Annotated in this window: 46 protein-coding genes (1 of these 46 running past the window's edge); 16 read left to right on the forward strand and 30 right to left on the reverse strand. The window is 63.3% G+C overall.

Features of this window, described 5'->3' with window-relative positions; all coding sequences use genetic code 11:
• Window positions 1–137 precede the first annotated feature (137 nt).
• The 3 genes from preA to NKI66_RS28080 form a co-directional block, all read right to left on the reverse strand.
• On the reverse strand, window positions 138–1451 hold the full coding sequence (gene preA, locus NKI66_RS28070; protein WP_027035003.1) for an NAD-dependent dihydropyrimidine dehydrogenase subunit PreA: 1314 nt from the start codon (window positions 1449–1451) through the stop codon (window positions 138–140).
• A gap of 2 nt (window positions 1452–1453) precedes the next feature.
• On the reverse strand, window positions 1454–2818 hold the full coding sequence (locus NKI66_RS28075) for an NAD(P)-dependent oxidoreductase (RefSeq protein WP_023813204.1): 1365 nt from the start codon (window positions 2816–2818) through the stop codon (window positions 1454–1456).
• A gap of 142 nt (window positions 2819–2960) precedes the next feature.
• Entirely contained in the window at window positions 2961–3677 is a 717-nt protein-coding gene (locus NKI66_RS28080) for a gamma-glutamylcyclotransferase (RefSeq protein WP_023813205.1), read from the reverse strand.
• 165 nt (window positions 3678–3842) lie between these two features.
• Between NKI66_RS28080 and NKI66_RS28085 the strand changes: the two genes are divergently transcribed.
• The gene (locus NKI66_RS28085; RefSeq protein WP_023813206.1) at window positions 3843–4619 is read left to right on the forward strand and encodes a VOC family protein; all 777 of its coding nucleotides are present in this window, start codon (window positions 3843–3845) and stop codon (window positions 4617–4619) included.
• Between the two features lie 81 nt (window positions 4620–4700).
• Here NKI66_RS28085 and NKI66_RS28090 read toward each other — a convergent pair whose 3' ends face one another.
• Window positions 4701–5189: a hypothetical protein gene (locus tag NKI66_RS28090; protein ID WP_023813207.1), complete on the reverse strand. Its 489-nt coding sequence runs from the start codon at window positions 5187–5189 to the stop codon at window positions 4701–4703.
• A 199-nt stretch (window positions 5190–5388) separates the two neighbouring features.
• Here NKI66_RS28090 and NKI66_RS28095 point away from each other — a divergent pair, with 199 nt between their 5' ends.
• Complete coding sequence (locus tag NKI66_RS28095; protein WP_023813208.1) at window positions 5389–5781, forward strand: DoxX family protein; 393 nt, start codon at window positions 5389–5391, stop codon at window positions 5779–5781.
• A gap of 112 nt (window positions 5782–5893) precedes the next feature.
• Here the strand turns inward: NKI66_RS28095 and NKI66_RS28100 are convergent, their stop codons facing one another.
• Both NKI66_RS28100 and NKI66_RS28105 read right to left on the reverse strand, forming a co-directional pair.
• A complete protein-coding gene (locus NKI66_RS28100; RefSeq protein ID WP_023813209.1) occupies window positions 5894–8320 on the reverse strand; it encodes a GcvT family protein in 2427 nt (808 codons plus the stop codon).
• A 243-nt stretch (window positions 8321–8563) separates the two neighbouring features.
• The gene (locus tag NKI66_RS28105) at window positions 8564–10102 is read right to left on the reverse strand and encodes a trimethylamine methyltransferase family protein (RefSeq protein WP_023813210.1); all 1539 of its coding nucleotides are present in this window, start codon (window positions 10100–10102) and stop codon (window positions 8564–8566) included.
• A 216-nt stretch (window positions 10103–10318) separates the two neighbouring features.
• Between NKI66_RS28105 and NKI66_RS28110 the strand changes: the two genes are divergently transcribed.
• Window positions 10319–10909 carry a transglycosylase SLT domain-containing protein gene (locus NKI66_RS28110; RefSeq protein ID WP_023813211.1) on the forward strand — a complete coding sequence of 197 codons (591 nt, stop codon included), beginning with the start codon at window positions 10319–10321 and terminating at the stop codon, window positions 10907–10909.
• An 87-nt stretch (window positions 10910–10996) separates the two neighbouring features.
• Here NKI66_RS28110 and NKI66_RS28115 read toward each other — a convergent pair whose 3' ends face one another.
• The 8 genes from NKI66_RS28115 to NKI66_RS28150 form a co-directional block, all read right to left on the reverse strand.
• Window positions 10997–11434 (reverse strand): TA system VapC family ribonuclease toxin, encoded by a 438-nt coding sequence (locus NKI66_RS28115; RefSeq protein WP_023813212.1) that lies wholly within the window; start codon window positions 11432–11434, stop codon window positions 10997–10999.
• Window positions 11431–11658 (reverse strand): ribbon-helix-helix domain-containing protein, encoded by a 228-nt coding sequence (locus tag NKI66_RS28120; RefSeq protein ID WP_023813213.1) that lies wholly within the window; start codon window positions 11656–11658, stop codon window positions 11431–11433. Before NKI66_RS28120 ends, NKI66_RS28115 begins: the two co-directional genes overlap by 4 nt.
• Before the next feature lie 118 nt (window positions 11659–11776).
• Entirely contained in the window at window positions 11777–14125 is a 2349-nt protein-coding gene (locus tag NKI66_RS28125; RefSeq protein WP_023813214.1) for a dipeptide ABC transporter ATP-binding protein, read from the reverse strand.
• 67 nt (window positions 14126–14192) lie between these two features.
• A complete protein-coding gene (locus tag NKI66_RS28130) occupies window positions 14193–15350 on the reverse strand; it encodes an ABC transporter permease (protein ID WP_023813215.1) in 1158 nt (385 codons plus the stop codon).
• A gap of 12 nt (window positions 15351–15362) precedes the next feature.
• On the reverse strand, window positions 15363–16397 hold the full coding sequence (locus NKI66_RS28135) for an ABC transporter permease (RefSeq protein ID WP_023813216.1): 1035 nt from the start codon (window positions 16395–16397) through the stop codon (window positions 15363–15365).
• A 227-nt stretch (window positions 16398–16624) separates the two neighbouring features.
• On the reverse strand, window positions 16625–18277 hold the full coding sequence (locus NKI66_RS28140; RefSeq protein ID WP_023813217.1) for an ABC transporter substrate-binding protein: 1653 nt from the start codon (window positions 18275–18277) through the stop codon (window positions 16625–16627).
• A 266-nt stretch (window positions 18278–18543) separates the two neighbouring features.
• The gene (locus NKI66_RS28145; RefSeq protein WP_352753691.1) at window positions 18544–24591 is read right to left on the reverse strand and encodes a translocation/assembly module TamB domain-containing protein; all 6048 of its coding nucleotides are present in this window, start codon (window positions 24589–24591) and stop codon (window positions 18544–18546) included.
• A 3-nt stretch (window positions 24592–24594) separates the two neighbouring features.
• Entirely contained in the window at window positions 24595–26523 is a 1929-nt protein-coding gene (locus NKI66_RS28150; protein ID WP_352753693.1) for an autotransporter assembly complex protein TamA, read from the reverse strand.
• 272 nt (window positions 26524–26795) lie between these two features.
• Between NKI66_RS28150 and NKI66_RS28155 the strand changes: the two genes are divergently transcribed.
• From NKI66_RS28155 to NKI66_RS28185, 7 genes are all read left to right on the forward strand, one after another.
• Window positions 26796–32294: an alpha-2-macroglobulin family protein gene (locus NKI66_RS28155; protein WP_352753695.1), complete on the forward strand. Its 5499-nt coding sequence runs from the start codon at window positions 26796–26798 to the stop codon at window positions 32292–32294.
• A gap of 174 nt (window positions 32295–32468) precedes the next feature.
• Complete coding sequence (gene pbpC / locus NKI66_RS28160) at window positions 32469–34550, forward strand: penicillin-binding protein 1C (RefSeq protein ID WP_352753697.1); 2082 nt, start codon at window positions 32469–32471, stop codon at window positions 34548–34550.
• Between the two features lie 207 nt (window positions 34551–34757).
• Complete coding sequence (locus NKI66_RS28165) at window positions 34758–35516, forward strand: M15 family metallopeptidase (protein WP_352753699.1); 759 nt, start codon at window positions 34758–34760, stop codon at window positions 35514–35516.
• A 220-nt stretch (window positions 35517–35736) separates the two neighbouring features.
• Window positions 35737–36762: a sulfate ABC transporter substrate-binding protein gene (locus NKI66_RS28170; protein WP_127271865.1), complete on the forward strand. Its 1026-nt coding sequence runs from the start codon at window positions 35737–35739 to the stop codon at window positions 36760–36762.
• A 21-nt stretch (window positions 36763–36783) separates the two neighbouring features.
• The gene (cysT, locus tag NKI66_RS28175; protein ID WP_013530875.1) at window positions 36784–37635 is read left to right on the forward strand and encodes a sulfate ABC transporter permease subunit CysT; all 852 of its coding nucleotides are present in this window, start codon (window positions 36784–36786) and stop codon (window positions 37633–37635) included.
• Window positions 37628–38512: a sulfate ABC transporter permease subunit CysW gene (gene cysW, locus NKI66_RS28180; protein WP_127270916.1), complete on the forward strand. Its 885-nt coding sequence runs from the start codon at window positions 37628–37630 to the stop codon at window positions 38510–38512. Before cysT ends, cysW begins: the two co-directional genes overlap by 8 nt.
• A 13-nt stretch (window positions 38513–38525) precedes the next feature.
• Complete coding sequence (locus NKI66_RS28185) at window positions 38526–39566, forward strand: sulfate/molybdate ABC transporter ATP-binding protein (RefSeq protein WP_023813221.1); 1041 nt, start codon at window positions 38526–38528, stop codon at window positions 39564–39566.
• Between the two features lie 15 nt (window positions 39567–39581).
• Here the strand turns inward: NKI66_RS28185 and NKI66_RS28190 are convergent, their stop codons facing one another.
• The 4 genes from NKI66_RS28190 to NKI66_RS28205 all read right to left on the reverse strand — a co-directional run bounded on the left by NKI66_RS28190 (window position 39582) and on the right by NKI66_RS28205 (window position 41175).
• A complete protein-coding gene (locus NKI66_RS28190; protein ID WP_023813222.1) occupies window positions 39582–39980 on the reverse strand; it encodes a type II toxin-antitoxin system VapC family toxin in 399 nt (132 codons plus the stop codon).
• Window positions 39981–40253, reverse strand: coding sequence for an AbrB/MazE/SpoVT family DNA-binding domain-containing protein (locus NKI66_RS28195; RefSeq protein WP_023813223.1), 273 nt, complete (start codon window positions 40251–40253; stop codon window positions 39981–39983).
• A 155-nt stretch (window positions 40254–40408) separates the two neighbouring features.
• On the reverse strand, window positions 40409–40894 hold the full coding sequence (locus tag NKI66_RS28200; protein ID WP_128303536.1) for a GNAT family N-acetyltransferase: 486 nt from the start codon (window positions 40892–40894) through the stop codon (window positions 40409–40411).
• Window positions 40894–41175 carry a type II toxin-antitoxin system TacA family antitoxin gene (locus NKI66_RS28205; RefSeq protein ID WP_023813225.1) on the reverse strand — a complete coding sequence of 94 codons (282 nt, stop codon included), beginning with the start codon at window positions 41173–41175 and terminating at the stop codon, window positions 40894–40896. The genes NKI66_RS28200 and NKI66_RS28205 overlap by 1 nt, the downstream gene beginning before the upstream one ends.
• A 253-nt stretch (window positions 41176–41428) precedes the next feature.
• On the opposite strand from NKI66_RS28205, the gene NKI66_RS28210 reads away from it, so the two are divergent.
• Window positions 41429–42415 carry a sulfate ABC transporter substrate-binding protein gene (locus NKI66_RS28210; protein ID WP_023813226.1) on the forward strand — a complete coding sequence of 329 codons (987 nt, stop codon included), beginning with the start codon at window positions 41429–41431 and terminating at the stop codon, window positions 42413–42415.
• 256 nt (window positions 42416–42671) lie between these two features.
• On the forward strand, window positions 42672–43121 hold the full coding sequence (locus NKI66_RS28215; protein ID WP_023813227.1) for an RrF2 family transcriptional regulator: 450 nt from the start codon (window positions 42672–42674) through the stop codon (window positions 43119–43121).
• Between the two features lie 120 nt (window positions 43122–43241).
• On the opposite strand, the gene NKI66_RS28220 is transcribed toward NKI66_RS28215, so the two are convergent.
• Together NKI66_RS28220 and NKI66_RS28225 are read right to left on the reverse strand one after the other, a co-directional pair.
• Complete coding sequence (locus NKI66_RS28220) at window positions 43242–44111, reverse strand: NmrA family NAD(P)-binding protein (protein WP_023813228.1); 870 nt, start codon at window positions 44109–44111, stop codon at window positions 43242–43244.
• Between the two features lie 43 nt (window positions 44112–44154).
• Entirely contained in the window at window positions 44155–44577 is a 423-nt protein-coding gene (locus tag NKI66_RS28225; RefSeq protein ID WP_352753701.1) for a DoxX family protein, read from the reverse strand.
• 119 nt (window positions 44578–44696) lie between these two features.
• On the opposite strand from NKI66_RS28225, the gene NKI66_RS28230 reads away from it, so the two are divergent.
• A complete protein-coding gene (locus tag NKI66_RS28230) occupies window positions 44697–45602 on the forward strand; it encodes a LysR family transcriptional regulator (RefSeq protein WP_023813230.1) in 906 nt (301 codons plus the stop codon).
• Between the two features lie 113 nt (window positions 45603–45715).
• Entirely contained in the window at window positions 45716–45946 is a 231-nt protein-coding gene (locus NKI66_RS28235) for a hypothetical protein (protein WP_023813231.1), read from the forward strand.
• Here NKI66_RS28235 and NKI66_RS28240 read toward each other — a convergent pair.
• From NKI66_RS28240 to NKI66_RS28270, 7 genes are all read right to left on the reverse strand, one after another.
• Complete coding sequence (locus NKI66_RS28240) at window positions 45941–46489, reverse strand: gluconokinase (protein ID WP_023813232.1); 549 nt, start codon at window positions 46487–46489, stop codon at window positions 45941–45943. The two genes, NKI66_RS28235 and NKI66_RS28240, sit on opposite strands and share 6 nt — an antisense overlap.
• Window positions 46490–46491: 2 nt before the next feature.
• A complete protein-coding gene (locus tag NKI66_RS28245) occupies window positions 46492–47478 on the reverse strand; it encodes an ABC transporter permease (RefSeq protein ID WP_023813233.1) in 987 nt (328 codons plus the stop codon).
• Window positions 47475–48455 (reverse strand): ABC transporter permease, encoded by a 981-nt coding sequence (locus NKI66_RS28250; protein ID WP_023813234.1) that lies wholly within the window; start codon window positions 48453–48455, stop codon window positions 47475–47477. The genes NKI66_RS28245 and NKI66_RS28250 overlap by 4 nt, the downstream gene beginning before the upstream one ends.
• Window positions 48452–49999, reverse strand: coding sequence for a sugar ABC transporter ATP-binding protein (locus NKI66_RS28255; RefSeq protein WP_023813235.1), 1548 nt, complete (start codon window positions 49997–49999; stop codon window positions 48452–48454). The genes NKI66_RS28250 and NKI66_RS28255 overlap by 4 nt, the downstream gene beginning before the upstream one ends.
• Before the next feature lie 79 nt (window positions 50000–50078).
• Window positions 50079–51206 (reverse strand): sugar ABC transporter substrate-binding protein, encoded by a 1128-nt coding sequence (locus NKI66_RS28260; RefSeq protein WP_352753703.1) that lies wholly within the window; start codon window positions 51204–51206, stop codon window positions 50079–50081.
• Window positions 51207–51507: 301 nt separating this feature from the next.
• The gene (gntR, locus tag NKI66_RS28265) at window positions 51508–52536 is read right to left on the reverse strand and encodes an HTH-type transcriptional regulator GntR (RefSeq protein ID WP_023813237.1); all 1029 of its coding nucleotides are present in this window, start codon (window positions 52534–52536) and stop codon (window positions 51508–51510) included.
• Between the two features lie 177 nt (window positions 52537–52713).
• On the reverse strand, window positions 52714–53943 hold the full coding sequence (locus NKI66_RS28270; protein WP_023813238.1) for an MFS transporter: 1230 nt from the start codon (window positions 53941–53943) through the stop codon (window positions 52714–52716).
• A 170-nt stretch (window positions 53944–54113) separates the two neighbouring features.
• On the opposite strand from NKI66_RS28270, the gene NKI66_RS28275 reads away from it, so the two are divergent.
• Window positions 54114–54404: a DUF3175 domain-containing protein gene (locus tag NKI66_RS28275; RefSeq protein WP_031213606.1), complete on the forward strand. Its 291-nt coding sequence runs from the start codon at window positions 54114–54116 to the stop codon at window positions 54402–54404.
• Between the two features lie 12 nt (window positions 54405–54416).
• Here the strand turns inward: NKI66_RS28275 and NKI66_RS28280 are convergent, their stop codons facing one another.
• Window positions 54417–55193, reverse strand: a complete 777-nt coding sequence (locus tag NKI66_RS28280) for a FadR/GntR family transcriptional regulator (protein ID WP_023813240.1) — start codon at window positions 55191–55193, stop codon at window positions 54417–54419.
• 101 nt (window positions 55194–55294) lie between these two features.
• Window positions 55295–56191 (reverse strand): NAD-dependent epimerase/dehydratase family protein, encoded by an 897-nt coding sequence (locus NKI66_RS28285; protein ID WP_023813241.1) that lies wholly within the window; start codon window positions 56189–56191, stop codon window positions 55295–55297.
• A gap of 119 nt (window positions 56192–56310) precedes the next feature.
• Between NKI66_RS28285 and NKI66_RS28290 the strand changes: the two genes are divergently transcribed.
• A complete protein-coding gene (locus NKI66_RS28290) occupies window positions 56311–57249 on the forward strand; it encodes an NAD(P)-dependent oxidoreductase (RefSeq protein ID WP_023813242.1) in 939 nt (312 codons plus the stop codon).
• A 24-nt stretch (window positions 57250–57273) separates the two neighbouring features.
• Here the strand turns inward: NKI66_RS28290 and NKI66_RS28295 are convergent, their stop codons facing one another.
• Window positions 57274–57671: the 3' portion of a FadR/GntR family transcriptional regulator gene (locus NKI66_RS28295; protein ID WP_023813243.1), read on the reverse strand. 385 nt of this gene lie beyond the right edge of the window; only the last 398 of its 783 coding nucleotides appear in the window; its start codon lies off the right edge, out of view; it ends in the stop codon at window positions 57274–57276.

Consider the following 57671-nt stretch of genomic DNA (forward strand, 5'->3'; position numbering starts at 1 on the left):
GACCTGGCATCTCAAAACACGAACAGGATGGAAACGAATCTCCATCCTGTTCGATAGGTCTTACCAGATCCTCATCCAGCCCAACTTAAGTGAACTGCATTAGCTCGAAAGCGCCGCTCTTTTGTTGGGGTAAGTCCCTATTCCGCAGCCACCTTGGCCATCGGATTGTTCGGGTGCGTCGTCCAGTTGGCATAGACCGGCGATACCGGCCTGCCGGTGCGCTGGTCCATCACGCCTGCCGCCAGCGGTTCCATGGTGATGCAGTTCTCGACCGGGCAGACATTAACGCACAGATTGCAGCCGACGCATTCGGCCTCGATCACCTCGAAGTGCCTGACGCCGTCGACCATGCTGGTGATCGCCTGGTGCGAAGTGTCCTCGCAGGCGATGTGGCAGCGGCCGCATTTGATGCAGGCATCCTGGTCGATACGCGCCTTGGCGACGTAGTTCAGGTTGAGATACTGCCAATCGGTGACATTGGGCGTGGCGCGGCCGACGATGTCGTTGAGCGAGGCGTGCCCCTTCTCGTCCATCCAGTTTTCGAGGCCCGCGATCATTTCCTGCACGATCTTGAAGCCATAGGTCATTGCCGCCGTGCAGACCTGCACATTGCCGGCGCCGAGCGCCATGAATTCGGCAGCATCGCGCCAGGTGGTGATGCCGCCGATACCGGAGATCGGCAGGCCGCGGGTTTCGGGATCGCGCGCGATCTCGGCCACCATGTTCATGGCGATCGGCTTCACCGCCGGGCCGCAATAGCCGCCATGCGAGCCCTTGCCGTCGATTGTCGGCTGCGGCGCGAAGCTGTCGAGGTCGACACCGGTGATTGAATTGATGGTGTTGATCAGCGACACCGCGTCAGTGCCGCCGGCATGTGCCGCCCGTGCGGGCTTGCGCACATCGGTGATGTTGGGCGTCAGCTTGGTGATGACGGGCATGCGGGTGTTCTGCTTGCACCAGCGCACCACCATTTCGATATATTCCGGCACCTGGCCGACGGCGGCACCCATGCCGCGTTCCGACATGCCGTGCGGGCAGCCGAAATTGAGCTCGATGCCGTCGGCCTCCGTCTCCTCGACCACCGGCAGGATCGCCTTCCAGGCCTCCTCGACGCATGGCACCATCAGCGAGACGACGATGGCGCGGTCGGGCCAGTCCTTCTTGACCTGCTTGATCTCGCGCAAATTGACCTGCAGGTCGCGGTCGGTGATCAGCTCGATGTTGTTGAGGCCGAGCAGGCGGCGGTCGGCGCCCCAGATCGCGCCGTAGCGCGGGCCGTTGACGTTGACCACCGGTGGGCCTTCCTCGCCCAGCGTCTTCCACACCACGCCGCCCCAGCCGGCCTTGAAGGCGCGGATGACGTTGTAGGCCTTGTCGGTCGGCGGCGCCGAGGCCAGCCAGAACGGATTTGGCGATTTGATGCCGACGAAATTGTTTCTGATATCTGCCATGCTCATGCCCTCCCGTTCGAGGTCAGTGCCCGATTGATGCTCTCCGCAGCGTCGCGGCCTTGCGCGACCGCCGAGACGGTCAGGTCGTCGCCACCGAAGATGCAGTCGCCGCCGGCCCAGACCCTGGCGAGAGAAGTGCGCCCTTCCGCATCGACCTTGATGCGGCCGGCTTCAAGATCGATCGACGCACCGCTGCCATTAAGGGCGACCGGCACAAAACTCTGTCCAATCGCCTTGAACACCTGGTCGGCAACGAGCGTCAGTGTCTCGCCGGTGCCGGCAAGCCTGTCGCCGTTCAGCGCCGTGTATTCGAGTTCGACGGCGGTGACCTTGCCGCCTTCGGCGATCACCCGCTTCGGCTGCAGCCAGTGGCGGATGCTGACGCCGTTGGCTGCCGCCAGATCCTGTTCGAATTCGGAAGCGTTCATGTGCTCCTGGCCGCGCCGGTAGCAGATCGTCACCTCCTCGGCGCCGAGCAGCTTCGACTGTACCGCGGCGTCTATGGCCGTCATGCCTCCACCGATGACGACGACACGGCGGCCAACCGGCAGGCCGGAAAGGTCGCTGGCCTGGCGCAGTTCGGCAATGAACTCGACCGCGTTGATGACGCCGTCGGCCTCCTCGCCATCAGCACGCAGCGCGTTGACGCCGCCAAGGCCCATGCCGAGAAACACCGCATCGTAATTGCGGATCAGGTCCGACAGCTGGTAGTCGCGGCCGAGCGCCTTGCCGTTCTGGATGTCGATGCCGCCGATCGCGGTCACGTAGTTGACTTCGGCTTGGGCGAAATCGTCGACACTCTTGTAGGCGGCGATGCCGTATTCGTTGAGGCCACCGGCCTTCGCGCGCGCTTCCAGGATGGTCACGTCATGGCCGTGGCGGGCGAGCCGGTGCGCGGCGGCAAGGCCGGCCGGCCCGGCGCCGACCACGGCGATTGTCTTGCCGGTCGGCTCGGCGCGCGGATAAAACTGCTTGTTCTCGCCCATGGCGACATCGGTGGCGTAGCGCTGCAGGCGGCCGATCTGCACCGGCTTGCCTTCCGCCACCTCGCGCACGCAGACTTCCTCGCACAGCGTTTCGGTCGGGCAGACGCGGGCGCACATGCCGCCCAATATGTTCTGGTCGAAGATGGTCTTGGCCGAACCGATCGGATTGCCGGTCGAGATCTGGCGGATGAACAGCGGAATGTCGATCGAGGTCGGGCATGCATTCATGCACGGCGCGTCGTAGCAGAAATAGCAACGATCGGATTCGACCAGCGCCTCGTGGTGATCGAGCGGCGGATGCAGGTCGGAAAAATTGTCCGCATACTGGTCGGCCGAGAGCCTGCCGCCCGCAATGCCTTCCCTGAATTGGCCTTCTGGCATCGTCAGTTCCCCATGTTTTCTTTTGAGGAAGGCTAGCACGTTTTATTTTTTTATCAATTGGTCAATTTTCGGCGCAAGCCACTGAAAAGGCTCGACAATAACATGATTTTTTTAGTCATGTTATTGGAGGCGAGGGCCACTTTTACAGTGCGCGCGAATGGCCGGGTTCAAGCTTACAGCCATGAATGGTCTTGACCTCGTCGGCTACCAGTTGCTGCAGCCGCCACAGATTGCGGTCATGGATGCCGAATTCCTCGAGATGGCTGACCGTGTTGTAGAGATATTCGGCGCCGGATCCAATATGCCCGCAGGCTCTGGCCAGCACGCTCGCCACTCTGTCCAGCGGCTGGTTCAGCGACGTTCCCCTGCCCTTCACGCCGACCCAGAAGCCAAGCGCGCGCAGCGTACCTTGCGGCGTATGCACCGGCAGCCACCGGACCGTCTCGATGCTTTCGTGGTCGCTGATCTCGCGTCGCAGCAGCCTTTCGATCTGCGCCGGCTTTTCGCCCTCCGGCAAGCGGTAGATCACGCCGTTGCAGCGTCCGCCCCGTTCGAGCGCCATCATCAACCCCGGCTGCTCGGCGCTGCCCCGCCAACGCACCATGTCGAGGCAAAAAGAGCGGTGCCAGCCAAAGGCCGTGGCGAGCTGTTGCTCGACCGACTCGAATTCCGGCTTCCAGATCAGGGACCCGTAAGCGAACACCCATAGTGGTCCCTCATCGGCTTCATTGGACAGCCGCAAGGCAAGGGTGCGGAAATCCTCGTCGTTCATGTCTGTCCAACTCGGGTCCGGGCCGGGATCGGCCTCTTCCCGATGGCACAGTGCGACAAGCTCGGGCGTGAGCGACATCAAGCGCATGGACGACAACCCCTCATCACCGCAGAGAAATCGAAAACCAGAGCTCGCGCAACCAGGGAACGCTTGGCACACACACCCATTGTTGTCCGGGCGTGTCGGATTTCCGTCGTGAGGATCGTCCTAAGATGGACGACGATCGATCCATGAAAGGTGAGGAGACCGAAAATGCCGAAAACCCCGATGCCCTTCTTCTGGTACGAATTGATGACATCAGATCTCGACGCCGCCGAGGCGTTCTACACCCAAGTGGTCGGCTGGACGGCGCAGCCCTTCGATAAGGCACCCGGCATGCCGCGCTATATCGTGATGAATGTCGGCGAACGTGGCGTCGGCGGACTGATGACCTTGCCCGAGGATGCCGCCAAGATGGGCATGCCGCCTGCCTGGCTTGGCTATATTCACACCAAGGATGTCGACGCCGCCACGGCATCGCTGGAGAAAGCCGGCGGCACCGTTCACCGCCAGCCCGACGACATTCTGGGTGTCGGCCGCTTTGCCGTCGTCGCCGATCCGCAAGGCACGACCTTCATGTTCCTGCAGCCGAACGGTCCCGACCAGCCTGTCGTGCCGGCCGGCACGCCGGGCCACATCGGCTGGCACGAGCTTTATACGAGCGACTGGAAAGCCGCGTTCGATTTCTATTCCGAGCAGTTCGGCTGGATCGACGCCGGCGATTTCGACATGGGTCCGATGGGCACTTACCAGACTTTTACGGCTGGCCCCGAATCCGGCGGCGGCATCATGAACAAGCCGGAGCAGATCCCGGTGCCGGTCTGGCAATTCTACTTCAACGTTGCGGCCATCGACGCGGCCGCAAAACGGGTCACCGACAATGGCGGCAAGATCCTGATGGGCCCGATGGAGGTCCCCGGCGGCAGTTGGATCGTCCAATGCCAGGACCCGCAAGACGCGCACTTCGCCTTGATGGCGCCAGTCCGCTGACCGCGATCGAAAACCGCTGACACAAAGCGCGGGTTTTCATCAGACCACCGATGAAGGCCTCTACCCCTGCCTGGCGCCGTCTCATTCCGGCGCCAGCACCGCAACCTTCAACTCAGCTTTTTTCGCGCCGCTGAACTGGACGGTGGCCGGGCCGGGCGCAAGCTTGAAGCGCACGCTCTTGCGGATGCCAGGGCATGTTTTCACGCCACTATAGCCCGCCGACTTGATGGCCTGGCCATCCTGGATGACATCGATCCAGGCCTCCCCCGAGAGACTTATCTGAATGGCTCCCTCGGACGGCACTTCCACGCTGGCGACGGCCCCAAACGTGTCTGATGCCGGCGCACGTTCGGGCGCCACCGCAAAACCGGCTTTCTCTACCGGCACCAGCGCCAGGTCCGCAGCCGCACCAACCGCCAGCGCCGCTCCGGGCGGCGTTGCCGGTGCCGCGGCAAACAGGGTCTGCTCCCGCGTCACCGGCCATTTGAAGGCCTCACAGCCGGCGTCCTCGGCCATGGCGAAGCTGGTGCCTGCGACGATCGCGAACAGGCTGATGACGACTTTTTTCATGGCAAGACCCCCACACATTCAGATTGTTGTACACGCATTAATACAACCATAGAGGTATTAATGCAACCCTGGCGAGAAACATTTGAAGGGAATTGGGAACATTCCCAATCACTGATTGTTGATGGCAAACCAGGGGAAATGAATGGTCCAATGCCGGGCGATAAACTATGGCCGATCCCGGAAGCTAAAGGAGTTTTAGATGAAGCCTTTCGACGGCCTTGCCAGATATCAGCCGCAGGCACTCGGCATTCTGCGCATTGTGACCGCGCTGCAGTTCATCGAACACGGCACCCAGAAGCTGTTCAATTTCCCGGTCAGCGACCACGCCGGTGCTTTGAGCGGGCTGTCACTCACCGCCGGCATCCTCGAATTCGCCGGCGGCATCCTGCTGGCGCTGGGCCTGTTCACCCGGCCGGTCGCGTTCCTTCTGGCCGGCGAAATGGCGATCGCCTATTTCATGGCGCACGCGCCGCGCGACTTCTTCCCGGTCAACAATGGCGGCGATTCGGCGATCTCGTTCTGCTTCATCTTCCTCTATCTGGTGTTTGCCGGCGCCGGCGCCTTCGCGCTGGACAACCGCCGCAGCGCCTGACGCCAGAAAGAGGATGCGGGCCTAGTGCACGTCGCCCAAAAGTGCCCGCGGTTTTGGGACAACGACATGTACAAAACAGGAATCTGAAGCGCTTCGGCTTTGCCGATGCGCTTCAGGCACGCATCCGTTCGAAATTGGCGTCGAAAAGCGGCACCACCTGAATGCGCGCCGCATGGCGCTTGCCCAGCAGTTCGATTTCGAAGCCGTCGCTCTCATCGGCGATCTCCTTCGGCACATAGCCGACGGCAACGGATTTCTTCGAATGATGCGCATAGCCGCCCGACGTCACCCAGCCGCGCACCGCACCATCGAACCAGATCGGCTCGTCGCCAATGACATCGGCATCGTCGGCATCGACGATAAAGGCGCGCAGGCGCAATTTGCCGCCCAGCTTGCGCTCGGCCAGCGCCGCGGCCTTGCCGATGAAATCGGCGTCCTTGCCGTAAGCAACGAAGCGGTCGAGCCCCGCTTCCAGCGGTCCGTAGATCGGCCGGTACTCGCGCCCCCATGAGCCGTAATTCTTGTCCAGCCGCAGCGCATTGAGGGCGCGCGAGCCAAACAGGCCGATGCCGAATTCCTCGCCCGCCGCCATCAGCGCTTGATAGGCGGCGCGCTGGTATTCCGGCGCCACCCAGATTTCGTAGCCGAGATCGCCGGTATAGCTCACACGGCCGATCAGGCATGGCGCCATGCCGATATCCATCCGGCCAATGGCCATGAAGGAAAATGCCGCATTGGAGACATCCGAACGCGTGGCCTTTGCCAGCACATCCCGCGCCTTCGGCCCCGCGATCGACAAGCCGCTGAGCTTCTGGCCCAGCGCCTCGATGCGGACCGAGCCGTCGTCTGGCAGGTGCTGCTCGAACCAGCGCATGTGGTATTGCTCGGCGATGCCGGAGCCGGCGAGGAACCAGCCGTCTTCCCCCAGATTGGCCAGCGTGAAGTCGCCGATCAGCCTGCCGTCCTGCTTCAGCATCGGCGCCAGCGTCATGCGGCCGGGTTTCGGCAGTTTGCAGGCAAGCATCCGGTCGAGCCAGGCGGCCGCCCCCTCACCCGTCACCTTGTATTTGGCGAAGCTCGAAATCTCGGACAGGCCGACACCGTCACGAACCGTCGCGACCTCCCTGGCGACCTGCGTGAAGTCGCTCGAGCGGCGCCACGAGAATTCGTCCTTGACGCCTTCCGGCGCGTACCACAGCGGCACTTCCAGCCCATAGGCAACGCCCCATTGCGCACCCCCAGCAGACAGCAGATCATAGATCGGCGTCGTCTTCAGCGGCCGCCCGGCGGGCAACTCCTCATTGGGGAAGCGGATCGAAAAGCGCCTGGAATAATTCTCGCGCACCTTGGCGTTGGTATAGGCCATCGTCGCCCAGTCGCCGTAGCGCGCGACATCCATCGCCCAGATATCGGCGCCGGGATCGCCCTCGATCATCCAGTTCGACAAAGCGAGGCCGACGCCGCCGCCTTGCGAAAAACCGGCCATGACGCCGCAAGCGACCCAGAAGCCCGGCAGGCCGCGCACCGGCCCGACCAGCGGGTTGCCGTCCGGCGCGAAGGTGAAGGGGCCGTTGATGATCTGCTTGATGCCGGTGTTCTGGAAGGCCGGGAAATGCCGGAAGCCGACCTCCAGCGATGGCGCGATGCGGTCGATGTCGGGCGCCAGCAATTCATGGCCGAAATTCCATGGCGTCTGGTACTCGGACCACGGCTTGTTGGCCTTCTCATAGGTGCCCATCAGCATGCCGCCGCGCTCCTGGCGCAGGTAAAGCTCGCCATCGAAGTCGACCGCGTGGATGATCTCGGTGCCGGTCTTGGCGTTCCAGGCGGCGACCTCCGGCATATCCTCGGTGATCAGGTACATGTGCTCCATGGCCAGCACCGGCAGTTCGAGACCAACCATGCGGCCGACCTCGCGCGCCCACAGGCCGCCGGCATTGACGACATGCTCGGCCACCACCTCGCCCTTGTTGGTGATGACGCGCCACAGCCCGTCAGGACGCCGCACAATGTCCTCGACCTTGGTGAAACGCTCCACTTCCGCCCCAAGTTTCCGCGCGGCCTTGGCATAGGCATGGGTGACGCCCGAGGGATCGAGATGGCCGTCCTCCTTGTTCCTGACGGCGCCGACGAACTGCCTGGGGTCGAGAAGCGGCATCAGTTCGGCCGCCTCGTTGGGCGAGATCTCCTCCAGCTCGATGCCGAGATAGCGGCCCTTGGCGACGACGCCGCGCAGCCAGTCCAGCCGCGCCTCGGTTGCCGCCAGAAGCACGCCGCCGGTCAGATGCACGCCGGTCGCCTGGCCGGAAAGCTCCTCGATCTCCTTGTAGAGGTTGATGGTGTATTTCTGCAGCTTGGCGACGTTAGGGTCGCCATTGATGGTGTGCATGCCGCCGGCCGCGTGCCAGGTCGAGCCGGACGTCAATTCGTCGCGTTCCAGCAGGACAACATCGGTCCAGCCATGGCGGGCGAGATGGAACAGCACGGAGCACCCGACGACACCGCCGCCAATGACCACGACCTTTGCAGGCGATTTCATGGATTTTTCTCTGATATCAGTGAGTTGGATCGGTGGAATGAATCGAAATGGGAGGAGCCAAGCCGCCCCCCTCTGGCCTGCCGGCCATCTCCCCCTCAAGGGGGGAATTCAGCAGCGGCTGCGCCGCGACCCTCTTTTCAACATTGGTAGTTGGCGAAGAAGAACGTGCCAGCCAATCTCCCCCCTTGAGGGGGAGATGTCCGGGAGGACAGAGGGGGGTGCACGCGCGCAAACCTGTGACCATCACGGCTCGCCCTGCCCGATCGCTTCCTTGCGCCTGGCCATGTAAGCCTCCAGCGCCTCGCGCACGGCGATATCCATCACCGGCTCGACATAGTCTTCCAGCGCCTTCTTCCACAGCCGCGTCGCGCGCGCCGTGGCGTCGAGCCCGCCGGCTTCCTGCCACGCTTCGTAATTCTGCCAGTTTGACAGCATCGGCTGATAGAAGGCGGTGGCGTAGCGCTCCAGCGTGTGCGGTTCGCCGAAGAAATGCCCGCCGGTCGGCACCGCGCCCAAAGCCTCGACGGCGAGCTCGGCCTCATTGACCTCGATCGGGCGCAAGAACTCCATCATGTGCTGGATCATCTCGACATCGATGATGAATTTTTCGAACGACGCCGTCAGCCCCCCCTCCTGCCAGCCGGCGGCGTGGTAGACGAGGTTGCCGTGGCCGAGCACCGCGCCCCACAGCGCCATCAGCGTCTCATAGGCGCCCTGCGCATCGGCGGCGTTGGAAGCCGAGCCCGGCGTCGTGCGGTACGGAAGCCCGTAGCGCCGTGCCAGTTGCCCCGACGCAATGTTGGCCTTGGTGTTCTCAGGCGTGCCGAAGGCCGGCGCGCCGGACTTCATGTCGACATTGGAGGTGAAGGCGCCATACATGACCGGCGCGCCTGGACGGACAAGCTGCGTCAGCACGACGCCGAACAGCGCCTCGGCGTTCTGCTGCGCCAGCGCGCCGGCCAGCGTCACCGGGCTCATCGCCCCCATCAGCGTGAACGGCGTCACCGCCACCGACTGGCCGAACTCGGCCATGGTCATCAGTCCTTCGGCCATCATCTCGTCGAAGCGGCGCGGCGAGTTGACCGAGATGATCGTGGTGATGCCGGGATCGTCGCGCATCTGATCGAGCGTCAGCCCGCGCGAAATCGCCATCATCTCGATGCCGTCAAGCGCCCTGCCCCTCCCGATCGCCGAGACATGGAAACTCTTGTCGGTCAGCGTCAGATTGGTGAAATAGGTGTCGAGATGGCGGGAATTGGCCGGCAGTTCGACCGGTGCGCAGACCTGGTTGCCCAGCATGTGGATGCAGTTGAAATGCTGCGCCAACCGGGTCAGATCCGAATAGTCGCGCAAATTTCCGGCGCGGCGGCCGCGCTCCATATCGTGCACATTGGGCGGTCCGGCAACCAGCGTGAAATTGATGGTGTTGCCGCCGAGATGAACCGCGTTGGCCGGGTTGCGCGGCGTCAACACATAGCTGGACTGCGTGGTCTTCAGCACGTCTTCGACCAGGCCGCGATCGATGCGGACATTCGCCGAGGCATGATCGACTTTGGCGCCGGCCTTCTCGAACAGCGACAGCGCCCGCGGGCTCATCACCTCGATGCCGAAATTCTCCAATATGTGCATCGACGCCTGATGGATCTGCTCGATCTGGTCGGGCGACAGCATCGCCATTGGCGGATAGGGATTTGTCACCCGCCTGAGCGACAGTTGCGGGATGGCCGATGGCCCTCTGTTGCTGGTGCGCTCGGCGCCGCGTTTGCGTCTTGGTTCGTTCATGCCGGTATCAAAGCCCCGGCAAACCGGGCAAGCTGTCAGAAATACGTCGTCTGCGGGCGCGATTTTAGCCACGGCGGCATTTCTGCAATGTCTGTTTAGAAAAAGCGACGAAGTGCGTCGGATTATCGATACTGGATTTCCTTGAGAGACTGCGCCGGCGAAGCGTTAACGGACGCCGCAAGATTCCCTTTATGATTTCGGCCTATTGCTCTGCCCATGCGTAGTTCGAGTTTTAGTAAAATTGGTGCGGTTTGCGTGCTGCTGGCGCTTTCGGCCTGCGCCACGCCGCCCAGCCACATCAACAATGTCTGTGCCGTCTTCGACCAGAATGACGGCTGGTTCGACAACTGGCAGTCGGCCGCCGAGCGCGCCCAGCAGAAATACGGCATCCCCGTTCCCGTGCTGATGGCGACGGTGCGCAAGGAATCCGGTTTCAAGAGCAATGCACGGCCGCCGCGCACCAAGCTGCTCGGCTTCATTCCGTGGAAGCATGTCTCGTCGGCCACCGGCTTCTCGCAGGCGCTGGACGGCACCTGGTCGCAATATCAGCGCGAAACCGGCAACTGGGCGGCACGGCGGACGAAATTCGCCGACGCCGTCGACTTTGTCGGCTGGTATCATTCCAAGACCGCAGACACGTATGGCGTTGCCCGCAACGATACCTACAACCTCTATCTGGCCTACTATCTCGGCTGGACCGCCTATGGCCGCGGCAACCGGGGCGATGCCGGCGTCCAGGGCTATGCCCGGGCCACCGACAAGATGGCGCGGGACTATGCGCAGCAACTGAGCGAGTGCGGCAACTGACTTTGCCGGAGCATTACGCAGCCAAGTGAAATCACTTGGCGCTGCGAAAAGCGATGTCGCCCCTCGAGCAGAAAAGATCTCAGCGATTCATTTGCTTGGGATCAGATGAAGGATTGCCTTCCCTGATTTTACCGCCGTCGTCGATAGCTTTCGGTCGAACGTCGCCAACTCGCCGTCATGCGACTTGGCCAGCGCCAGCAGATAACTGTCGGTTACTTGCGTCGAAGTCAGGATCTTGCCCGCGTCGATCTCTCTGGAACTGACAAGGCTGATGTCATCGGGCCAGAACTGGTGTCCGGCAAGTGCGTGCAATTTGCCGACGATCGGCGCGACGACGGCAGGGGAGCCAGGAGAGTTGGGGTATTTGGGGTTGCCCACGATCCTGATAACGCCATTCTCGGTGATGGGGCATGTGGCCCATGAGTGATGCCCGGTGGATTCGAACCACCGATGGGCATCGTCATGCGCGACATGAGCCGGATCGATCAGCGCAATCAACACATTGACGTCGAGCAGGAAGGTCACGGCAGCTCGTCGCGAAGCGCATTGACCGTTTCGAGATCGACCATCGGCCCGCCGGGCCGCGACGAAAGCAAGGGAATGCCGTTGCGCTCACCGCCCGCCTGCGGCCGACGCAGCGAACGGCGAACCAGATCGGAAATGACTTCTCCCACGCTGCGATCCTGCTGCCGCGCCATAGCCTTGGCGGCAAGAAGGACATCATCATCGATTGCAAGTGTCGTTCTCACAATTCGTCCTCCTTTCCAAGCATCAAACATCACGCATCACATAGAGCAACAGACTGAGATTCTCAAGGGATGCATGTTTTGCGCAGCATATGAAATTGATGGCATTGCCTGATGCCGGTCAGTTCGGTTTCCTAGAATCGCCCGGCTTTGGGGTATCGCCGGTTTCCGAAACCTCGTCGCGGACCTCGTGACGGCGGGCTTTCGAAACGGCTTCCGTCTCCTCGCCGGCCTGCCTCGCTGCATCGGCTTCCGCGCTGCCCGTCTTGCCGCGCGGACGCTTCGGTGGCGTGCCGGCAAAACCGGGGCCATCGCCATGCGGCGCGTCATCCGGCACGCCTTCGTGCGCGGCGTGCTCCTTGTCGAACTTGATCACCGGCTCCATCGTTGCCAGCACATCGTCGGAGAGCCAGCACAGGCTCATATGGCCGCCGCCGAGATGCTTGACCGGTGGCACCTTGGTCTCGCACAGATTGTCAGGCACCAGCTTCTTGTAGCCGCAGCGGGTCTGGAACGGGCAGCCGGACGGTGGGTTCATCGCCGAGGGAATGTCGCCCTCCAGCACGATGTGCCGCTTGACCACGCTGGTGTCAGCGATCGGGATCGCCGACAGCAGCGCCTCGGTATAGGGATGGTAGGGCGGCGCGAAGATCTGGTCGGTCGTGCCTTGCTCGACAATATAGCCGAGATACATGACCACGACGCGGTCGGCGATGTAGCGCACGACCGACAGATCATGGCTGATGAACAGCATTGTCGTCTTGTTCTTGCGCTGGATGTCCATCAGCAGTTCGGTCACCGCCGCCTGCACCGACACGTCGAGTGCCGAGACCGGCTCGTCGGCCACCACCACCTTGGCGTCGCCGGCAAAGGCCCGCGCCACGCCGATGCGCTGCTTCTGGCCGCCGGATAGCTGGCGCGGCTTGCGGGTCTCGAACGCCCTGGGCAGCTTCACCAGGTCGAGCAGCTCCAGCATGCGCTTGCGGCGGTCGGCGACCGTCTTGCCGACATTGAACTTCTCCAGCGTGCGGATGATCTGCGAACCGACCGAATGGCTGGGATTGAGCGTGTCGAACGGGTTCTGGAACACCATCTGGATCGACGACACCGTGTCGACACTCCGCTTCTCGATGCCCGTCGACTGGATTTCCTTGTTGCCCAGCGTCACCGTGCCGGCACTTGCCGTCTCCAGCCCGAGCAGCACCTTGGCCAGCGTCGACTTTCCGCAGCCGGATTCGCCGACGATGGCAACCGTCTCGGATTCGCGCGCCATGAACGAGATCGTCTCATTGGCCTTGACGACGCGGCCCTCGCTCGAGCCGAACACCTCGCTGCCGCCCACCCTGTAGTATTTTCTGAGATCCTCGATCTTGAGCACCGGAGCGCCGGGCACGACGCGCTCATTGACCTTTTTGGCGCCGGGCGGCAGCGCCTCCCAGTCGATCTCGTTGAAGCGCACGCAGCGCGAGAAATGGCCTTCGTGACCCGCGACCTCGATCATCGGGATTTCGGCGGCGTTGCAGACGCCCTCGACGAAATGGTGGCAGCGAGGGCCGAAATTGCAGCCCTTGGGCCGCTCGTGCGGCAGCGGCAGCTGGCCGGGGATCGAAATTAGCGGCCGCGAGTTCTTGTCGGCGCCGGGCAGCGGGATCGAGCGGAACAGCCCTTGCGTATAAGGGTGGCGCATCCGGTCGAACACGTCCTTGATCTTGCCCGTTTCGACCGCTTCGCCCGAATACATAACCGTGATGCGGTCGCAGGTTTCCAGGATCAGGCCGAGATTGTGCGACACGAAAATCATCGACGTGCCGAACTTCTCGCCGAGCCCCTTGACCAGGTCGACAATGCCGGCCTCCACCGTCACGTCGAGCGCCGTCGTCGGTTCGTCGAGCAAAAGCAGCGCCGGCTTCGACAGCAGCGCCATGGCAATGACGATGCGTTGCTGCTGGCCGCCCGAGAGCTGGTGCGGATAGGAGCGCATCATGCGCTCGGGATCAGGCAGCTTGACCGCGCGCACCATGTCAAGCGCGCGTTTATGGGCCTCTTCCTTCGACACCTTGTCGTGGATCAGCGGCACTTCCATCAATTGCTGGCCGACCTTCATCGCCGGGTTCAGGCTCGCCATCGGCTCCTGGTAGATCATCGCGATCTTGTTGCCGCGAATGGAGCGCAACTCCTCGTCGGAGAGCTCGCCCATGTCCTTGCCCTGGAACTTGATCTTGCCGCCGACGATCTTCCCGATGTTGGAGAGGTCGCGCATGATGCCGAGCGACACGGTCGACTTGCCGCAGCCGGATTCGCCGACGATGCCCATCGCCTCGCCGGGCATGACGGTGCAGGAAAAATCCATGACCGCCGGGATCTCGCCCTTGCGGGTGAAGAAGGAGATCGACAGGTTCTCGATCTCGATGATCGGCGCGTTGGCCGGCCCATTGGTTGGCGTGGCGGGATTTCGAACTGCCTCGTTCATGGGTCGCTCCAATCCTGGTTCTTCTAGGCCTGTTTCTATCAGGCGCATCGGGTCGAAACCCGCGAGATCAGTCTTTCATCGATTGTTCGCGCAGCGAGTCGGCGAGCAGGTTCAAGCCCAGCACGAACGACATCAGTGCGATCGTCGGCGGCAACGCCGGGTGGATGAAGGAGCGCAGCAGGCGGCTGGCGTCCTTGATCGCAGTGCCCCAGTCCGGACTTTCCGGCGCCAGGCCAAGGCCGAAATAACCGAGCGTGCCGAGCAGGATCGTGGTGTAGCCGATGCGCAGGCAGGCGTCGACGATCAGTGGCCCGCGCGCATTGGGCAGGATCTCCCATAGCATGATGTACCAGGGCGATTCACCGCGCGTCTGCGCCGCCGCCACATAGTCACGCGTCTTGATGTCCATCACCAAGCCACGCACGATGCGGAACACGCCGGGGCTGGACGCGAACACCACCGCCACGAAGATATTGAGCTGGTTGGGGTCGATATGCACGATCTTCAGCGGATCGGCGTCGAAGACCAGGCCGGCATAGATCCAGCCGCCGAGGATCAGGGTGATGCCGAGCAGGATGTAGAGCCGGTCGGGCCGGTTTTTGTAGCGGGTCCAGAACAGCACGCTGAAGAAGATGATCGGGAACAGGAAGAAGACGCCGGCCATGCCATAAGGGATCGGCGTGTCCATGATGCCCGGCGTCACCAAAAGGTAGAACAGCAGGATCACAGGGAAGGCCAGCACGAGATTGGCCAGGAACGACAGCACGGTGTCGATCTTGCCGCCGTAGTAGCCGGCGGGCAGGCCGAGCGTGATGCCGACCATCAGCGCGAAGCCGGTTGCCGCAGGCGCGATGATCAGCACGATCTGGCTGCCATAGACCATGCGCGAAAACACGTCGCGCGCCAGCTTGTCGCCCCCGAACAGATAGGTCAGCCCCGATTTCGGTTCGACGGCGCCCGGCAGCACATCCTTCATGATGGGAATCTGGGCCAGCGGATCGAAGGGAGAAACGGTCGCGGCGAAGATTGCCGTGAACAGCCAGAACAGGCAGATGCCGACGCCGACGATGCCGACACCGCTGTCGAACAGCTGGCCGTAGAGCGCCAGCTTCTTCTTGTAGGCGAAGCTCGCGCCCATGACGATGACGAGCGCGATCCAGACCGGCCAGAAGCGCGACAGCACTTCGAGAACGACGGTGAAGCCACTGATGTATTGAACCGGCATCCGCTTCGCTCCCTACTGAACTCTGATACGCGGATTGAGAAATGCGTAGCCGACATCGGAAATGAGCTGCGTGATCAAGACGATGAACACCGAGACCAGCGAGCAGCCGAGCAAAAGGTCGATGTCGTTGTTGCCGGCCGCCTCGACCAGCGTGTAGCCGAAGCCCTGGTAACGAAACATCACCTCGACGATGACGACGCCGGTGAGCAGCCAGGGAAACTGCAGCATGATGACTGTGAACGGCGCGATCAGCGCGTTGCGCAAGGCATGTTTGACCACGACGCTGCCGAAGGAAAGACCCTTCAACCTGGCAGTGCGGATATATTGCTGCGTCATCACTTCGACCATCGAAGCACGCGTCATGCGGGCGATATAGCCGATGCCGTAGATCGCCAGCGTCATCACCGGCAAAGTGAAATTGTAGAAGGTGATGCCCTGGCTGGCCGAAGCCGCCGAGCCGTTCAGCCAGCCTAGCCATGAGGCGAAGATGACGGTGAAGATGACGCCCGACACATATTCAGGCGTCGCCGTCGAGGCGATCGACGCCACGGACAGCACCCGGTCGGTTCGCGACCCCTCGCGCATGCCGGCCAGAATGCCGATCAGCAGCGAGATCGGCACCATCACCATCAGCACCCAGAACATCAGGATGCCCGTAGCGCCAAGTGCCGGAAACAGTTTTGAGGCGACGGTCGCCTTGAACTTGGTCGAGCAGCCGAAATCGCCCTGGAAAACGCCGGCGAAGGTCGGGACGAGCGGATCGTTGCAGAAGGAGAAACGCTGCGCCGGCTTGCCGGTCGCCGGGTCTGTCACAGGTTGCTTGGGCACCACGCCCAGCCACTGCCCATAGCGGACGAAGAAGTTCTGCCGATAGCCATGGTTGACCAGCCAGCTCTCGAGCTGCTCGGCCGACGTATGCATTTCGGTCTGGCTGATCGCCAGCTTCTTCAGATTGGGTTCGAGGTTGATCAGGAAGAAGACGACCATGGTCAGGCACAGCATCGTCAATGCCATGGTGCCAAGACGCCTGATAACGAAGGAAAGCATGGCGGCCCCCTGCCGATGGGTTGGGGTTTGAGCCGGCTATGAAAGCCAACCCTGCCGTGACCGGCGGGGCTGGCTGTCAAACAGGCCTTCGGATGCGATCAACCCTGTTTTTGTTGCATGGCCTTGCCCGCGAGTCCGTAACTTTTTTGAGAAAGTGCGGACCAGGAGGGACGGACGATGCAAAGAGCAGGGGAAGGGAGCGAGCCCCTTCCCCTATGTCGATGCGATCAAGCCTGCTCGAGCCAGATCTTGCCGTAGTCGCGCTCGAAGGTCGGGTGCATCTTGTAGTTCTGCACCGCCTTGACCGAGTGGCTGTAGAGCTTGCGCCAGTACGGCTGGATCATGATGCCGGAATCCTGCAGGATCTGCTCGATGTCCTTCATCATTTCCTTGCGCTTGGCGGCGTCGGCAACGGCGAGCGCCGCATTGAGCTTGGCATCCCAGTCCGGATTCGACCAGCCGGCCTCGTTCCAGGCCTCGCCGGTGCGATAGGCGATGGCCAGAACCTGGACGCCGAGCGGGCGCATGTTCCAGTTGGTCATCGACAGCGGATACTTCGTCCAGTCGTTCCAGAACGTCGAACCCGGCAGAACGGTGCGCTTCACCTTGATGCCGGCGTCGCGCAGCTGGGCGGCGATCGCATCGCCGGTGTTCTTGTGCCAGTCCTCGTCGACAGTGATCAGCTCGTGTTCGAAGTCGGCCTGGCCGGCTTCCGCCATCAGCGCCTTCGCCTTGGCCGGATCACGGGCAACCTTGGGCAGCTCGTAATATTCCGGATGGATCGAGCAGACATGGTGGTTTTCGGCGACCGAGCCGGCATTGCCGTAGCCGAGCTGCAAGACGACATTGTTGTCGACCGCAAGCTGCAGCGCGTTGCGCACCTTCTGGTCGCCATAGGGCTTGTTGTTGACGTTGGTGCGGCAGACGATGGTCGACGCGGTGACGATCTCCGACTTCACCAGGTCCATGCCGTCGAGGATCGATACGTAGTCGGCCGAAGTCTCGAAATTGGTGTGCACTTCGCCGGCTTCGAAAGCGCTGACCATGGCTGCCGGATCGGTGCCGTAGTCGATGAATTCCAGGCCGTCGAGGAACACTTCGCCGTCCCACCACTTGTCGTCGGTGCGGCGCTTGTAGACCACCTTCTGACCGACATCGTAGGAGACGAGTTCGAACGGACCGGTGCCGATCGGGCAGGCCTTGAAGTCGCCGCCCTTCTCGTCGAAGGTCTTGTGGACGATGAGGCCGGGATAGTCGCACATGTTCGGAATCAGCGCGATGTCCGGCTTGGTGAGCTTCAGCACGACCGTGTGGTCGTCCGGCTTGGTCACGGCGCTTTCGTCGAGCTTGTCGTCCTTGACCAGCGAGCCGAGACGGCCGGGCATGGAGTTGCCTTCGGCTTTCTTGTCGGCCCAGCGCTTCAGGTTGAAGATGACGTCATCGGCTGTGAAGGCATCGCCATTCGACCAGGTGACGCCCTTGCGCACATGCAGCGTGTACTGCGTGGCATCGTCGTTGACGTCCCAGCTTTCCAGCAGATAGGGGCGGAACGTGTATTCGGACGTGTACTTGACCAGCGGCTCGAGCGCCTGGCGCTCGGCATTGGCGATTTCCGACCAGTCGGCCTTGCGCGGGTCCTTGGGATCCTTGATCCACTGGGCGATCTTCAGCGTGCCGCCCTTCTTGCCCTTTACCTCTTCGGCCTTCGCCGGCGTCGGATCGGCGAGCCCGAGCAAGCCGTAAGCCATTGCCGTCGATGCGCCGAAGACGCTGGCCATGGCCAGGAATTCGCGGCGGTCCACCTTGCCTGCCTTGGCTTCTTCGGCCATGGCCAGGATGTGATCCGGAACGCGATCGCCATTACTCTTATAAATTGTCATGACTTAACTCCCATTGTTGGCTTTCCGCCTTTTAACATTCCGCATCCAGGCCATGATGTCAAAGACGGCGTGGATTGAGAACATGTTAGGGAATGTGCAACTTTGAAAGGGGAGCGGTTCGCGTGATAACGACAGTCTTGGCGCAAATTTGCTACTGTCCGATGGATTCTTCTGGAATCTCGATAGTCGATTAAACTGAGACATTTACTCCAGCCCGAACAGCGCCAGAATCGATCCATCATGAGGCCAAAAGCCCTGCCGAATTATCAGTATTCCTTCTCGTAGAAGATGCCGCCCTTGGCTTCGCCGGCATCGTTGGCCTCGCCGCGCAGCTTGACGCCGCGCCCGACATTGAGGTCGATCGTAGCCTTGCCCGAGCCCGGGTTGTCGCCCTTCTGGATCGTGACATAGGTGCGGTCGTTGAGGTATTTGCCCGCCGAAACCGCCGTGCCGCCCTGGTCGTCGGTGGTGACGTCGAGATCGTCGACGCCAATGGCGCTGCGCAGGTTTTCCAGAAGCGACGTCGAGCCGCCGACGCCGGCCAGTTGCCCGGCGGCCTCGGCTAACTGGGCGATCTGCAGCGGCGACAGGTTCGACATCGAGCGGCCGAAGATCAATTGCGCCAGCACCTCGTCCTCGGGCAGTGCCGGCACGGAGGAGAAGGTGAACTTCGGATTGGTCGCTTCGCCCGACACCACGATGGTGACGGTGGCGCTGGTCGTCGTCGTGGTCGCCGTCAAATTGAGATAGGGCACCAGCGAGCCGGAAAACCCGACCGTGCCTTCGGTGAAGGTCAGCCGCTTGCCGAGGATCGACAGCCGTCCGCGCTGCAAGGTGAAGGTGCCGACCGCTTGCGGCGACGAGGCCGGGCCGGTCAGCCTGAGCGAGCCGCCAAGTTCGGCATCGACGCCCCTGCCCTGGATGAAGATCTGGTTCGGGGCGTTGACCGTGACATCGAGCGCAAGGCCGCTACCGCCGCCCTTGCCGCTGGTCGTCGGCGGCCGCAGCGCCTTGTCCTGTGCCTTGACCGCAGCTGGCGCGTTCTTGTGCTTGACGTCGAGCGCCGCCAGCGAGCCCGGCAATTTGTCCGGAACCGTGATCACCGTCTTGGCGAGATTCACGGTGCCGGCAATGACCGGTGCGGAGGTCAGCGGTCCCTTGATCGTCAGGTCGCCCCCGAGATTGGCGGTCACCACCCTTCCGTCCGTATAGCGGCCGTCGACCAGCTTGATCGACAAATCGGCCGGAAAACCCTGCGCCGGGTTGATGCCGACCGTGCCGCTGGCCGACAGGCTGCCGCGCGTCGACAGCGTTCCGGTCAGCCGGTTGATCCTGGCGACGCCGCCGGCAATCGTGACATCGGCGGCGAGATCGTTGACGGCGAGGCCGGAGCGCGCATCGACAAGGCGCGCACCGGAGGTGCTGACGCTGCCGCCGATGACGGGCGATGTCGCGGGACCGCGCACCTGCACGTTGACATTGGCCGTGCCCGTCAGCGACATGCCTTGCGCGGCGAGCTTCTGGCTCAGCAGGCCGAACGGCACGGCGCCATTGAAGTCGAGCACCAGCGCCGGCGTGCCGGCCGTCGTCACGGTGCCGCCGCCCTTGAGGCCAAGGCCGGCGCCATCGCTGACATTGGCGGTGAAGGCCAGCTTGTTGGCGGCAAAGGTGCCGGACGAGGAAACACTCACCGCCCCGACACCAGCGCCTCGGGTCTGCGATGTTTGCACGCCGGCCGCATCGATATTGAAGGCGACCGCAGGGCTGGCCGGCGCACCCGTCACCTTCACCGTGCCCGAAATCGAGCCGGCGGCGTCGAGGCCGGCCGAGAAACTGTTCGCAAGCGACATCGGCACCCGCGCCAGCGTCGCGTTGATGTCGAGCGCCGTGCCGACCTTGCCGGTTACCGTCGCCGTACCACCGCCAAGGTTGAGCACCAGCCTGTCCAGCGTCGTCGTGCCATTGGCGATGCTGACGGTCGAGGCCTGAGCAATGGCCGCCTTGATGCCCTGGACGGTCGCCTGGCCGGAGGCAAGCTCGATGGTCGTCGTGCCGTTGGCCACTTTCACGCGGCCAGCAGCCTGTGCCGGAATGCCCTTGACTGTGGCGCCGCCGGAAAAACCGGTCCAGTCGCCGTCGCGCTTCAAATCGACATCGATGCCGCTGATCACGGTGCCGCCCGAAATGACGGTGTCGGCGCGGACCTTTCCGGAGATCACGGGCGCCGCCAGATAGTTGGCGACCAGCGCATCGATCGAGACGGCTTTCGCCTGCAGGTCGCCGCGCGTAATCGACGCTGTCGCCGCCTTGATGGCGACCTGGGGTGCTGCGCCATTCTTCGAGAAGGCAATCGTGCCGCGTACGTCGCCTTCGGCCTTTTCCAGCGCCAGTGCCGCCAGCGGGCCGATATCGGGCAGGTCGAGCGCGATGGTGCCGACAGGCACGAACTTCTCGTCCAGCGCCAGATCGCCGGAGATCCTGTTCTTGCCCAGCGACAGCAGCAGGCCGTTGATGGCGCTCTTGCCGTCAGCCGTCGCCAGCACCGCGCTGCCTTGCAGCGCCTGGCCGGCGACATTGCCGGTCAGTTGCACGTTGGCTGCCGGATTGGCGGCATCGGCCTTGCCGGTGGCGGTCAGCTTCAACCCGGTGATCTCTCGCGCCGCCACCAGCAGCCTGTCGCTGTCGACCGTCAGTGACAGGTCCGGCGCGGTGGCCGACCCCTGTGCGTTCAACGCAAAGGCGATGGCGCCCTTGGCATCCTTCGACAGCAGAGAGATGTCGCTCAGCGCGCCCTTGATGTCGGCGGCCACCTTGTTGTCGGCAAGGCTGGCTTGCCCGTCGGCGGTCAGCGCACCCGAGGCCAGCTTCAATCCGCCTATGTTGATGCTGCCCTTGGGATCGCGCTTCAGCGTGGCGCTGATCTCAGCGCGTTCGCCAAGCATGCCGCGCGCCGCCGCCGGCAAGGCCGACGATGGGGCATCCGCCTTGAGATTGAGGTCGATGGCACCGTCTCGCAGCGATACCTGGCCGGCGACCTGGCTGTTCAACGCATCGCTCTTGAGCGAGCCGCTGTCGATGGCAAACAGGTCGGCCGTCAGGCGGCCGCTGACGGCTGCCGTGACCTTGCCGGCGATCAGCGGCGCGATCACCGGATTGTCGAGACCGACCTTGTCCACCGACACTGTGCCGGAAACCGGCCCTGCACGGTTCTTGAGATCGAACGCATCCGAATGCAACGCCAGGGCAAGCCCGTCCACCCTCGCCGGACTGGTGACGATCGAGGGCAGGATCGCGGAGACATCCAGGCGGGCCCGCGTGCTCTCGCCCGCCACCTTTGCCGACAGCGACTGGATCTCGATCTTGACCGGGCTCTCGGCGCTGCCGACAGTCAGGGGCAGGCTGGGGCCGGATGATATGAGATCCAGCGCAAAATCGCTGGCGCCGTTCGGGTTGAGGGTGCCGGCCGCCTTGCCGGAAATCTTGTCGCCGGTCAGCGTCGCCTGATCGAGCATCACGCCGCCGGCCAAGGTGTAGCTGCCGGCCGCATCGACGGCGAGCAGCCCGAGCCCGGCCTGCCGGGTCTGGCTGGTTTCGATACCGGCCAGTTGCGCATTGAAGCGGACATCGGGCGCGGCCGGCGGTCCGGTCACACCAGCCGTGCCGCTGAGCGTGCCCACGAGGCCGGGCGAAAATTCATTGGCGAGCGCCGCGGGCAGTGCCGAAAATTGCGCCGCAAGGTCGAGCGTCTGACCGGCAGTGCCCGACAGCGTCACCGAACCGCCGCCGACATCGAGAGCCAGTTTCTCGATGCTGGTCGTGCCGTTGGCGATGCTCATTGTCGACGCCTGAGCGATTGCCGCCTTGATGCCGCGAACAGTGGCTTCGCCCGAGGCAATCTCGACGCTGGTCGTGCCATCGGCGATCTTCACCCGGCCGGCAGCGGTTGCCGGAATGCCCGCTATGGTGGCGCCGCCGGTGAAATTGGTCCAGTCGCCGTCGCGCTTCAGGTCAACGCCGATGCCGCCGATTTCGGTGGTTCCGGAGGTGACGCTGTCGGCCTTGATCGAACCCGCGATCGCCGGCGCCTTGAGATAATTGGCGATCAGCGCATTGACCGTGATGGCCTTGGCCGTCACCTCGCCGCGCGCGATCGACGTGCTCTTGGCATCGATGGCGACGGAGGGCGCGTCGCCCTCCTTGGCAAAGCGGATGGTGCCGTCGATATCGCCCGTTATCGCCTGGCCGGCAAGTGCGGCCAGCTGGTCGATGGCAGGTGCATCGAGCGTCAGCGTGCCGAGCGGCATGAATTTGTCGTCGAGCGCGAGATCGCCCGAGACCTTGTTGTCGCCGAGCGAGACCAGAAAACCATTGATCGAACGCTTGCCTTCGCTCGTCACCAGCGCTGCCTTGATGTCGAGCGGCTGGTCGTCGACGGAGCCGGTCAGCGATACGTTGGCGGCGGGACTGGTGATATCGGCCTTGCCGCTTGCCGTCAGCTTGATGCTCTTCACCGTGCGGCCCGATGCCGTCAGGCTGTCGCTGTCGGCGGTAACGGTGAAATCCGGCGCCGTCATGGCGCCACTTGCCGACAGCGCGAAATCGACGCCACCGGCAACTGGCACGCCGACCGTCGGCGACAGCACGGAAACGTCGCCCAGTTTGCCCTTGATGTCGGCCTGGATGTCGGTGCCTTGCATGCTGGCCGTGCCGGCGGCGCTGAGCGTGCCGGACGTGAACTCGATCGAGTTGGCGGCGAAGGACCCTTGTGGATCGCGGGCCGCGCTTGCCGAGAATTTCACCCGGGCGCCGAGCACCGAGGCGATCTGCGGCGGAAAGGCCGTCGCCACGGCATCCGCGTTCATCTTCAGCTGCATCGACAGGTCGGCAAGCGCCACCGTCGCGGTCAGCGAAGCGTTGAGCGCGTCGGAACGCAGCGTGCCCTGGTCGATGGCAATGGCATCCTTGCTGACCGACCCGGCCAGATCGACATCGATCCTGCCGGTGATCAGCGGCGCCAGCGTCGCCACGTCGGTGTTGAGGCCGCCCGCCTCCAGCTTGACGGTGACCGGCCCGGCGCGGTTCTGGATGTCAAAACCGTCGGAATGGATCTGGGCCGCCAGATCATCCAGCCGCGTGCCGCCGGCGACGATGGAGACGAAGGAGGCGCCGACGTCGATGATCGGCGCCTTGCCGTCGCCGAAGGCGCGGGCGGTGGCATTGCTGATCGCCAGCGTGATCGGCTGCGCCTTGCTGCCGACGCTGATCACCACGGGTGGACCCTTGGCGGCGAGTTCGACCGAGAGGTCGCTGGCGCCGGCAGGATCGACAATGCCGGTCGCGGTGCCGTGCACCGCATCGCTGTCGATGTTGGCGCGGTCGACACTGACGCCACCGGCCGATGTGGCGGTGCCGGCAATGTCGAAACTGGTCTTGCCGGCAAACAGCGGCTTGAGATTCTCAGGCAGGAAGCGAGCGAAATCGCCATCGCCCTTGGCCTCGATATGATTGCCCTTGTCGGTCAGTTGGTGGCGACCCGTCAGCTGGGTGACGATCTTGCCGTCGACCGAGAACGTGCCGATGCCGTTCCAATTGGCGAGCGGCCCGGTGCCCGAGACATTTATGTCGACCGGCGGCGTGTCGGGCAGCTTGAGCAGGTTGGCGATGATACCGCCTGCCGGCTCCGAGGCCTTCAGGTCGAGATCGAGCCTGTTGTCTGCCGGCGCAAAGTGGATCTTGGCGTCGACATTACCTTGCTTGCCGTCATGGCGGGTGATGTAGAGCACCGTCTCGACCGCCAGTGGCGCGGCATCGGCCTTGACCGATCCCTTGGCCGCAAGCTCTGCGATGCCGCTGCCGGCCAGTTGCTGGCCAAGCGCGATCTCGGGCAGATCGATCTGCTTGATGTCGATGGAAACCGGCAGCGTCGTCGTGCCGCTCGGCGCCGGCTGTTGCGTGCCGGCCACCGGCAGGCGGGCCAGTTCGATGCGCTCGGCAGCGATACGGTCGGCGCTGAAGCTTTTCGACAGCAGCGCCAGCGGCGACCAGTCGACGGCCACCTTGCGCGCCACCAGCCAGGCGCCCTCGCGATCCTCCAGCACGACATGGTCGACGCTTAGCGCCCCGGACCAGATGCCGTCTATGCCGCTGACCGTGATCTTGCGGTCGTCGTTCGAGGCCAGCCGCGAAATGATGCCGGCGAGATTGTCGCGGCCGCGCTCGGTCTTGGTCAGCATCACCAGCGCGCCGATCGCTCCCGCAACCACGATCAGCAGCGTGTAGAGAACAATGCGGAGGATGCGCCAGACTGTTTTCATCGCTCAGAATGCCTGTCCGATGCCGGCATAGATGCCGAAATGCGGGTCACCCGGATCGCGGTTGAGCGGCACGGCGGCATCGATGCGCAGTGGCCCGAACGGCGTGACATAGCGCAGGCCGACGCCGGCGCCGACCTTGACATCGGAGAAATCGGGAGCCGATTTGGTCGATACGGTGCCGGCGTCGACGAACGGCACGATGCCGATCGTGTCCGTGATGGCGATGCGCATCTCGACCGAGGTTTCGAAGAATGACAGGCCGCCGATCGGCTGGCCGGTGAAGTCCTTGGGTCCGATGCCCTGATAGGCATAGCCGCGCACCGAACCGCCGCCGCCGGAATAGAAGCGCCGGTCGGCTGGCACATGTTCGAGGCTGGTGCCGACGATCGAACCGATAGCGACACGTTCGGCCAGGACGAACTTCGAAGCCGAATCCAGCGACTGATAGGCCGACCCTTCGCCCCTCAGCTTCAGGAACGCCGCACCGCTCAAAATGTCGTAGCTGGGCTCGGCATAGGCCAGCACCCGGAAGCCGCTTGTCGGGTTCAGCCGGTTGTCCCGGTTGTCGTAGACATATTGCAGCGGAATGCTGGCGATCAGGTATTTGTGTTTGCCGAAAGCGTCGTGGATGCGAGAATAGTCGAGCGCCACTTCCGCCGAAACCGTCTGCTTCTTCGTCAGTTCGTAGGACAGCCCGGTACTGCCCTTGACCGAGAAATGGTCGTAGGCGTCAGGATGTTCGAGCACCGTCTTGACGCTGGCGAAGAACTTCGATGCCGGCCCGATCACGCCCGGCTTTTCGAACATGATGCCGGCATTGTAGTTGAGCTCGCCGAGATCGTTGCTGCCGATGCCGCTGATCTTGCCCTCGATGCGCAGCTTCTCGGCCCGGCCGAACAAATTGCGGTGGCCCCAATAGCCCTCAAGGCCCAGCCCCTCGGTGTTGGAAAAAGTGCCGCCGACGCCGAAATAGCGTGGCTTGCGCTCGCTGAGCTGGACGCCGATCGGAATGTTGCGGTCGGCATCGAGCGTGTCGGCTTCCTTGAACGTCACGCTGTTGAAGACCTCGAGCGCCAGCAGCCGGTCGCGCGCGTCGTCGATTTCTTGCGGCGAATATTGCCGGCCGCGCTTGAGGCCGGTCATGTATTCGGTGAAGTCACGGTCGACCTTCTCGGTGCCTTCCACCGTGGTCGGGCCGTAGCCGGCGACCGGTCCGGCGGCGACCGTCAGCGTCACGTCGAGCGTCGAGGTCGCATGGTCGGCGACGATCTGGCGGTTTGTCACCTTGGCCAGCGGTCTGCCTTGCTCCTTCAGCGTCCGCACGATCAGCGCCTCGGCCTTGAGCACCGCGCCGGATCCGGCGTCGCCGCCTGATATCAGGCCATAATCGGCGCTCATCAGTCCTGCCGCATCGCCCTCAAGGTGGATATTGCCCAAGGTGAATTTCGGCCCGGTGGCAATGTCAATGACCACGGGAACCGGCTGCGGCCCCTTGAATTCGGCATCCGGCGGCAAATCGTCGAGCGGCTTGCCGTCGATGGTGACGGTGACGACGCCTTCGTAACGGGCATCGGCATAAAGCGCGGCGACAAGCTGTTCGCGGTCGCTGCGCGCCTTGGCCATCAGCCCGAGCGAGCCTGAAACCGGACGCTCCTCGTCACTCTTCAGCGCCGAGGCATTTTCGAGCTTCTTGACCAGATCCTTGTCGGCGTCGGGGGCATTGATGGTCACGGCGTAGCGCAGGGGATCGACGATATCGGCATCCTCGTCGCTGGACGATCCCCACAGCTTGATGCCGAAAAGCTCGAAAGCGGCCGCCGGGCGCGATTCGGCGACGAGCACGGTCGAGCACATCATGGCCAGCAGCAGGGCGCGCGGAAGCGCACGCCCTGGCGCGCGACCTCCTGACATCTGCTCTTCATGCGCCGGCATTAAGACAACCTAGATTACAAAACTAAAATTGGAATGAAGTTCTGAAGCGCTCGTAAAGGGGCCACAATCCAATTGTCTGAAATAGGGCGGGCTTGGAATTCACACCTTTTGCGTCGCCGCAAGAATGCGTGATCCCCTGTCCTATGGAGGTACTACCGGTCATCGGCCGGAAAGGAAACCGCTGGCAGGCGGAACCCTGCCGCGTCCTTGTGTTGACAAGCCTGACTGAAGCTTGATCATGCCCGGACGTCAGCTGTGTCTGGAGGGGTGTTATGGCAATGCGCGCGGCTCGTGGTCTGTCTATCCTGATTCTTCTGTTTTTCGCCTGGGCCAATGTCCTGGCCTGGAGCAGCGCCGCGCAAGCGGCCGAGGCCCGGCGAATAGCGACAACGGACAATTCCGACTATTTCGGCTTTGATCTCAGGTCCGACCAGAATGTGACAATCGACCAGTGCAAGACGACGTGCCTGGGAGACCCGGCCTGCCGCGCCTTCACCTACAACAAAAAAGCCAAATGGTGCTTCCTCAAATCCGACTACAACCAGCTGAAAACCTTCAACGGCGCGGTCGCGGGCAAGGTCGTCAACATCGATGGCGATCCTGATATCGGCGCGCCGCCGGAACTCGCTTTCTTCCCCAACTGGATGGCCGATCAGGCCCAGCAATACCGCAACAAGCTGCTCGGCCCGGCCTATGACAGACCTACAGAAGGCATGGCTGCCTTGCATAACGCCGCCGAACAGGCCGTGCTGACCGGCGATCACCGCTCCGCCATGCTGAAATACGAGGCCGCGGTCTCGGTGCTGCCCGATGATGGCCAGCTCTGGCTCAACCTGGCGCGTGAAACGCTGGCCGTTCAGCCCGCCGCAAGCACCTCCGAAGCATCCACTTTGCCGGCGAACGGCACGTCGGCCGCTTTCAATGCCTATAAATTGCTGCGCACCGCCAAGACGCGCGCCGAAGTGCTGGCGCTGCTCGGCAACGGGCTCGACAAGCGCGATCTCTACCGGCCGGCGCTGCAGGCCTATGAGGCCAGCCTTGCCCTGAACCCTTCGCCGGCGGTCCAGGCCGACTATGCCGATCTCAAGGCCCGCAAGGGTTTTCGCGTCATCGACCATACCGTCGACGCCGACACCAGCGCGCCGCGCATCTGCGTGCAATTCTCCGAGGATCTGGTCAAGACCGGCGTCGACTACGCGCAGTTCGTCACCGTGGACAATGCACCGCCCAAGGGCGTCGAGGCCAAGGACAAGCAAATCTGCGTCGAAGGACTGGAGCATGGCCAGCACTACGACGTCACCTTCCGCGCCGGCCTGCCGGCGGCAATCGGCGAAGTGACCGCGGCCCCCGTGGTGCTGTCGATCTATGTGCAGGACCGCGCACCGTCCGCCCGCTTCACCGGTGACAGCTTCGTGCTGCCGGCTGGCGCGCGCCGTGGCATTCCGATCGTCACCGTCAACATGAACGCCGCCGAGATGAAGCTCTATCGCATCGGCGATCGTTCGCTCGCCCAGCTTCTGTCGGGCTACCAGTTCCTGCACCAGCTCGACGGCTATGACATCTCCAACATTTCCGAGCAGATGGGCGCGCCGGTCTGGCAAGGCCAGCTCGACATCGCCAATGATCTCAACAAGGAGGTCACCACCTCCTTCCCGGTCGACGAGGCGGTGCCGCAGCGCAAGCCCGGCGTTTACGTGCTGACCGCCCAGGCCGTCAACGACAAGAGCGACGACTACAATTCGATGGCCACGCAATGGTTCGTCGTCTCCGACATCGGCCTGTCGACTTATACCGGCCAGGACGGGCTCAATGTCTTTGCCCGTTCGCTGGGCAGTGCCAAGCCGATAGCAGGCGCCGAACTGACCCTGGTTGCCAGGAACAATGAGGTTCTCGGCACGGCGACATCGGATGCTGACGGCCATGCCGTCTTCAACCCCGGCCTGACGCGCGGCGACGGCGGCATGGTGCCGGCCGTGCTGATGGCCAAGCAGGGCGACAATGATTTCGTCTTCCTCGACATGGGCCGGGCCGGCTTCGATCTGTCCGACCGCGGCGTCACCGGGCGCGCGGCGCCCGGTGCGCTTGACGTCTATGCCTGGACCGAACGCGGTATCTACCGCGCCGGCGAGGATGTTCATGTCGCGGCCCTTGCTCGCGACGGCGCCGCCAAGGCAGTCGAGAACCTGCCGCTGACCTTCATCTTCTCGCGCCCCGACGGTGTCGAAAACCGCCGTATCGTCAGTGACGGCGCATCCGCGGGCGGCCATGCCGTCGACCTGCCGCTCGAACCCAACGCCATGCGCGGTACCTGGTCGGTGTCGATCTACACCGATCCCAAGCAGCCGGCGGTGGCCAGCCACATGTTCCTGGTCGAGGATTTCGTACCGGATCGCATCGAATTCGACATGAAGGCCGACAAGCAGGAAATCGCCCTGGGCGAAACCGCCAATATCGACATTGACGGCCGCTTCCTCTATGGCGCTCCGGCGGCCGGCCTGGCGCTGGAAGGCGAGCTGACGCTGTCGACGTCGCGCGACTGGGACCGCTTCCAGGGCTTTTCCTTCGGTCTCGCCGACGAGCAGTCGGCCGAACCCACGGTCACCCCCCTCGCCGATCTGCCGGTGGTCGGCGATGACGGCAAGGTGACCTTCCCGGTCTCCGTCGACCAACTGCCCTCGACCACCAAGCTGGTCGACGCCAAGGTGACGGTGAGGATGCGCGAATCCGGCGGCCGCGCCATAGAGCGCTCGCTCAACATCGGCATCCGCCCGCAAGGCCATATGATCGGCATCCGTCCGGATTTCGCCGACAATGAAGTGCCGCAGGGTGGCACCGCCAAGTTCAGCCTGATCGCCGTCGATCCCGACGGCAAGCGCGAGGCGCTGAAAGGCGCGCAGTGGACGCTGGTCAAGGTCGAACGCAATTACCAGTGGTACCGCTCCAACAATTCCTGGAACTACGAGCCGGTCAACTTCACCAAGTCGATCGCCAACGGCCAGGTCGACCTCAGCGCCGACGGCGACGCAACGGTCTCCGTGCCGGTCGACTGGGGTCAGTACCGCCTCGAAGTCGAGACATCGGATCCCGAGGGACCGGCGACAAGCTACGAGTTCGATGCCGGCTGGTATGTCTCCTCGACCACCACCGAAACGCCCGACGGCCTCGAAATCGCCCTCGACAAGGACAATTATGCCGCCGGCGAAGTGGCCAGGCTGAAAGTCTCGCCGCACTTTGCCGGCGAACTTCTCATCAACATCGGTTCCGACAAGCTGTTGAAGACCGTCACGGCATCCGTGCCGGCCGGCGGCAGCACGGTCGACATCCCGGTCGGCGACGACTGGGGCGCCGGCGCCTATGTCACCGCAACCCTGTTCCGGCCCGGCGAGGCGCAGGAAACGCGCATGCCGGCGCGCGCCATCGGCGTGAAATGGCTGAAGGTCGATCCGGGCTCGAAGAAGCTCGCCGTCACCTTGACGCCACCGGGCAAGACCATGCCGCGCCAACAGCTGTCGATCCCGGTTTCGGTCGCCGGCGTGCAGCCGGGCAGCAATGCCTATGTCATGGTTGCCGCCGTCGATGTCGGCATCCTCAACCTGACCAACTACAAGGCGCCGGATCCGGAGAACTGGTTCTTCGGCCAGCGCATGCTGGGCATGGAAATCCGCGACATCTACGGTCGCCTGATCGACGGCTCGCTTGGCAACACCGGCAAGCTCAGGACCGGCGGCGACGGCGCCAACATGCAGGCGCAAGGCAGCCCGCCGACCGAAAAGCTGGTCGCCTTCTTCTCCGGCATCGTCGAGCTCGATGCCGACGGCAAGGCGCGGGTCGACTTCGACATACCGCAGTTCAACGGCACCGTGCGCGTCATGGCCGTCGCCTGGACCAAGGATGCGGTCGGCCATGCTCAGTCCGATGTCATCGTGCGCGATCCCATCGTGATCACCGCCGGCCTGCCGCGCTTCCTGGCGCCTGGTGACGCCGCAATCATGCGCCTCGATGTCGCCGACACCGATGGTCCGGCCGGCGACTACGCGTTCTCGATCGAAACCACGGGCGACCTCTCGACCGGCGACAAGCCCCTGCCCCAGAAGCTGACGCTCGCCCAGGGCAAGCGCCAGACGTTGACTGTCCCGCTGATCGCTCAGACGGCCGGCAATGCCTCGCTCACCATCAAGCTTGCCCATGCCGACGGCACCAAGGTGGAGCAGACGCTCTATGTGCCGGTGCGCCCGGCGCAATTACCGGTGACCACCCGGCTGGTGGTCGACCTCAAAGGTGATGGTGGAGCGCTGCGCGTCGACAAGGAACTGCTGGCGGCAAGCCTGCTCAATGGTGCTTCTGTCAGCGTCGGCGTCTCGCAGGCCGCCGCCTTCGACGTGCCGTCGCTGCTGATGACGCTCGACCGCTACCCCTATGGTTGCGCCGAGCAGACCACCAGCCGCGCCATGCCGCTTCTCTACGTCAATGAATTGGCATCCGGCATCGGCATGGCCAGCGATCCCGACATCCATGGCCGCATCCAGGATGCCATCTACAAGGTTCTGAGCTATCAGGCCTCGGGCGGCAGCTTCGGCCTGTGGGGCCCGGGCTCCGGCGATCTGTGGCTCGATGCCTATGTCACGGACTTCCTGACCAGGGCGCGCGAGCAGAAATACGACGTTCCGAGCCTGGCCATGAACCAGGCGCTGAGCAATCTGCAGAACTCGCTCGGCTACGACCAGAGCGTCCAAGACCGTGGCAGCGAGATCGCCTACGCCCTCTACGTTCTGGCCCGCAACAAGAAGGCCTCGATCGGCGACCTGCGCTACTATGCGGACACCCAGCTCGAAGCTTTCTCAAGCCCGATGGCCGTTGCCCAGCTGGCGGCAAGCCTGGCGCTCTACGGCGATACACCGCGCGCCGAAGCCACCTTCAAGACTGCCTTGCAGTTGGCAAAGTCCACCACCGACTACGACTACTACCGCTCCGACTACGGTTCGCGGCTGCGTGATGGCGCGGCGATGCTGGCGCTGGCGGCGGAATCGAAGCCGGTGCCGACGATCGTGCCGGAACTGATCAAGCTGGTGACCAGGGAACGCGCCGAAGCCCGCTGGACCAGCACCCAGGACGAATCCTGGATGCTGCTGGCGGCCCGCGCGCTCAGGGAAGGCAATGAAACGATCACGCTGACCGTCAATGGCGCGGCGCATTCCGGCGGCTACTCCAACCAAGTCGAAGGCTCTGACCTGGCCGACAGCCCTCTGACCATCGCCAACACCGGCAAGACCCCGCTGCAGGCCGTCGTCACCACGGTGGCGTCGCCGGTCCAGCCCTTGCCGGCAGGCGGCGACGGCTTCACCATCAGCCGCACCTACTACAAGCTCGATGGCACCGAAGCCAATGTCACCGAGGCGACGCAGAACGAACGCTATGTCGTCGTGCTCAAGGTCAACGAGCAGAACACATGGCCGTCGCGCCTGCTGGTCACCGACCTGTTGCCGGCCGGCTTCGAGATCGACAATCCCGGCCTGGTGTCCAGCGCCCAGTTGACGAACTTCTCGTGGCTGGCGCAGACCGATGCGGCCCATCTCGAATTCCGCGACGACCGTTTCGTCGCGGCGTTCAACCCGGCCGACGGCGACCATGACCACAATCTGACCCTCGCCTATGTCGTGCGCGCGGTGACGCCGGGTACCTATGCGCACCCGGCGGCAACGGTGGAGGACATGTACCGGCCGCAATATTCGGCCCGCACCGCCACCGGCATGATGGAGGTCAAGGCGCCGTAAGGCGCTGATGGTGATGGACGCGATAAGCAAAGTGCCCCCTCACCCGCCCTCCGCTTCGCTCGGTCGACCTCTCCCCGAGGGGAGAGGAGACGACCAGCGCCGGCGCCAGTCTCTTCTCCCCATCGGGGAGAAGGTGGCCGCGAAGCGGCCGGATGAGGGGGCGTCTTTCCAGCCATGAAGATACTTCGCAAACTCGCTATTGGAGCCGCAGGGGGCGCTTGCCTTTTGGCGCTCTCCGCAGCCAGCCTCTGGGAACTCGACCGTGCTTTCCCACCCCCGCTTCCAGCCGAACTCACGGTCTCCACCGAAGTCCAGGATCGCGACGGCGAATTGTTGCGCGCCTTCGCCACGCCGGACGGCTACTGGCGGCTCGAAACCCGCCTCGACCAGGTCGACAAGCAGTTCGTCGACATGCTGGTCACCTATGAAGACAAGCGTTTCTGGGACCATGGAGGTGTCGACGTGCTGGCGCTGGCCCGCGCCGCCGGCCAGTTCGCCACCAGCGGCCACATCGTCTCCGGCGGCTCGACGCTTTCGATGCAGCTTGCCCGGGTGATCGAGCCGCGCGAAAGCCGCAGCCTCGGCTCCAAGGTCAGGCAGATGCTGCGCGCCATCCAGATCGAGCGGCGATTGTCGAAACGCGAAATCCTCGAACGCTACCTGACGCTGGCGCCTTATGGCGGCAATCTGGAAGGCGTGCGCGCCGCCTCGCTCGCCTATTTCGGCAAGGAGCCGAAACGGCTCACCGTTTCCGAATCCGCCCTGCTCGTCGCTCTGCCGCAGCTGCCGGAAAAGCGCCGGCCCGACCGCAATTTGAAGATCGCCCACGCCGCCCGCGACCGGGTGCTGACCCGAATGGTCTCCTCCCGCCTGCTCGGCGAGCGCGAGGCCGCACGGGCCGCCCTCGACGATGTCTCGGACCTGCGCCGCACGTTGCCGGCGCTCGCCGCGCACGCCGCCTATGCGATGTTGCCCAAGGCCGTCCCCGGCCAGCCCTTGCAGCTGACGATCCGCAAGAGCGTCCAGGAGGGGCTGGAACAGGTGGCGAGGGACGCGGCCACCAAGCTCGGCCCTCGCCTGTCGGTCGCTATGGTGCTGGCCGACTCCCGCACCGGCGACATCCTTGGCGAAGTCGGCTCGGCCAATTTCTTCGACGCCAGCCGCTCCGGCTGGATCGACATGACAAAGATCGTCCGCTCGCCCGGCTCGACGCTGAAGCCCTTCATCTACGGTCTGGCCTTCGAACAGGGCCTGGTGGCGCAGGAAACGCTGATCGACGACAGCCCCGTCGATTTCTCCGGCTACCGACCGAAGAATTTCGATATGGGCTACCAGGGCGATGTCAGCATCCGGCAAGCGCTGCAATTGTCGCTCAATGTGCCGGCGATCCGCGTGCTCGACGCGGTCGGGCCAACGCGGCTGATGGCGCGCTTCCGCCAGGCCGGCGTCAGCCCCATACTGCCGGTCAACGAAGCCCCGGGCCTGGCCATCGGTCTTGGCGGCGTCGGGGTGACATTGCGCGACCTCGTCCAGCTCTACACAGGGCTCGCCAATGGCGGCAAGACGCACACGCTGCATGATGGCACCGAGCCTGCCAATGCCGAGCGCACCAGCGCCACCATCCTCGACGGTCAGGCCAACTGGCAGATCATCGACATATTGTCGGGCGTCAAGCCGCCCGAGGGTGCCTTGCAGCGCGGCATCGCCTACAAGACCGGCACGTCCTACGGATACCGCGACGCCTGGTCGGTCGGCTTCGACGGCCGCTATGTGCTGGGCGTCTGGGTCGGCCGCCCCGATGCCGGCGCGGTGCCCGGCCTTTCCGGCTATGTCTCGGCCGCTCCCATCCTGTTCGAGGGTTTTGTCCGCTCGGGCATCGCCACCGTCCCCTTGCCGGGCAAACCGCCCGGCATGTTCAGCCCCAGGCGCGAGGACCTCCCGGTGACGCTCGCCCGCTTCGGCGCCGGGTCGGACGGACTGGTGCAGGCGACAGTGACCGAACCCGCACCGACCATCATCTTCCCGCCCGACGGCGCCCGCGTCGATCTCGGCACCAGCTCTGCCGACGCCTCCCCGCTTGTGCTGAAGCTGCAAGGCGGCCGCGCGCCGTTCCGCTGGCTGGCCAACGGCAAGCCGCTCACTGGCATCGACCGTCGCCGCACCGCGACCTGGCAGCCCGACGGCGCCGGCTATTCGACACTGACCGTCATCGACGCCGCGGGGCGTGCGGCGAGTGTGAAGGTGTTTGTCGAATAGATCGCGCCAAGCGATTCATGGAATTGGCTTTCCACAGGCTCAGCGGATAGCAGGATACTCACCCCATGCCTGTTCCGAGGCACCCCCCCTCTGGCCTGCCGGCCATCTCCCCCGCAAGGAGGGAGATCGGATGTCCTTTCCGCTTTCGCCAACTGTCAAAGACAATACGCAACGGCAAAGCTGCCAATCTCCCCCCTTGCGGGGGAGATGCCCGGCAGGGCAGAGGGGGGTGCCTCGCGCCATCTTCTATCGTCAGCAGCCTCAGCACTGGCAGCAACAATCCTTATCGCGGCAGTCACCCTCCCCGCTTTCGCCGATGCCCTGCCCGCCGGCTTTGTCCGGCTCGCCGATGTCGACCCTTCGATTCGCCAGGACATCCGCTACGCCGGATCGGACAATTTCCTGCACCGCAAGGTGAACGGCTATGACGCGCCGGCCTGCATCCTCACCGAGCAGGCGGCCCAGGCACTCGGCCGTGTGCAGAAGGCGATCGTCGCCAAAAGCCTGACGCTGGTCGTGTTCGATTGCTATCGCCCTGCCCGCGCCGTCGCCGACATGGGCGAATGGACGCGCGAGGGCGGGCCGCCCGATCCGCAATGGTATTCGAGGGTCAGGCGCAGCGACCTGATCGCCAACGGCTATGTTGGAGAGCTGTCGACCCATTCACGAGGCTCGACCGTCGACGTCGCCATCGCCCGGACGGACCGCAGGTCCAGCCCCAACCCGGCCTGTGGCGCGGTTGATGCCGACACGCTCGATTTCGGCACCGGCTTCGACTGCTTTGATCCGATGAGCGAAACCGCCCACCGCGGCCTTGCCAGTGAAGCGGCGGCAAACCGCAAGATGCTTGTCGACGCCATGCGCGCTAGCGGCTTCAAGAACTATGCAAGGGAATGGTGGCACTTCACGCTTAAAAGCGAACCGTTCGCCAGACAGCGTTTCGACTTTCCCATCATCGCCGATTGATGCACCGGACCAAATTCCACACCTTGCCTCGGCACCGCCCCTTGCTAGATAGGCTGAGTGGCCGGGCCATGGATTCTTCCTTTGGCCGCAAGAGGAAAATATTTCTTCTAACGGCGAAATGGCGTCGAACATTTTCTCAAGAGGGGCAAAAAAGGCAACATTGAATGCATCTAATTTCTACCAATTCGGTAGATTTGGCACGGGTTCAACGGAGGCAGAAATGACCAAACCTCATTTCAGGAAACTGCTCGGCGCACTGGTCGCCACATCTGTCCAGTTCGGCACGCTCGGTTTCGCGTTTGCCGATACCACCATTCTCAACGTGTCCTACGATCCGACACGCGAGCTCTACAAGGCCTATGACGAAGCTTTCGTCGCGCATTGGAAGGCCGAGACCGGAGAGACGGTGACCGTCCAGCAGTCGCATGGCGGATCGGGCGCCCAGGCCCGCGCCGTGATCGATGGCCTCGACGCCGATGTGGTGACGCTGGCACTTGAAGGCGACATCAATGCCATCGTCTCGAAGGCGAAGAAGATCAATCCGGACTGGCGCACCAAATTCGAAAACAATTCAGCGCCTTACACCTCGACCATCATCTTCCTCGTTCGCAAGGGCAATCCCAAAGGCATTCACGACTGGAGCGACCTCGTCAAGGACGGTGTCCAGGTGATTACGCCTAATCCGAAAACGTCCGGCGGCGCGCGCTGGAACTATCTCGCCGCCTGGGCCTACGCTAACGCCAATGACGGCGGCGACGAGGCCAAGACCAAGGAGTTTGTCGGCAAGCTCTACGCCAATGCCCCGGTGCTCGACACCGGCGCGCGCGGCTCGACCGTGACCTTCGCGCAAAAGGGTCTTGGCGATGTGCTTATCGCCTGGGAAAACGAGGCCTATCTGGCGCTCGACGAGTTCGGTGCCGACAATTTCGACATCGTCTACCCGCCGACCTCCATCCTGGCGGAACCGCCGGTGGCGGTGGTCGACGCCAATGTCGATGCCAAGGGCACGCGCAAGGTCGCCGAAGCCTATCTGAGCTGGCTCTATTCCAAAGAAGCACAGACGATCATCGCCAAGAACCATTATCGTCCTGCCAAGCCCGATCTGGTGCCGGCCGAGGACCTCGCCAAGCTGCCGCCGATCAAGCTCGTAACCATCGACGATCCACAGTTTGGTGGCTGGAAAAAAGCACAGCCTTATCATTTCGGCGATGGTGGTATATTCGACCAGATCTACAAGCCCCAGTAAGCAGTCGATATTCAGGACGACATGACCACAGCACCCGCCCAGGCGGGGTGGCGATTCAGGCAGCCGAGCGTCATTCCGGGTTTCGGATTGACGCTCGGCTTCTCGCTTGCCTACCTCACCCTCATCATCCTCATCCCGCTATCCGGGCTGCTCTGGCGCTCGGCCGCCCTTGGCTGGCCTGAATTCTGGGCGATCGCCACCGATCGCCGCACCATCAATGCGCTGAGAATCAGCTTCGGCACCGCCTTCGTCGCAGCTGCGGTCAACGTCGTCTTCGGCACGCTGGTCGCATGGGTGCTGGTGCGCTACCGCTTCCCCGGCCGCCGCATCGTCGATGCCATGGTCGACCTGCCCTTCGCCCTGCCGACGGCTGTGGCCGGCATCGCGCTGACCACGCTCTACGCGCCGAACGGCTGGATCGGCAAATTGCTGATGCCGCTCGGCATCAAGGTAGCCTATACGCCGCTCGGTATCGTCATCGCGCTGATCTTCATCGGCCTGCCCTTCGTCGTGCGCACCGTGCAGCCGATCATGGAGGAGATCGACAAGGAAGTGGAGGAAGCCGCCGCCACGCTTGGCGCCAATCGCTTCCAGATCATCACCCGCATCCTGTTTCCGGGCCTGGCGCCGGCCATCGTCACCGGCTTCGCGCTCGCCTTCGCGCGCGGCGTCGGCGAATATGGCTCGGTTATCTTCATCGCCGGCAACTTGCCCTACAAATCCGAGATCGCACCCCTGCTGATCGTCATTCGGTTGGAGGAATACAATTATCCGGCAGCGACCGCGATCGCGGCGATCATGCTCGCTCTGTCGTTCATCATGCTTTTGGTCGTCAATCTCGCACAGTCATGGAGCCGCAAGCGCTATGGCTGACCCGGAGATCAAATCCTACGAACCGCATCATGAAAGCCAGTCGGCGGCGGTCACGGAAAGCCGCCCTGCGCGCCTGGCTCTGATGGCCGTCGCCTTCGCCTTCCTCGGCATTTTCCTGCTCTTGCCGCTGATCATCGTCTTCAACGAAGCCTTCGCCAAGGGCATCGGTGCCTACACCGAAGCGCTCGGCAGTGCCGACACGCGCTCGGCGATCCGGCTGACGCTGCTGGTGGCGGCGATCTCGGTGCCGCTCAACATCGTCTTCGGCATCTCCGCCGCCTGGGCGATCGCCAAGTTCGAGTTCAAGGGCAAGGCCTTCCTGACCACGCTGATCGACCTCCCCTTCTCGGTCTCGCCGGTCATATCGGGCCTCGTTTATGTGCTTCTGTTCGGCGCCCAGGGGCTGCTCGGCACCTGGCTGAAAGCGCATGGCATCGTCATCCTGTTTGCCGTGCCGGGCATCGTGCTGGCCACAATCTTCGTCACCTTCCCCTTCGTCGCCCGCGAGTTGATCCCGCTGATGCAGGAACAAGGCAATGGCGACGAGGAGGCAGCGCTTTCGCTCGGCGCCAATGGCTGGCAGACCTTCTGGTACGTGACCTTGCCCAACGTCAAATGGGGGCTGCTCTACGGCGTGCTCCTGTGCAATGCGCGTGCCATGGGCGAGTTCGGCGCGGTATCGGTGGTGTCGGGTCACATACGCGGCCTGACCAACACCATGCCGCTGCATGTCGAAATCCTCTACAACGAGTACAACGCCGTCGGTGCCTTCGCCGTCGCTTCATTGCTTGCGGGCCTGGCGCTCGTCACGCTGGTCTTGAAAACACTTCTCGAGATGCGCTACGGCGCCGAGATCGCCGCGACGCGCGGACACTGACAGAGGGATTTGCATGGAAGTTCGCGTTGCCAACGTACGCAAGGAGTTTGACCGGTTTCCGGCTCTCCACGACGTGTCGCTCGACATCAAGTCGGGCGAACTGATCGCGTTGCTCGGGCCGTCCGGTTCCGGCAAGACGACGCTGCTCAGGCTGATTGCCGGGCTGGAGCGGCCGACACGGGGAAAGATATTCTTCGGCGACGAGGACGCCTCGCACAAGTCGATCCAGGAGCGCAATGTCGGCTTTGTCTTCCAGCACTATGCGCTGTTCCGGCATATGACGGTGGCGGACAATATCGGCTTCGGCCTGAAGGTCCGGCACGGACCGTCGCGCCCGCCGGCGCAGGAGATCCGCCGTCGCGCCTCCGAGCTTCTGGACCTCGTCCAGCTTTCAGGGCTCGAAAAGCGCTATCCGGCGCAGCTCTCCGGCGGCCAGAGGCAGCGCGTGGCGCTGGCGCGCGCCATGGCGATCGAGCCCAAGGTGCTGCTGCTCGACGAGCCGTTCGGCGCGCTTGACGCGCAGGTGCGCCGGGAATTGCGCCGCTGGCTGCGCGAAATCCATGACGCCACCGGCCACACCACCGTCTTCGTCACCCACGACCAGGAAGAGGCGCTGGAGCTTGCCGACCGCGTCGTGGTGATGAGCCAGGGCCGCATCGAGCAGGTCGGCACCGCCGACGATATCTACGACACGCCGAACTCGCCCTTCGTCTACGGCTTCATCGGTGAATCGAGTTCGCTTCCCGTCAAGGTCGAGAATGGCGAGATCTGGCTCGCCGATCGTCCGATCGGGATTGCCGCGCCCAACGAGCCCTCGGGCGATGCGACGCTCTATTTCCGCCCGCATGATGTCGAACTGCTGGACGGCTGCAGCGGCTGCATCGCCGGCACGGTCGCCGCCAGCCGCCGCGTCGCCGGCACGCGCCGGGTCGAGCTTGAGATCGGCGGAGAGCGCCAGCGGGTCGAAATCGAACTGCCGGTCGATCACCCCGCGGCCCAAAAAAGCCGGGTGGCGTTCCGCCCCGGACGCTGGAAGCTTTTTCCGGCGGCTTGATCCTCTGGTCGAGGGCTACGCCAGCCAGTTCTCGACCTTCAGGCCTTTGATCCGGTTGAACTCGCCCGTGTTGGCGGTCACCAGCGTGGCGCCCAATGCACAGGCATGAGCGGCAATAAAAAGATCGTTGTGGCCAATGGTCTGGCCTGCCGCTTCAAGCTCGGCGCGAAGTCCGCCATACTCGGCATCCACCGGCACATCGAGCGGCAAGACAGGAATCTCGGCCAGCAAGTCTTCAACCTTCTTGAGCAGCTTGGCCGATCCCTTCCTGGCGCAGCCATATCGCAATTCCGAGGCGACCACGATGCTGGTGCAAACCGCGTCATCTCCCTCGCGCGACATTGCCCTCGCGGCCTTGCCAGCCGGGTTTCGGATCATGTCGCTGATGATGTTCGTATCCAGCATGAACCGCATCTAGAAAATGTCCTCGGATTTGACTGGCGTGTCGTCGATCTCGGGGAAGTCGTCTTCAGGATCGAGCGGCGGCTCTTTCGCCCACTGGGCGAGCAACGCGGTGAGGCCAGGTTTGCGAACCGGCTCGATGACAAGACGATCGCCTTCCCGGCTGATCAGGACTTTTTCGCCGGGAAGCTCGAACTCGACAGGAATGCGCACCGCCTGGCTGCGGTTGTTGCGAAACAGCTTCGCCTCCTTGGGCGGCGTTGTTGAATGACGGTTCTGGGGCATGTTGCAGCTCTTTTGTATATGCCATTTGTATATGCCAAACTTCGCCACGGTGCAAGGCCCGGGAAAACTCGGCACAGGAGACATCGCCTGCCATCGCACCCCGGAACGTTTCGGTCTGATGGCGGTCGGCTTAATTCATGCTTCGAGCGACACGACTATCCTTTCGTCACGCCTTTCAGCGACAGCACCAAGGTCATTGGGTTTTTCGGCGAAGCCGCAAAACCGTAGTGTTCGTAAAAGGCTTTCGCCTCATCCGATATGGCATGAACAAATATCCCGCGAATCCCGAGGATCGTCGCGGCGCGACCTGCCCGTAAAACGGCGTCTTGCAGCAGCGCGGCACCCAGCCCCTTGCCTTGCCAGCCCGCGTCGACGGCAAGACGCCCGAGCACGACCATCGGAATGGGATCAGGCATGTTGCGACGAATGGCGCCGGGTGCCTGCGCGAGATCAAGCCCGCCCGAAGAGAGGCAGGAATAACCAACAACGCGCGCGTCTTCCGCCACCACATAGGTACGCGACGCGCCGCTGACCTGGTTGGCTCGCGCCCTCAGGCGAAGCCATTGGTCGAGACTTTCCGTCCCGCTTCGAAAAAGGTCGAGATCGTGGTTTTCGGCCAGAGGCGCGGGCGCCGATAGTATCATCCCTGCCACGGCCTGGGCACGTTCATAAGGCGTGCAAAACCTTCACCGCTTGGCGTCTCATCGAGGATGTCGAGATAGTGCCGATAGCTCTCGGGATCCACCTTGATCAGTGCCTGGTCGAGCAGCGTGTCCTCGGCCGCACGATATGCAGCATCGATCATAAAGTCGGAACGGGTCTTCCCGCGTATTTTCGCAGCACGGTCGATCAATATGCGCACATCCTCTCGGATGCGCAGATTGACAGGCTTGGCGTGGGTCTCGGGTGTGGTCTTTGTCATGGCAGCGCTCCTTGTCGCTCCCGTAGCACACCTGCATACACAATGTGTATCTTTTTTCGGAACAGTCAAACGAATTGGAACGATCGGCGTCCACCGAGGCGAAGTCGCACTTGAAAGAAAAAACTACGAACCTTCTATTTCGGGGATAGGTTTTCTAGAAGCGATGCATTGATCCTCGGACCCATGCCTCGTCGCACACCACGCACCCCGGCTATGGTCCGACCATAAACACATTGCATCGGAGCCTGTTTTCATGAAGCGATTTTTCCTCGGGCTTGCCACCGTCGCCGGCCTGTTCCTCGCATCCTCCCCGGCCTGGTCGGCTGACAAACTGCTCAACGCATCCTATGATGTCGGCCGCGAACTGTTCGTGCAGGTCAACAAGGCTTTCATCGCTCAGCATCCGGGCGTCACCGTCGACCAGTCGCATGCCGGCACTTCGGCGCAGGCGCGCGCCATCGCCGAGGGCCTTGGCGCCGATGTCGTTACCTTCAACCAGGTCACCGACATCGACTTCCTGGTCAAGAAGGACCTCGTGTCGGCAGACTGGCAGAAGAACTTTCCCGACAACGCCTCGCCCTTCTATTCGCTGCCGTCCTTCCTGGTACGCGCCGGCAACCCCAAGCATATCAAGGACTGGAACGATCTCGTGCGCGACGACGTGCAGGTGATCTTCCCCAATCCGAAAACCTCCGGCAATGCGCGCTACACCTATCTGGCGGCCACCGCCTACGCCAAGGAGGCCTTCAAGGGCGACGACGCCAAGGTGAAGGAGTTCATCACCAAGCTGTTCAACAACGTGCCGATTTTCGACACCGGCGGCCGCGCCGCGACCACCACCTTCGTGCAGCGCGAGATCGGTGATGTGCTGATCACCTTCGAGTCGGAGACGCGCGGTATTCGCAAGGAGTATGGCGACGGCAAGTTCGAGCAGGTCACGCCTTCGGTCAGCCTGCTGGCCGAATTCCCCGTCGCGATCGTCGACAAGGTTGCCGACGAGCACGGCACGCGCGATCTGGCCAAGACCTATCTCGACTTCCTCTACACGCCGGAGGGCCAGGACATCGCCGCCCGCAACGGCCTCAGAGCCCGCGACGCCGCTGTGGCGGCAAAATACAAGGCCGATTTCCCCGATATCCGGCTGCTGACGGTGGAAGACGTCTTCGGCGGCTGGGACAAAGTACAGAAAGAGCATTTCGCCGCTGGCGGCCTGCTCGACCAGACCTACGGCAGCCGCTGAAGGCCGCGATATCTGCGGAGTAGACGGAAAAGCCGGCGCCCTGCCGGCTTTTTTCGTTTTTGAACGCCGAAAACCTGGTTATCAGCAGAATATCCGCCTTCTCAGTGCAAAACGTTACAAAGAATCAACGCGTTTATGCCTAACGTGCAATTTGGTGGCTGTTTGCGAAACATCATCGCAGGGCGAAGACGTCATTATTTGCACACAAACAGCCGGCAGATGCGAGTGGTTGGGGCTTTTATGGGTTGATCTGGGCATGCTGACAAAAAAAGGCAAATACGGCCTCAAGGCCCTCGTGCATCTGTCTGGCCTGCCGGCCGGCCAATTGGCCTTCGTCAATGACATCGCTGTGGCCAACAATATCCCGAAGAAATTCCTCGATGCCATCCTGGGCGAGTTGCGCAATGCCGGCTTCGTCCAGAGCCGCAAAGGCAAGGAAGGCGGCTACCGCCTTGCCCGGTTGGCTTCCGAAATCAAGATCGGCCATGTCGTGCGCGTGCTTGACGGGCCGCTGGCGCCGATCCCTTGCGCCAGCCGCACGCAGTATCAGCGCTGCGAGGATTGCGACGAGGCGACCTGCCAGGTCCGCCACATGATGCTGGAGGTGCGGCAGGCTATCGCCGAGGTGCTGGACAATCGCAGCCTCGCCGCCATGCGCGATGCGGACAATGACGATTTTCCGGTCGAGCTGACGTCGCAGATCTAAACCACCGACTGCAAGCTGACCGCGCTCAGACAGACATGAGATTCTTCCATTGAAGAGGGAGTTCTCCAAATCCCGGGTTGCGAAGACCTGAAATCACAGGAGAACCCCATACAGTTTGGCCTACCCGTTCAAATTGGACGCAGCCTCGAATACATCGCGTGCGGACGTCGTACCCGCCACGTGCTCCGTACCCGCCACACCGAGGTCCATCCATCCCGCATTCACGGCCTCGTACATTTCTTCGGCAGGTCCGCTGTGGCCCTTCGGGATGCCGAATTGCTCGAGCGCCTCCGCCCACCCCGCACGCGGGATTGCAAAGGCTTTCACGTCGAGATTCAGGACTTCGCCCAATTGCTCGGCGACGTCGTCCGCGCTGACCATCGAACCAAGCTCGACGATGCGCTGCCCTGACCACATTGGCCCGGTCAAAAGCGTTGCGAATTCCGCGCCGATGTCGTTCGTCGCGACCATTGTCGATTTCCGGTTTGTCGGATTGTAGAAAGCCGGCAGCGTTCCGCCCTGCGCGACCTGCAACCCGAAAAGAAAATTCTCGAAGAATCCGCCTGCGCGCACAAAAGCAACTGGCGATGTCAGGTCGCGAAAACCTTGCTCCAGAAGCGACAAGGCCGCGATTACCCCGTGCCCGCTGGTTCTGTTCGCCCCCATAGACGAAAGCGCAACCACTCGCGGCGGCGCTGTCTTGGTGAGCGCCTCGACATAGCTTGCAATCACGCCCTTTGCTTCCTTGTAATCGGGCGAAGGCGCCCAGACAGGGGGCAGCATGACGAACGCGCCTTCGACGCCTTCGAGCGCTCGCTCGATGGCTGCCGAATCGTTCCAATCGCCGTCAACGAGCTCCACGCCCCGGTTCGCCCAGCTCAACGCCTTCTCGCGGTCGCGAACCAGCGCGCGCACCTTCTTGCCTTGCGCTAGCAAATGCCTTGCCGTCGCGCCGCCCACGTTTCCCGTGATTCCCATTACTAAGAACATGTGTTTTCTCCTGATGTTTAGGGACAGAGCTGCCCCTGTTGGTTCAATGGATGAGCGGCAGAATGGCCCGGATACGGGGATCGCGCAGATAGAGGCCGCCCCAGGTCATCGCGCCCAGAAGCAGGGAAATGATTTCCGGCGGCGACCCCAACTCACCGATGCGGAGATGGGCGCAGATGGCACCTCCCAGAAAGCCAGCCACCAGGATCGCGCCGAGGACGGCGGTGACCGGGATGGCATAGAGGATGGCGCAGGCGAGTATGATCGGACCCACGACACCGGTCAGGTCCATCGCGAACCCGGTTTCCTGCAACATGCTCGCGATCCGTGCCGGCGCGAAAAGCTGAACAGTGCCGTCTGCCATCAAAGCGATAACGACAAACGCGCTCATTATCCGGCCGGCCCACAGGGCGCGATGCAAGGTCATAGTTTCAGGTGTCTGATGCAGGTTCACGGTTTCCGACACTTGTCATTCTCCATTGGGAAGATCCCATGTTCCAAGCTTACTGTGCCCCCAAGACGTGATAAACACCGAGGAAATGAACCGACTGTTCTCTTTTCGGGAAACAATACCGGGGCACGAAAATGCAAAATCTCGAACCCATCCTCATTTTCATAACGGTAGCGGAAATGGGGAGCTTCACCCGCGCAGCCGACAGCCTGGGCATCCAAAAGGGGAGAGCCTCAACGGCGGTCCGGAAGCTGGAAGAAGATCTCGGTGTCAGGCTCCTGCACCGGACGACGCGCAGCGTGCGGTTGACGGAAGACGGACGCGCATTTCATGCCCGTGCCCGCGATCTGCTTGCTGAAGTCGATGATCTGCACTCGATGTTCGCCGGCGATCGCGTGGCACTTCGCGGGCGTTTGCGGGTCGACCTTCCAACCGAAGTGGCGCGCACAACGATCGTGCCGGCCTTGCCGGATTTCATGGCGGCGCACCCCGAGTTGGAGCTGGAGGTGTCGAGTACGGATCGGCAAGTCGATCTGGTTCAAGAGGGGTTCGATTGTGTATTGCGGCTTGGACCCATTCGGGACGAGACGCTGATTGCCCGCCCACTGGGCCTGTTGCGCATGGCCAACGCTGCCAGCCCCGCCTATCTGGCGCGCCATGGCGTCCCTCGGTCGCTGGAAGATCTCCGGCGTCAGGAACATAGGACAATTCACTTTTCGACGGTGCTGGGCGCGAGACCCTATGGATGGGAATATCCGGACGGCGACAGCTACGCGACGCTTCAGTTGCCAGGTGGGCTACACGTCAACAGCGCGCAGACCTACGAAGCCGCCGCCCTCGCCGGCCTTGGTGTGATTCAGGCGCCACTCTTGGGCATTGGCCGATACTTGGAGAGTGGAGCGCTTGTCGAGATCATACCCGATTTTCGTCGCCGGGCGCTCGCCGTGTCCCTCGTCGTTGCGCATCGGAGCAATCTGTCGCGCCGAGTCCGCGCATTCATGAAATGGATCGAAGATGTGCTGACGCCATATATGGAATAGCGACACGAATATCTTCGTCCGACCCTCGAAATCAACATTTCTGAAGTTGTGTCTGCCGATCGGCGGTCCGGCGTCGCGGGCGCCGGCTCAAGCACGGACATGAGTACCGGGCCGTGCTCAGCCCCGCGCTGGCGCCGGAGGCGTCTGTCACCCCGGCAACGGACACCGCCAGGGATGGCGCCAAGAACATGGCCGTGCAGGCTCACTACATCCTGCTCAAGCGTGACCGCCTGCTGGAGGCGCTGAGGCTCTACCCCGAGCAGATGCTGACGTGGTCCCGCCGGCAGCGGCTGACCGAGGCCCAGGACAGCACCGGCATCGGCACTGACGATGAAAGTTCATGACCGGCGTATCAGTCGGACCGCGGCAGCGACGAGCTCACCGACCGGGCGCGTCGCATCGAGCGTCAGGGCCCGCTCCTCCACTGCCGGCGGCTCGAGGATGGCGAACTGGCTGTCGACCAGGCTTGCCGGCATGAAATGGCCCTTGCGGTTGCCGACACGCTGCCTGGCCGTGGCAGGGTCGATCTCCAGATAGAGGAAGACGATTTCCGGGCAGAAGCCGCTCAACCGGTCGCGGTAGCTGCGCTTCAGTGCCGAGCAGGCGGCAACCACGCCCTGTCGGCCGCCCACCGACTCCGCGATGCGCTCGCCGATCGCGTTGAGCCAGCCTTCGCGCAGTTGATCGGTAAGGGGTTCGCCGCTTGCCATGCGTGCGACGTTTTCCGGCGGGTGCAGCCTGTCGCCCTCGATAAAGGTAACGCGCAGCGCGGCCGCCAGCGCAATACCGACGGCCGACTTGCCGCAGCCGGCGACGCCCATCACCACGATGGCCGGAGACACCGAGCCGGGAGCGCCCGCTGGCGCCTGTGCTGCCTTTTCATCCACTGTCAGCGGCTTGCCGGCGCGCGGCCGTAGAGCAGCAGCATGGCGACGATGACGACACCATAGATGATCTGCCGCCCCGCCTCCGGCATCTGCATGACCGACAGGATGGATTGCAGCAGCGTGATCAGGATGACACCGGCGACAGTGCCGAGATAAGAGCCGCGTCCGCCCAGGATCGAGGTGCCGCCAAGCACCACCGCGGCGATCGACGGCAGCAGATAAGCGTCGCCCATCGACTGCGCCGCCTTGGAGGCATAGCCCGCCAGAAGCACGCCGCCGAAAGCCGAGAGCCCGCCGGAGACGGCGAAGGCGATCATCACCACGCGCCGCGTATCGATGCCGGAGAGATAGGCCGCGCGCTCGCGGTTGCCGATGCCGTAGACGGTGCGGCCGAAGCTGGTACGGGTCAGCACGAACACCATCGCGGCCCCGATCAGCGCCCAGATGATGACCGCGTTGGGCACGCCAGGAATGGCGAAGCCGGTCGCCAGGTAGCGCATCGCGCCCGTCGCCGAATCCTGCGGCGAGAAGCCGCCGGTGTAGACCACCATCAGCCCTTGCGCGACGGCGTTGGTGGCCAATGTGATGATCATCGAGGGGATGCGCAGATAGGCGACGCCGATGCCGTTGACGACGCCGATCAGCATGCCGCAGAAAATACCGAACGGAATGGCCAGCGCCACGCCGACCGGGCCGTAGGCCGCCGCAGCGCAGGCCATCATGGCGCCCGCCGCCACCGCCCACGGCACCGACAGGTCGATCTGACCGAGCAGGATGACCAGCATCATCCCGGTGGCGATGACGCCGAGGAATGAAGCCACCTTGAGCTGCTGCAGAAGATATTCAGGCGACAGGAAGCTTCTGGAATAGAGGCTGCCCAGGAACAGCAAGAGAACGATGCAGGCAAAGGCCGTCAGCACCGCCGGATCGGCACGGCGGATGAATCTGGGCACGCGGCCGGCAATGCCGCCAAGCGTCGTTTCGCTCACAGGAACCACTCCAGCCGGTTGCGGACCCGAAACAGGGCGAAGGCGCCGAGGCTGACGGCGACCAGCAGGATAACGCCCTGGAACAGCGGCTGCCAGAGCGGATCGAAATCGAAGACGAACAACAGGTCGCCGATGGTGCGGAAGGCCAGTGCGCCGAAGATGGCGCCGATGGCGCTGCCCTTGCCGCCGAACAGCGAAACGCCGCCGAGCACCACCGCGGCGATCGAAAACAGCGTGTAGGAGTTGCCGCTGGCATAGGCCGCTTCACCCGTATAGGTGAAGAAGGTCAGGAACAGTCCGCCGATCGCCGCCAGCAGGCCGGCCAGCGTGTAGGCGGCGAACTTGCCGCGCCGGATCGGCACGCCGGACATGTAGGCCGCCGTCTCCGACGACCCCGCCGCATAAGCCGCGCGGCCGAGCACCGAGCGGCTGAACGGCACCCAGATCACCAGCACGACGGCCAGCAGGACGACCAGGCTCGCCGGCACCACGCCGAACGCACGGCCGGTCAGCGCGTCGGCCAGATCCTCATTGACCGAGCCGCCCGGAAATGGCCGCAGCAACAGGCCGATGCCGTAATAGACGGCGCCTGTGGCAATGGTGGCGACGATCGGCTGCAGCCGGCCATAGATGACGATGGCGCCGTTGATCGCGCCGCACAGCAGCCCTACCGCCAGCACGGCGATGACACCGAGCGTCGTCTGCATCGGCGTGCCGACCACCAGCCAGGAGGCGAGGCAGTTGGTGAGCAGGAAGATCATGCCGACGGACAAGTCGATGCCCGCGGTGATCACCACCAGCGTCTGCGCCATGGCGACGAAGGCGAGCAGCACACCCTTGTTCGACGCCGTCTGCACGACATTGGCGGTGAAGCCCGCCGGATGGTTCGAGGTGTAGATGACGAACATGACGATGAAGATGCCGAACGCCAGCAGCGTTCCGCGCTGCTCGGCCAGCCAATAGCGCCAATCTTTCACGCGCTTGCTCCCAGGCCCACTGGGCTCTCCTCGCCATGGATGTTGAGCGCGCTTGATATCAGCGCCCGCTCGGTGATCTCGGCACCGACCAACTCGCGCTTGACCGCCCCGTCATAGAGCACCAGCACGCGATCGCAGCAGCCGATCAGTTCGTCATAGTCGGTCGAGTAGAACAGGATCGCCGCACCCGCGTCGGCCAGTTTGCGCATCAGCTGGTACAGTTCCTGCTTGGTGCCGACGTCGATGCCGCGCGTCGGATCGTTGAGCAGGATGATGCGCGGCTGGCGCATCAGCCATTTGGCGATGACCACTTTCTGCTGGTTGCCGCCCGAAAGCGCGCCGACCGGAATGTCGAGGCCCGCCGTCTTGATCGCCAAGAGGCCGACCATGTCGTCGATCAGCCGCTGCTCGGCGGCGCGATCGATGATGCCGGCCTTCGACAGCCGGTCGAGCGCCGCGAACGACAGGTTCTCGCGCACCGTCATCGGCAGCATCAGCCCTTCGGTCTTGCGGTCCTCGGGAATGAGCGCCATGCCGATGCCGTCGTCGCGCGCAACGGATGGACTGGTGATCGAGACAGACTTGCCGTCGATCAGGATCTGGCCGCTGAGGCCCCGCAGCACGCCGAAGAAGGCGAGCAGCAATTCGCGCTGGCCCTGGCCGTCGAGGCCGCCAAGGCCGACCACCTCACCTGCCCTGACGGTCAGCGAGATATCGTGCAGCCGGTCGGCCCATGAGAGCTTGCGGGCCTCGAGCCTGGGGGCCGCGGTGGCAGGCACGGCCGCCGGCTTGGGCGGAAAGATATGGCTGTATTCGCGGCCGATCATCAGTTCGACCACCTCATTGTCGCTCTTCGAGCCGGCTGCATAGCTGGCGACATTGCGGCCGTTGCGGAACACCGTGCACTGATCCGCCAGTTCGGCGATCTCGTTCATGCGGTGCGAGATGTAAAGCAGCGCCAGCCCTTCCGAGCGCAGCCGCTTGAGCACCGCGAAGATCTTCGAGACATCCGCGGCGGTCAGCGCGGAGGTGGCTTCGTCGAGGATGAGGATGCGCGGCTTGCGTGCCAATGCCTTGGCGATCTCGACCATCTGGCGGCGCGACAATGGCAGGTCCTTGACCAGCGCCAGCGGGTGGATGTCGGCGGCGCCGGCGCGAGCAAGTGCTTCTTCGGCGATGCGGCGCTGCGCCTTGCGGTCGATCATGCCGAAGCGTTTGGGCGGATCGGAAATGACGATGTTGTCGGCCACGCTGAGCTCAGGGACCAGCGACAGTTCCTGGAAGATGCAGACGATGCCGGCCTTGTTGGCGGCCCCCGGAGAAGCGAAGGTCGCCTCGCGCCCGTCCAGCGTCATGCGGCCCTCATCGGGCGCCACGACACCTGCCATAACCTTGATCAGCGTCGATTTGCCGGCGCCGTTTTCACCGAGAATGGCGTGGATGCTGCCGGCTTCGACGACAAGCTCGGCCTTCTCCAGCGCCCGTACGCCGCCATAGCGCTTGGATATGCCTTCCATACGAAAGAGCGGAGCCGCACCGTCCATCGGCCCTCCCAGGGCGATTGTGGGATTGAGACAAGCGCCGCGGCTCAAGCCGCGGCGCCAGGTGACAGCCAGCGATGATTTACTGGTTTTCCTTGGTCTGACCCATGATTTCCTGGGCGCTGAAATTGATGCCGCAGGTCGGGAAGGAATTGCCGACGAAGAAATTATCGGATTCCTTGGGGAAATAATCCGTGCCTTCCTTCAAGTTCGGGTCTTCGGCGATCGCCAGCGGCAGCTTCACCTCTTGTGGCACAACCTCGCCTTCGAGTGCGGCGATCGCGGTCTTGATGGCGACGGCGACCTGAGCCGGACCCGAGCCTGCGGACGAGCACTTCAGCCCGTCGGCCGAATGCGCGGCGCAGAACTTGCGGAAGCCGTTCTCGGTCTCGCCGCCAAACGGCACGAACGGATGCTTGGCGTCGATCATCGCCTGCACGATGCCGGTGTCGCCGCCCTGCCCGGTGATGCCGTCGAACGGACCGTTGGTGGCGATCGCATCCGCGGTCACTTTCTGTGCCACGCCGTCATCCCATTTGCCGGCGACTTCGGTCACGTCCCACTTCTTGCCGGACGCGTCGAAGACCTCGTGGATGCCGTTGTGACGATCGGTGTCGACCGAGGTGCCGGCGACGCCGCGCACTTCCAGGATCTTGCCGCCGTTCGGAATCTTGGCGACCAGCCACTTGGCCCACAATTCGCCAAGGCCCTTCTGATCGACATTGACGTTGATGGCGTCCTTGGTGTCGAGGATGTTGTCGAAGGCGACCAGCACGATGCCGGCTTCCTTGGCGCGCTTGATGACCGGACCGAAGGCCGTCGGGTTCTGGGCGTCGGTGACGATGGCGTCATAGCCGGAATCGATGAAATTGTTGATCGCCGAGATCTGTGCCGGCACGTCCTCGCCCGTCGAGACGACCTTGAATTCCTTGATCTTGGCTTTGACTTCAGGTTGTGCGGCGTAGGCCTTGGCCGTCTGCACCATCTGGATGCGCCAGGTATTGGCGATATAGCCATTGGCAAAGGCGATGCGGAACGGCCCTTCCTTCTTGGGATATTTGAAGAATTTGATCTCCGCGCTCCACGGCGCGAAACAGTCCGCCTGAGCGGCGGGACCCGACACGATTTCGGGTCCGGCGGCCATGGCGGCCGAATTGAGCATGACGAATGCAGTGGCGGCAACGACGCCACCAACAAGTGACTTGATCATCGATAATCCTCCCGATTGCAGTTCAGATTGTTCGTTTCGCAACGCGAATTTTCGCGCGATGGACCGGCACCTCCCGCCTCGCCATGCGCGTCCTTGGCCGCCCGTGGTGGCCGACCCGGTTCCTCCCTTGTCGCCCCCAGCGGTACGAAAACTATCATATTATCCATAATAAACAAGTATTAGTTGTCGCTTATGTATAATAAACAGGTACGCCCTGTCGTTTATGCACCTGCCTGCGGGAAATGGTAGCGCTACCAAATTGGCGTGTAAACCGGCATTTGCACAGTCGCTCCTGTGCGTTTCAACGCGCCGTGCTCTCGCGGCGCTTGAGCTCGAAACCGAGGTCGACGATCCGTTGCTCCGGTCTGTTGCCGGCGATCGCCGCAAGCGCCATGGCAACGGCACGCCGGCCGATCTCATAACGATGGGTGCGGATGCTGGTGACCGAAGGAAACGCCACCTGCATCATGTCGAGATCGTTGAACCCGACGATGCCGATCGTCTTCGGTACCGCGATCGAGGCGCGATGGCATTCGAACAAGACGCCGAGCGCGATATCGTCATTGTTGCAGAAGACACCGTCGAGTGTCGGCACCTTGGCCAGCGCATCGCGGAACATCTCGCGGCCGAGCGAGACGCTGGACAGCACCGGCGTAGTGGTGACGAGGCGCGGGTCGAACAGGCCCGCGGCCTCCATCGCCGCGCGATAGCCGGCAAGGCGCCGCTGCGAACGCGGATCCATGCGCGCGCCGATGAAGCCGATGCGGCGATAGCCCGCCTCGATCAGATGCTCGCTCGCCGCCCTGCCGCCATCCAGATGCGAGAAGCCGACCATCATGTCGACCGGATCGGGACCCGTTTCCATGACCTGCACCACAGGGCAGCCGGCACTTTCCAGCAGCTTTCGCGAAGCCGGTGTCTGATCGATGCCGGCGACGATCAACGCTGCCGGCCGTTGCGAACCGAACACCTGCAGCAGCCGCTCTTCCTCGAGGCCGGAATAGTGGGTGTTGCCAAGCTGGATGCGGAAGGGGCTGGCCGACAGGCTGTCATAGATGCCGCGCACCACCTCGGCGAAGACGTTGTTGGTAAGCGACGGCACCAGCACGCCGAACACCTCCGCGCGCGCCGAGGCCAGGGCCCGGGCATTCGGGTCCGGCACATAGCCCAGTTCGTCGACGGCGGCCTGGATCTGGCGGCGCAGCTCTTCGGACACACGCTCCGGCTCGCGCAGGGCGCGCGACACGGTGATCGCACCAACGCCGGCCTTGCGCGCGACATCCGCGATGGTAGGGCGGCCGCCGCCCCGGCGCGAGCGCGGCTTGGTCAAGGGCGCACTCCTGGCGACGGGCTTGTGCAGCCAAGCGCCTTTAGAACCATATTCAGGGTCTTTGCCACCGTCGTCATGCCAAATCGGCCTGTTGCCGCACCCATCCGCCTTCCGGCGTCGCGCAGCCTTGGGTGGTTGTCAAGCCGCGCAGCTCCCGGACCATTGGGCAGGGTGAGCTCAGGCCATCACGGCTGTGCTGCGCCGTGCCTTCCACAACAGCAGCCCGATCGCCAGTATGTTCAGCAAATTCCAGGCGATGCCGTTGAGGAACGCAGCCGCATAGGAGCCGGTCAAATCGTAGATCCAGCCCGACATCCAGCCGCCGATCGCCATGCCGAAGATCGTCGCCATCAAGACGATGCCGATACGCTGGCCAGCCTCTTTGGCCGGCATGTAGTCGCGCACGATGATCGCGTAGCAAGGCACGATACCGCCCTGCGACAGGCCGAACACCAGCGACACCACATAGAGCGAGGCAAGCCCGTCGAATGGGATGTAGAACAGCAGCGACAGGCATTGCAGCACCGAGCCGATCATCAGTGTCCACACCGCGCCGATGCGGTCGGCGAGAAAGCCCGATGCCAGCCGACTGACGACGCCGCCTGCCATCATGATCGACAGCATGTCGGCGCCATGTGCGACGCCGTAGCCAAGGTCCATGCAATAGGCGACGATATGCACTTGCGGCATCGACATCGCCACGCAGCAGCCGAGGCCGGCGACGACCAGCAGCACCTGCAACGCCGCCGGCGACAGCGGCATCGACTGCACCGGCCGGCTTCCGGGCGAACCGGCGGCAGCCGCAACTGGGGCACCGCGCCGCAGCATCAGCACCAGCGGCACCATAGTCACCAGACAGAAGATGCCGATGGCGGCATAAGTGAAGCGCCAGCCTTCCGCCTTTATCAGCGTCGGCATGATGGTCGGCCAGATCGCTCCGGCGAGGTAGTTTCCGGCGGCCGCCGCGGTCACCGCGACACCGCGCCGGCGGTTGAACCAGTGCGAGATATCGGCGATCAGCGGCCCGAAGATCACCGACGTGCCGATACCGATCAGCACTCCTTGGGCAAGCGTGAATTGCAGGATCGAGGTCGACAGCGCCGCGAGAAGCAGGCCGGCGGAAAGCGCAATCGAAGAGAGCAGCGCCGGGATCCAGTATCCCATCCGGTCGATGGCGCGGCCGACCAGCACGTTGCCGGCGGCAAAGCCGACCATGGTCGCAGTATAAGGCATGGACGCCGCTGCGCGGTCGACGCCGAACTCGGCCTGCACCGCGGGCAGCACGACGACGACTGCCCACATTCCGACGGCGCCGATCGTCGCCAGCAGCATCGAGATGGCAAGCCGCATCCAGGCATAGGAGCTGTCGATGCCGGGGCCGGGCTGGATGCTGTCGGTTCGGGTCAAGGCGTTTCCTGTCGGCGGTCTCGGAGATCGGCTGCCGTTTGCGCCACTATCGGCGCATTCTCGGGTCGCAGCAGCGCCACAGCTGGCAAATCCGTGGCTCCAGAGCCAGGGCGGAACCGATGCCGATGTGCGGAGTTTCCTGGCAGCCTACCCTGCAGAGGAGTCCTGCGATGACCGCCACCAGGAAAAAATGGTCGGCCGAGGTGACCGAGCACAGCGACGCGATGGATCTTGAGGATCACGTCTTCGAATCCGACGACGCCAGGAAGATCGCCGCCTCGCTCAAGCGATCCGCCGAACACAGCCACCGGCGCAAGGCCGAGCCGTTCCAGTCGGCCATGTCGATGCTGAACTTCTACATCAACCGCGCCGGCAAGAACTTGCCTGCCGCGCGCAAAAAAGTGCTTGAGGACGCCAAGGATGAACTGCGCAGCGCCTTCGGACGTGACAAGGATGATTAGCGGCGGCCGGCCCTACCGGGCGCGGATGACGCCGTCTGTGTTGGCGAGCAGTTTGCGCACTGCATTGCGCGCCGCGTCGGGGCGCTGCAGGCGGATGTTCTTCTCGATTGCCTCGTGCAGCTTCTGCGCGTGGTTGAGATCGTCGATCTCCCGCGTCGTATAGGCAAAGAGGTGATCGAAGGCGGATTCGATCAGTACGCCGAGCGGCACCAACAGGTCGTTGCCCGAAGCCCGCAGGATGGCAAGATGGAAGCGCGTGTCGGCGCGGGTCCGCTCCTGCAGGCTCGTCGCCTCTCCCATCTCCCGGCAGGCCAGGCTGATCTCGGCCATCTGCTCGTCGGTTCTTCGCATGGCGGCAAACGCGGTCGCTTCCGGCTCGATGATGTGGCGGAATTCCTGCACCGTCTTGAGGAACACTTCGCGATCCGGCGACGTCGCGTACCAGGCAAGCACATCGCGATCGAGCAGGTTCCAGCGTTCCTTCGGCTCGACCCAGCTGCCGATCTTGGGACGTGAGGCCAAAAGGCTCTTGGCCATCAGCATCTTGATCGCCTCGCGCACCGCCGAGCGGCTGACGCTGAAGGTCTCCGACCATTTCGCTTCATTGGGCAGGATGGTACCAGGCGGATAGTCGCCGCGCACGATCCTGAGGCCAATTTCGCTGGCCAGCGAGGCGTGGACGCTGGAGCCAGGAATACGGGCGGCGTCCGCCCGGCGAACGCCGCCCGGACGGTCCCCGGAGGCCGCTTTCCCCAACGATTTTTCCTTGTTCGGCTTCGCGTCCCGCATGGGTTCCAGAAAGTCCGTATTAAGCAGGCTGTCAAGCGCGGCAAGCGGCTTGCACCGCAAAGCCGCCCGCTGTGCACAGATCAGCTCGATTGCTTCGCGGATCAGTCCTGCTTGACGTATTTGCGCCAGCTATGCTCCGGGCGGAAGCCCAGCACGTCGCGCGCCTTGCGGTTCGACAGCAGCGTCTCGTATTCGCCGAGCTCGGCCTTCACCGGCACGCCGGGGTAGAACCGCTTCAGGAGTTCGGCAGTCGGCAGGTCGGATGAGGTGTCGTCATTGGCGGCGTTGATCACCTGATAGCCGAGGCCGTCCTTCTCGATGGCGCGCAGCGTGATCTGGCCAAGGTCGCGCGCGTCGACATAGCTCCAGGCGATGCGCTTGCGGAAACCCGGATCGGCGAACCATTTCGGAAACAGTGAATATTCGTGCGGCTCGATGACGTTGCCGATGCGCAGGGCATAAATGTCGGTGCCGTTGCGCTGGGCGAAGGCCCGCGCCGTCTTCTCGTTGACGACCTTGGACAAAGCATAGCTGTCCATCGGGTCGACGTCATACTCCTCGTCGAGCGGGAAATATTTGGGATCGCGCGGCTCGTTGGCGAACACAAGCCCATAAGTCGTCTCGCTGGAGGCGATGATAATTTTGCGGATACCGAGCTTCACCGCCGCCTCGATGACATTGTAGGTGCCGAGCGCATTGATGCGGAACACCTCGTTGTCGGTGGTGATCATGATGCGCGGGATGGCGGCGAAATGCACCACCGCATCGACCGGCTGCGGGCGCAGCGAGGGGTCGAATTCATGCAGGCCCATATAGCTCGACAGCGCGTTGAACACCTGCCCGCTGTCGGTGATGTCGGTGATCAGCGTGCGCACCTTGGGATTGTCGAGCGGCCTGGTGTCGATGTTGAGCACCTGACAGCCTTGCTCGACCAGATACTGGACGACATGGCGTCCGGCCTTGCCGCTGCCGCCGGTGAACATGATCCGTTTTGTCATTTTGCTCTCCACATCCTCAGGGATTTATGTGTATTGTCAGACAATATCGCCATCTGCAACCACCCTCGCCTGCAAAACGGCAGCGCCTGACATCAATCATTGCAACAGGACTTGAAGACATGAACACGACTGCCGCGCGCGAAAAGATCGGCTTCATCGGGCTTGGCCTGATGGGCCACGGGATCGCCAAGAACATCGTCGACAAGGGCTACAGTCTGACCTTCCTCGGCCGCAAGAACCGCAAACCGGCGGAAGACCTGCTTGGCCGCGGCGCCACGGAAGCATCGACCTCGCGCGATGTGGCGGCGGCATCTGATATCGTCTTCATCTGCGTCACCGGTTCGCGCGAGGTCGAAGCCATCATTCGCGGCCCCGGCGGCCTCAAGGAGGGCTTGAAAAAGGGCTCGGTCGTCGTCGACTGCTCGACCTCCGATCCGGTCTCGACGGTGGCGCTGGCAGCGGAACTTAAGGCGCTCGGCATCGATTTTGTCGACGCGCCGCTCAGCCGCACGCCGAAGGAAGCCTGGGAAGGCACGCTCGACGCCATGGTCGGCGCGCCGGACGCCCTTTTTGCCAGGGTGAAACCGGTGATCGAAACCTGGGCCGGCCGCATCGTCCATATCGGCGACACCGGCGATGGCCATCGCATGAAGCTGCTCAACAATTTCATCTCGCTTGGCTACGCAGCGATATATTCCGAGGCACTGGCACTGGCTGAGAAGGTCGGCATCTCGCCGCCGCGCTTCGACAGCGTCATTCGCAATGGCCGCATGGATTGCGGCTTCTACCAGACCTTCATGCGCTGGACGCTGGAAGGTGACCGCGACGCGCACAAATTCACCATCGCCAATGCCTTCAAGGACCTGACCTATCTGGAATCGATGGCGGGTGCGGCCGGCATTGCCAACCCGCTCGGCAACGCCACCAAGAACTCCTTCGCCGGTGCCCATGCAACCGGCCCGGCCGAGCAATTCGTACCGATGCTGGCGACGCATATCGCTGGGGTGAACGGTGTCGACCTGATGCCGATGAAGGATGGCAAGAAACAGACCATTTAACCGATTGCCCAACGCCGGCGCCGATCACCGCCGCCACCGCCCTATCCCATCGTCGGTATCTGCAAGCAGCTTGTGCACGGCGTTGCGCGCAGCGGCTGGGCGCTGCAGGCGGATGTTCTTTTCGATCGCCTCATGCAGCTTCTGCGCCTGGCGCTGATCGGCGACCTGCTGTGTCGTGAATGCGAAGAGATGGTCGAGCGCCGATTCGATCAGCACGCCGAGCGGCACCAGAAGGTCGTTGCCGGAAGCGCGCAGGATGGCCAGATGAAAGCGCGTATCGGCGCGGATACGCTCCTGCAGGCTCAAGGCCTCGCCCATGTCGCGGCAGGCCTGGCTGATTTCCGCCATTTGCTCGTCGCTGCGCCGCATGGCGGCAAAGGCCGACGCTTCCGGCTCGATGATATGACGAAACTCCTGCACGG

Origin of the sequence: Mesorhizobium sp. M0518 (assembly GCF_040321125.1) — a bacterium.
In the GTDB taxonomy this organism is placed as follows: domain Bacteria; phylum Pseudomonadota; class Alphaproteobacteria; order Rhizobiales; family Rhizobiaceae; genus Mesorhizobium.

What these genes read in the sequence shown, in the direction of transcription:
- NKI66_RS28210 (WP_023813226.1), top strand. Translation starts at nt 41,429, where the DNA reads ATGAAGCGATTTTTCCTCGGGCTTGCCACCGTCGCCGGCCTGTTCCTC.
- NKI66_RS28105 (WP_023813210.1), bottom strand. Translation starts at nt 10,102, where the DNA reads ATGAACGAACCAAGACGCAAACGCGGCGCCGAGCGCACCAGCAACAGA.
- NKI66_RS28095 (WP_023813208.1), top strand. Translation starts at nt 5,389, where the DNA reads ATGAAGCCTTTCGACGGCCTTGCCAGATATCAGCCGCAGGCACTCGGC.
- NKI66_RS28135 (WP_023813216.1), bottom strand. Translation starts at nt 16,397, where the DNA reads ATGCTTTCCTTCGTTATCAGGCGTCTTGGCACCATGGCATTGACGATG.
- NKI66_RS28280 (WP_023813240.1), bottom strand. Translation starts at nt 55,193, where the DNA reads ATGCGGGACGCGAAGCCGAACAAGGAAAAATCGTTGGGGAAAGCGGCC.
- NKI66_RS28130 (WP_023813215.1), bottom strand. Translation starts at nt 15,350, where the DNA reads ATGCCGGTTCAATACATCAGTGGCTTCACCGTCGTTCTCGAAGTGCTG.
- NKI66_RS28100 (WP_023813209.1), bottom strand. Translation starts at nt 8,320, where the DNA reads ATGAAATCGCCTGCAAAGGTCGTGGTCATTGGCGGCGGTGTCGTCGGG.
- NKI66_RS28090 (WP_023813207.1), bottom strand. Translation starts at nt 5,189, where the DNA reads ATGAAAAAAGTCGTCATCAGCCTGTTCGCGATCGTCGCAGGCACCAGC.
- NKI66_RS28185 (WP_023813221.1), top strand. Translation starts at nt 38,526, where the DNA reads ATGGAAGTTCGCGTTGCCAACGTACGCAAGGAGTTTGACCGGTTTCCG.
- NKI66_RS28075 (WP_023813204.1), bottom strand. Translation starts at nt 2,818, where the DNA reads ATGCCAGAAGGCCAATTCAGGGAAGGCATTGCGGGCGGCAGGCTCTCG.
- NKI66_RS28195 (WP_023813223.1), bottom strand. Translation starts at nt 40,253, where the DNA reads ATGCCCCAGAACCGTCATTCAACAACGCCGCCCAAGGAGGCGAAGCTG.
- NKI66_RS28275 (WP_031213606.1), top strand. Translation starts at nt 54,114, where the DNA reads ATGACCGCCACCAGGAAAAAATGGTCGGCCGAGGTGACCGAGCACAGC.
- NKI66_RS28255 (WP_023813235.1), bottom strand. Translation starts at nt 49,999, where the DNA reads ATGGACGGTGCGGCTCCGCTCTTTCGTATGGAAGGCATATCCAAGCGC.
- NKI66_RS28155 (WP_352753695.1), top strand. Translation starts at nt 26,796, where the DNA reads ATGGCAATGCGCGCGGCTCGTGGTCTGTCTATCCTGATTCTTCTGTTT.
- NKI66_RS28220 (WP_023813228.1), bottom strand. Translation starts at nt 44,111, where the DNA reads ATGTTCTTAGTAATGGGAATCACGGGAAACGTGGGCGGCGCGACGGCA.
- NKI66_RS28150 (WP_352753693.1), bottom strand. Translation starts at nt 26,523, where the DNA reads ATGCCGGCGCATGAAGAGCAGATGTCAGGAGGTCGCGCGCCAGGGCGT.
- NKI66_RS28110 (WP_023813211.1), top strand. Translation starts at nt 10,319, where the DNA reads ATGCGTAGTTCGAGTTTTAGTAAAATTGGTGCGGTTTGCGTGCTGCTG.
- pbpC (WP_352753697.1), top strand. Translation starts at nt 32,469, where the DNA reads ATGAAGATACTTCGCAAACTCGCTATTGGAGCCGCAGGGGGCGCTTGC.
- NKI66_RS28125 (WP_023813214.1), bottom strand. Translation starts at nt 14,125, where the DNA reads ATGAACGAGGCAGTTCGAAATCCCGCCACGCCAACCAATGGGCCGGCC.
- NKI66_RS28260 (WP_352753703.1), bottom strand. Translation starts at nt 51,206, where the DNA reads ATGATCAAGTCACTTGTTGGTGGCGTCGTTGCCGCCACTGCATTCGTC.
- NKI66_RS28285 (WP_023813241.1), bottom strand. Translation starts at nt 56,191, where the DNA reads ATGACAAAACGGATCATGTTCACCGGCGGCAGCGGCAAGGCCGGACGC.
- NKI66_RS28085 (WP_023813206.1), top strand. Translation starts at nt 3,843, where the DNA reads ATGCCGAAAACCCCGATGCCCTTCTTCTGGTACGAATTGATGACATCA.
- NKI66_RS28140 (WP_023813217.1), bottom strand. Translation starts at nt 18,277, where the DNA reads ATGACAATTTATAAGAGTAATGGCGATCGCGTTCCGGATCACATCCTG.
- cysT (WP_013530875.1), top strand. Translation starts at nt 36,784, where the DNA reads ATGACCACAGCACCCGCCCAGGCGGGGTGGCGATTCAGGCAGCCGAGC.
- NKI66_RS28215 (WP_023813227.1), top strand. Translation starts at nt 42,672, where the DNA reads ATGCTGACAAAAAAAGGCAAATACGGCCTCAAGGCCCTCGTGCATCTG.
- NKI66_RS28290 (WP_023813242.1), top strand. Translation starts at nt 56,311, where the DNA reads ATGAACACGACTGCCGCGCGCGAAAAGATCGGCTTCATCGGGCTTGGC.
- NKI66_RS28145 (WP_352753691.1), bottom strand. Translation starts at nt 24,591, where the DNA reads ATGAAAACAGTCTGGCGCATCCTCCGCATTGTTCTCTACACGCTGCTG.
- cysW (WP_127270916.1), top strand. Translation starts at nt 37,628, where the DNA reads ATGGCTGACCCGGAGATCAAATCCTACGAACCGCATCATGAAAGCCAG.
- preA (WP_027035003.1), bottom strand. Translation starts at nt 1,451, where the DNA reads ATGGCAGATATCAGAAACAATTTCGTCGGCATCAAATCGCCAAATCCG.
- NKI66_RS28205 (WP_023813225.1), bottom strand. Translation starts at nt 41,175, where the DNA reads ATGACAAAGACCACACCCGAGACCCACGCCAAGCCTGTCAATCTGCGC.
- NKI66_RS28165 (WP_352753699.1), top strand. Translation starts at nt 34,758, where the DNA reads ATGCCCGGCAGGGCAGAGGGGGGTGCCTCGCGCCATCTTCTATCGTCA.
- NKI66_RS28080 (WP_023813205.1), bottom strand. Translation starts at nt 3,677, where the DNA reads ATGCGCTTGATGTCGCTCACGCCCGAGCTTGTCGCACTGTGCCATCGG.
- NKI66_RS28190 (WP_023813222.1), bottom strand. Translation starts at nt 39,980, where the DNA reads ATGCGGTTCATGCTGGATACGAACATCATCAGCGACATGATCCGAAAC.
- NKI66_RS28170 (WP_127271865.1), top strand. Translation starts at nt 35,737, where the DNA reads ATGACCAAACCTCATTTCAGGAAACTGCTCGGCGCACTGGTCGCCACA.
- NKI66_RS28230 (WP_023813230.1), top strand. Translation starts at nt 44,697, where the DNA reads ATGCAAAATCTCGAACCCATCCTCATTTTCATAACGGTAGCGGAAATG.